The 56,597-nt window shown below is 55.7% G+C and carries 55 protein-coding genes (1 of these 55 running past the window's edge); 37 read left to right on the forward strand and 18 right to left on the reverse strand.

All coding sequences use genetic code 11. From position 1 onward, the window contains the following. The first annotated feature begins 337 nt into the window (after nt 1-337). Entirely contained in the window at nt 338-1,636 is a 1,299-nt protein-coding gene (locus tag ABLV17_RS11480; protein WP_213317566.1) for an MFS transporter, read from the forward strand. A gap of 2 nt (nt 1,637-1,638) precedes the next feature. Here the strand turns inward: ABLV17_RS11480 and ABLV17_RS11485 are convergent, their stop codons facing one another. From ABLV17_RS11485 to trxC, 5 genes are all read right to left on the reverse strand, one after another. Beyond that, the gene (locus ABLV17_RS11485) at nt 1,639-1,962 is read right to left on the reverse strand and encodes a YfiM family lipoprotein (RefSeq protein ID WP_087858385.1); all 324 of its coding nucleotides are present in this window, start codon (nt 1,960-1,962) and stop codon (nt 1,639-1,641) included. Nucleotides 1,963-2,003: 41 nt separating this feature from the next. Then, on the reverse strand, nt 2,004-3,359 hold the full coding sequence (pssA, locus tag ABLV17_RS11490; RefSeq protein WP_308958535.1) for a CDP-diacylglycerol--serine O-phosphatidyltransferase: 1,356 nt from the start codon (nt 3,357-3,359) through the stop codon (nt 2,004-2,006). 96 nt (nt 3,360-3,455) lie between these two features. After that, a complete protein-coding gene (gene pat, locus ABLV17_RS11495; protein ID WP_087858387.1) occupies nt 3,456-6,131 on the reverse strand; it encodes a protein lysine acetyltransferase in 2,676 nt (891 codons plus the stop codon). A 35-nt stretch (nt 6,132-6,166) separates the two neighbouring features. Then, complete coding sequence (tapT, locus tag ABLV17_RS11500) at nt 6,167-6,865, reverse strand: tRNA-uridine aminocarboxypropyltransferase (protein WP_308958534.1); 699 nt, start codon at nt 6,863-6,865, stop codon at nt 6,167-6,169. Nucleotides 6,866-6,934: 69 nt separating this feature from the next. After that, a complete protein-coding gene (trxC, locus tag ABLV17_RS11505) occupies nt 6,935-7,360 on the reverse strand; it encodes a thioredoxin TrxC (RefSeq protein ID WP_015370277.1) in 426 nt (141 codons plus the stop codon). A 204-nt stretch (nt 7,361-7,564) separates the two neighbouring features. Between trxC and ABLV17_RS11510 the strand changes: the two genes are divergently transcribed. Further along, on the forward strand, nt 7,565-8,635 hold the full coding sequence (locus tag ABLV17_RS11510; protein WP_015703188.1) for a tRNA/rRNA methyltransferase: 1,071 nt from the start codon (nt 7,565-7,567) through the stop codon (nt 8,633-8,635). Nucleotides 8,636-8,690: 55 nt separating this feature from the next. Here the strand turns inward: ABLV17_RS11510 and ung are convergent, their stop codons facing one another. Then, nucleotides 8,691-9,380, reverse strand: coding sequence for a uracil-DNA glycosylase (gene ung / locus ABLV17_RS11515; RefSeq protein WP_020078167.1), 690 nt, complete (start codon nt 9,378-9,380; stop codon nt 8,691-8,693). 312 nt (nt 9,381-9,692) lie between these two features. Here ung and grcA point away from each other — a divergent pair, with 312 nt between their 5' ends. Beyond that, on the forward strand, nt 9,693-10,076 hold the full coding sequence (gene grcA / locus ABLV17_RS11520; protein ID WP_002914084.1) for an autonomous glycyl radical cofactor GrcA: 384 nt from the start codon (nt 9,693-9,695) through the stop codon (nt 10,074-10,076). A gap of 46 nt (nt 10,077-10,122) precedes the next feature. Here grcA and srmB read toward each other — a convergent pair whose 3' ends face one another. Next, entirely contained in the window at nt 10,123-11,454 is a 1,332-nt protein-coding gene (gene srmB / locus ABLV17_RS11525) for an ATP-dependent RNA helicase SrmB (protein WP_087858389.1), read from the reverse strand. Nucleotides 11,455-11,584: 130 nt separating this feature from the next. Between srmB and ABLV17_RS11530 the strand changes: the two genes are divergently transcribed. Then, entirely contained in the window at nt 11,585-12,322 is a 738-nt protein-coding gene (locus ABLV17_RS11530) for a tRNA1(Val) (adenine(37)-N6)-methyltransferase (RefSeq protein WP_271031819.1), read from the forward strand. Here ABLV17_RS11530 and nadB read toward each other — a convergent pair. Further along, nucleotides 12,307-13,926 (reverse strand): L-aspartate oxidase, encoded by a 1,620-nt coding sequence (gene nadB, locus ABLV17_RS11535; RefSeq protein ID WP_015703185.1) that lies wholly within the window; start codon nt 13,924-13,926, stop codon nt 12,307-12,309. The two genes, ABLV17_RS11530 and nadB, sit on opposite strands and share 16 nt — an antisense overlap. A gap of 422 nt (nt 13,927-14,348) precedes the next feature. Between nadB and rpoE the strand changes: the two genes are divergently transcribed. From rpoE to acpS, 11 genes are all read left to right on the forward strand, one after another. Next, nucleotides 14,349-14,924: an RNA polymerase sigma factor RpoE gene (gene rpoE / locus ABLV17_RS11540; RefSeq protein WP_002914074.1), complete on the forward strand. Its 576-nt coding sequence runs from the start codon at nt 14,349-14,351 to the stop codon at nt 14,922-14,924. A gap of 32 nt (nt 14,925-14,956) precedes the next feature. Continuing rightward, nucleotides 14,957-15,607: an anti-sigma-E factor RseA gene (gene rseA / locus ABLV17_RS11545; RefSeq protein ID WP_015370285.1), complete on the forward strand. Its 651-nt coding sequence runs from the start codon at nt 14,957-14,959 to the stop codon at nt 15,605-15,607. Continuing rightward, a complete protein-coding gene (gene rseB / locus ABLV17_RS11550; protein WP_045392783.1) occupies nt 15,607-16,563 on the forward strand; it encodes a sigma-E factor regulatory protein RseB in 957 nt (318 codons plus the stop codon). The genes rseA and rseB overlap by 1 nt, the downstream gene beginning before the upstream one ends. Then, the gene (rseC, locus tag ABLV17_RS11555) at nt 16,560-17,039 is read left to right on the forward strand and encodes a SoxR-reducing system protein RseC (protein ID WP_032712292.1); all 480 of its coding nucleotides are present in this window, start codon (nt 16,560-16,562) and stop codon (nt 17,037-17,039) included. The genes rseB and rseC overlap by 4 nt, the downstream gene beginning before the upstream one ends. Nucleotides 17,040-17,223: 184 nt before the next feature. Further along, on the forward strand, nt 17,224-19,023 hold the full coding sequence (gene lepA, locus ABLV17_RS11560) for a translation elongation factor 4 (RefSeq protein ID WP_008803765.1): 1,800 nt from the start codon (nt 17,224-17,226) through the stop codon (nt 19,021-19,023). A gap of 14 nt (nt 19,024-19,037) precedes the next feature. Continuing rightward, on the forward strand, nt 19,038-20,012 hold the full coding sequence (gene lepB, locus ABLV17_RS11565) for a signal peptidase I (RefSeq protein ID WP_045392778.1): 975 nt from the start codon (nt 19,038-19,040) through the stop codon (nt 20,010-20,012). Between the two features lie 253 nt (nt 20,013-20,265). Beyond that, complete coding sequence (gene rnc, locus ABLV17_RS11570) at nt 20,266-20,946, forward strand: ribonuclease III (RefSeq protein WP_020078171.1); 681 nt, start codon at nt 20,266-20,268, stop codon at nt 20,944-20,946. Then, nucleotides 20,943-21,848 (forward strand): GTPase Era, encoded by a 906-nt coding sequence (gene era / locus ABLV17_RS11575; RefSeq protein ID WP_015370290.1) that lies wholly within the window; start codon nt 20,943-20,945, stop codon nt 21,846-21,848. The genes rnc and era overlap by 4 nt, the downstream gene beginning before the upstream one ends. An 11-nt stretch (nt 21,849-21,859) precedes the next feature. After that, entirely contained in the window at nt 21,860-22,597 is a 738-nt protein-coding gene (gene recO / locus ABLV17_RS11580; protein ID WP_015370291.1) for a DNA repair protein RecO, read from the forward strand. Nucleotides 22,598-22,608: 11 nt separating this feature from the next. Further along, nucleotides 22,609-23,340 carry a pyridoxine 5'-phosphate synthase gene (gene pdxJ / locus ABLV17_RS11585; RefSeq protein ID WP_308958532.1) on the forward strand — a complete coding sequence of 244 codons (732 nt, stop codon included), beginning with the start codon at nt 22,609-22,611 and terminating at the stop codon, nt 23,338-23,340. Continuing rightward, entirely contained in the window at nt 23,340-23,720 is a 381-nt protein-coding gene (acpS, locus tag ABLV17_RS11590; protein WP_271031818.1) for a holo-ACP synthase, read from the forward strand. Before pdxJ ends, acpS begins: the two co-directional genes overlap by 1 nt. An 8-nt stretch (nt 23,721-23,728) precedes the next feature. Here acpS and ABLV17_RS11595 read toward each other — a convergent pair whose 3' ends face one another. Both ABLV17_RS11595 and ABLV17_RS11600 read right to left on the reverse strand, forming a co-directional pair. Further along, nucleotides 23,729-23,989 carry a YfhL family 4Fe-4S dicluster ferredoxin gene (locus ABLV17_RS11595; protein ID WP_015370294.1) on the reverse strand — a complete coding sequence of 87 codons (261 nt, stop codon included), beginning with the start codon at nt 23,987-23,989 and terminating at the stop codon, nt 23,729-23,731. 56 nt (nt 23,990-24,045) lie between these two features. Then, on the reverse strand, nt 24,046-24,894 hold the full coding sequence (locus ABLV17_RS11600) for a MurR/RpiR family transcriptional regulator (protein WP_047043382.1): 849 nt from the start codon (nt 24,892-24,894) through the stop codon (nt 24,046-24,048). A 214-nt stretch (nt 24,895-25,108) separates the two neighbouring features. Here ABLV17_RS11600 and yfhb point away from each other — a divergent pair, with 214 nt between their 5' ends. Together yfhb and tadA are read left to right on the forward strand one after the other, a co-directional pair. Then, a complete protein-coding gene (yfhb, locus tag ABLV17_RS11605) occupies nt 25,109-25,744 on the forward strand; it encodes a phosphatidylglycerophosphatase C (RefSeq protein WP_045377600.1) in 636 nt (211 codons plus the stop codon). Between the two features lie 79 nt (nt 25,745-25,823). Continuing rightward, nucleotides 25,824-26,327 carry a tRNA adenosine(34) deaminase TadA gene (gene tadA / locus ABLV17_RS11610; RefSeq protein WP_015370298.1) on the forward strand — a complete coding sequence of 168 codons (504 nt, stop codon included), beginning with the start codon at nt 25,824-25,826 and terminating at the stop codon, nt 26,325-26,327. Here the strand turns inward: tadA and mltF are convergent. Then, nucleotides 26,324-27,943, reverse strand: a complete 1,620-nt coding sequence (mltF, locus tag ABLV17_RS11615; protein WP_213317560.1) for a membrane-bound lytic murein transglycosylase MltF — start codon at nt 27,941-27,943, stop codon at nt 26,324-26,326. The genes tadA and mltF overlap by 4 nt on opposite strands. A gap of 173 nt (nt 27,944-28,116) precedes the next feature. Here mltF and purL point away from each other — a divergent pair, with 173 nt between their 5' ends. The 5 genes from purL to glnB all read left to right on the forward strand — a co-directional run bounded on the left by purL (nt 28,117) and on the right by glnB (nt 36,449). Beyond that, nucleotides 28,117-32,004, forward strand: coding sequence for a phosphoribosylformylglycinamidine synthase (gene purL, locus ABLV17_RS11620; protein ID WP_213317559.1), 3,888 nt, complete (start codon nt 28,117-28,119; stop codon nt 32,002-32,004). Between the two features lie 570 nt (nt 32,005-32,574). Beyond that, nucleotides 32,575-34,011, forward strand: a complete 1,437-nt coding sequence (locus tag ABLV17_RS11625) for a HAMP domain-containing sensor histidine kinase (protein WP_087858444.1) — start codon at nt 32,575-32,577, stop codon at nt 34,009-34,011. 17 nt (nt 34,012-34,028) lie between these two features. Beyond that, complete coding sequence (gene qseG, locus ABLV17_RS11630; RefSeq protein ID WP_162750221.1) at nt 34,029-34,721, forward strand: two-component system QseEF-associated lipoprotein QseG; 693 nt, start codon at nt 34,029-34,031, stop codon at nt 34,719-34,721. Then, nucleotides 34,708-36,045 carry a two-component system response regulator GlrR gene (gene glrR, locus ABLV17_RS11635; protein WP_045377589.1) on the forward strand — a complete coding sequence of 446 codons (1,338 nt, stop codon included), beginning with the start codon at nt 34,708-34,710 and terminating at the stop codon, nt 36,043-36,045. The genes qseG and glrR overlap by 14 nt, the downstream gene beginning before the upstream one ends. 65 nt (nt 36,046-36,110) lie before the next feature. After that, entirely contained in the window at nt 36,111-36,449 is a 339-nt protein-coding gene (gene glnB, locus ABLV17_RS11640; protein ID WP_002914032.1) for a nitrogen regulatory protein P-II, read from the forward strand. A 73-nt stretch (nt 36,450-36,522) separates the two neighbouring features. Here glnB and hmpA read toward each other — a convergent pair whose 3' ends face one another. Then, the gene (gene hmpA, locus ABLV17_RS11645; RefSeq protein WP_348854275.1) at nt 36,523-37,713 is read right to left on the reverse strand and encodes an NO-inducible flavohemoprotein; all 1,191 of its coding nucleotides are present in this window, start codon (nt 37,711-37,713) and stop codon (nt 36,523-36,525) included. Between the two features lie 324 nt (nt 37,714-38,037). Here hmpA and glyA point away from each other — a divergent pair, with 324 nt between their 5' ends. After that, nucleotides 38,038-39,291: a serine hydroxymethyltransferase gene (gene glyA, locus ABLV17_RS11650; RefSeq protein WP_015370305.1), complete on the forward strand. Its 1,254-nt coding sequence runs from the start codon at nt 38,038-38,040 to the stop codon at nt 39,289-39,291. Nucleotides 39,292-39,347: 56 nt separating this feature from the next. Here glyA and ABLV17_RS11655 read toward each other — a convergent pair whose 3' ends face one another. Further along, entirely contained in the window at nt 39,348-39,770 is a 423-nt protein-coding gene (locus ABLV17_RS11655; protein ID WP_015370306.1) for a DoxX family protein, read from the reverse strand. A 299-nt stretch (nt 39,771-40,069) separates the two neighbouring features. On the opposite strand from ABLV17_RS11655, the gene ABLV17_RS11660 reads away from it, so the two are divergent. Then, on the forward strand, nt 40,070-41,206 hold the full coding sequence (locus ABLV17_RS11660) for a 3-phenylpropionate MFS transporter (protein ID WP_348854276.1): 1,137 nt from the start codon (nt 40,070-40,072) through the stop codon (nt 41,204-41,206). On the opposite strand, the gene csiE is transcribed toward ABLV17_RS11660, so the two are convergent. After that, nucleotides 41,203-42,480 (reverse strand): stationary phase inducible protein CsiE, encoded by a 1,278-nt coding sequence (gene csiE / locus ABLV17_RS11665; protein ID WP_213794773.1) that lies wholly within the window; start codon nt 42,478-42,480, stop codon nt 41,203-41,205. The genes ABLV17_RS11660 and csiE overlap by 4 nt on opposite strands. 124 nt (nt 42,481-42,604) lie before the next feature. Between csiE and ABLV17_RS11670 the strand changes: the two genes are divergently transcribed. Together ABLV17_RS11670 and ABLV17_RS11675 are read left to right on the forward strand one after the other, a co-directional pair. Beyond that, nucleotides 42,605-43,243, forward strand: coding sequence for a DUF1007 family protein (locus tag ABLV17_RS11670; RefSeq protein WP_348854277.1), 639 nt, complete (start codon nt 42,605-42,607; stop codon nt 43,241-43,243). Next, nucleotides 43,234-44,214: a nickel/cobalt transporter gene (locus tag ABLV17_RS11675; protein ID WP_348854278.1), complete on the forward strand. Its 981-nt coding sequence runs from the start codon at nt 43,234-43,236 to the stop codon at nt 44,212-44,214. Before ABLV17_RS11670 ends, ABLV17_RS11675 begins: the two co-directional genes overlap by 10 nt. A gap of 48 nt (nt 44,215-44,262) precedes the next feature. Here the strand turns inward: ABLV17_RS11675 and suhB are convergent, their stop codons facing one another. Continuing rightward, nucleotides 44,263-45,066 carry an inositol-1-monophosphatase gene (suhB, locus tag ABLV17_RS11680; RefSeq protein WP_015370312.1) on the reverse strand — a complete coding sequence of 268 codons (804 nt, stop codon included), beginning with the start codon at nt 45,064-45,066 and terminating at the stop codon, nt 44,263-44,265. A 120-nt stretch (nt 45,067-45,186) separates the two neighbouring features. Between suhB and trmJ the strand changes: the two genes are divergently transcribed. The 11 genes from trmJ (at nt 45,187) to sseB (ending at nt 54,004) form a co-directional block, all read left to right on the forward strand. Next, a complete protein-coding gene (trmJ, locus tag ABLV17_RS11685; RefSeq protein WP_045377574.1) occupies nt 45,187-45,921 on the forward strand; it encodes a tRNA (cytosine(32)/uridine(32)-2'-O)-methyltransferase TrmJ in 735 nt (244 codons plus the stop codon). A 229-nt stretch (nt 45,922-46,150) separates the two neighbouring features. After that, nucleotides 46,151-46,642 carry a Fe-S cluster assembly transcriptional regulator IscR gene (iscR, locus tag ABLV17_RS11690; protein ID WP_015370314.1) on the forward strand — a complete coding sequence of 164 codons (492 nt, stop codon included), beginning with the start codon at nt 46,151-46,153 and terminating at the stop codon, nt 46,640-46,642. A gap of 177 nt (nt 46,643-46,819) precedes the next feature. Next, nucleotides 46,820-48,034, forward strand: a complete 1,215-nt coding sequence (gene iscS, locus ABLV17_RS11695) for a cysteine desulfurase (RefSeq protein WP_015703173.1) — start codon at nt 46,820-46,822, stop codon at nt 48,032-48,034. A gap of 26 nt (nt 48,035-48,060) precedes the next feature. Beyond that, nucleotides 48,061-48,447 carry a Fe-S cluster assembly scaffold IscU gene (iscU, locus tag ABLV17_RS11700; RefSeq protein ID WP_004866383.1) on the forward strand — a complete coding sequence of 129 codons (387 nt, stop codon included), beginning with the start codon at nt 48,061-48,063 and terminating at the stop codon, nt 48,445-48,447. A 19-nt stretch (nt 48,448-48,466) separates the two neighbouring features. Then, on the forward strand, nt 48,467-48,790 hold the full coding sequence (gene iscA, locus ABLV17_RS11705) for an iron-sulfur cluster assembly protein IscA (RefSeq protein ID WP_012540868.1): 324 nt from the start codon (nt 48,467-48,469) through the stop codon (nt 48,788-48,790). A gap of 74 nt (nt 48,791-48,864) precedes the next feature. Next, nucleotides 48,865-49,380, forward strand: a complete 516-nt coding sequence (gene hscB, locus ABLV17_RS11710) for a co-chaperone HscB (RefSeq protein ID WP_047053904.1) — start codon at nt 48,865-48,867, stop codon at nt 49,378-49,380. 15 nt (nt 49,381-49,395) lie between these two features. After that, a complete protein-coding gene (gene hscA / locus ABLV17_RS11715; protein ID WP_348854279.1) occupies nt 49,396-51,246 on the forward strand; it encodes a Fe-S protein assembly chaperone HscA in 1,851 nt (616 codons plus the stop codon). 1 nt (nt 51,247) lies between these two features. Further along, complete coding sequence (fdx, locus tag ABLV17_RS11720) at nt 51,248-51,583, forward strand: ISC system 2Fe-2S type ferredoxin (protein WP_012540871.1); 336 nt, start codon at nt 51,248-51,250, stop codon at nt 51,581-51,583. Nucleotide 51,584: 1 nt separating this feature from the next. After that, nucleotides 51,585-51,785 (forward strand): Fe-S cluster assembly protein IscX, encoded by a 201-nt coding sequence (iscX, locus tag ABLV17_RS11725; protein ID WP_002913954.1) that lies wholly within the window; start codon nt 51,585-51,587, stop codon nt 51,783-51,785. A 71-nt stretch (nt 51,786-51,856) separates the two neighbouring features. Beyond that, nucleotides 51,857-53,143, forward strand: coding sequence for an aminopeptidase PepB (gene pepB, locus ABLV17_RS11730; RefSeq protein WP_015370317.1), 1,287 nt, complete (start codon nt 51,857-51,859; stop codon nt 53,141-53,143). A gap of 84 nt (nt 53,144-53,227) precedes the next feature. Beyond that, nucleotides 53,228-54,004: an enhanced serine sensitivity protein SseB gene (gene sseB, locus ABLV17_RS11735; RefSeq protein WP_348854280.1), complete on the forward strand. Its 777-nt coding sequence runs from the start codon at nt 53,228-53,230 to the stop codon at nt 54,002-54,004. 89 nt (nt 54,005-54,093) lie between these two features. Here the strand turns inward: sseB and ABLV17_RS11740 are convergent, their stop codons facing one another. The 3 genes from ABLV17_RS11740 to ABLV17_RS11750 all read right to left on the reverse strand — a co-directional run. After that, nucleotides 54,094-54,879, reverse strand: a complete 786-nt coding sequence (locus tag ABLV17_RS11740; RefSeq protein ID WP_348854281.1) for a hypothetical protein — start codon at nt 54,877-54,879, stop codon at nt 54,094-54,096. Nucleotides 54,880-54,975: 96 nt separating this feature from the next. Then, a complete protein-coding gene (locus ABLV17_RS11745; RefSeq protein ID WP_348854282.1) occupies nt 54,976-55,770 on the reverse strand; it encodes a hypothetical protein in 795 nt (264 codons plus the stop codon). 247 nt (nt 55,771-56,017) lie between these two features. Further along, a protein-coding gene (locus ABLV17_RS11750; protein WP_348854283.1) for a DUF5066 family protein crosses the window boundary here: on the reverse strand, nt 56,018-56,597 show its 3' portion. The gene runs 71 nt beyond the window's last position; the window shows 580 of its 651 coding nt (coding positions 72-651); its start codon lies beyond the right edge, outside the window; the stop codon is at nt 56,018-56,020.

The raw sequence follows: 56,597 nt of genomic DNA on the forward strand, positions 1-56,597 counted from the left end.
TTTGCGGCCAGACGCGCCGCCATCTCCCCGGTGGCGCTGCGCTTACCGGGGCTACCGATCCGCACCTCCTGCGGGGAGGAGCGCGCCATATCCACACGATCACCTTCATTCAAAGCCATATAAAACCCCGTCGTTGTAACCACTTCGCCATAATTCACTTTTTCACTGCTCATGTGCTGACGTTAATCGCGAAAACCGGTGTTACGAAAAAAAATGTGAATACAATCACATATAAATAAATAACAATTATATAACATTTGGTTCACTAATTAATTTGTCTGAGTGACGTGTCACGCCCGATGAGACAGATTACGGTCTTTGCTGGAGCAAAATTATAATGACAGAAAGTAGCATTAACGAGCAGGGTTCCCTGGAGCAGGGCGATACCCGGCGCCGTGTATGGGCAATTGTGGGGGCATCTTCAGGGAACCTGGTGGAATGGTTTGATTTTTATGTCTACTCATTTTGCTCACTCTATTTTGCGCACATCTTCTTCCCTTCAGGAAATACCACCACTCAATTGTTACAAACAGCCGGAGTTTTTGCCGCTGGCTTCCTGATGCGCCCCATCGGCGGCTGGCTATTTGGCCGCATTGCTGACCGGCGCGGACGTAAAGCCTCAATGCTTATTTCGGTATGCATGATGTGCTTCGGCTCGCTGGTGATTGCTTGTCTACCGGGATACGCCACTATCGGTACCTGGGCACCGGCGCTGCTGTTGCTGGCACGTCTGTTCCAGGGTCTGTCCGTTGGCGGGGAATATGGCACCAGCGCGACCTACATGAGTGAAGTGGCAGTAGAAGGAAAGAAAGGATTCTACGCCTCTTTCCAGTACGTTACGTTAATTGGCGGTCAATTGCTGGCGGTACTGGTCGTTGTCGCGCTACAGCAAATCCTCAGTGATGAAGACTTGCATGCCTGGGGATGGCGTATTCCTTTTGCGCTGGGCGCCGTACTGGCCATCGTCGCGCTGTGGCTGCGCCGTCAGTTGGATGAAACCTCGAAGCAGGAAACTCGTGCGCTGAAAGAGGCCGGTTCCTTTAAAGGTTTGTGGCGTAATCGCCGCGCTTTTGTCATGGTGCTGGGCTTTACCGCCGCTGGCTCGCTGACTTTTTACACCTTCACCACCTACATGCAAAAATATCTGGTGAATACCGCAGGCATGTCGGCCAGCACCGCCAGCATGATTATGACGGCGGCGCTTTTCGTGTATATGCTGGTACAACCGCTGTTTGGCGCCTTCTCGGATAAGGTGGGGCGCCGCACTTCAATGCTATGCTTCGGCGTGCTGGCGACGCTGTTTACCGTGCCAATCTTGAGTGCGCTGCAGAATGTTAGCTCGCCGTATGCCGCATTTGCGCTGGTGATTTGCGCGTTGTTGATCGTCAGCTTCTACACTTCCATCAGCGGTATCCTGAAGGCGGAAATGTTTCCGGCACAGGTTCGCGCGCTGGGCGTGGGCCTGTCCTATGCGGTAGCAAACGCGCTGTTCGGCGGTTCGGCTGAATATGTCGCGCTGTCGCTTAAATCTGCGGGAATGGAAAATGCCTTCTACTGGTACGTGACGGTAATGGCGGCGATTGCCTTCCTGGTCTCCCTGATGCTACATGGCAAAGGGAAGGGCCTGCGTTTGTAACCTTATTGATGCGCCAGTTGCCACACCGCATAGCCGGTGGTGGCGCCGGCGACATCCCAGGCGAAATCCTTCCAGCTCCAGCCGCTCCCAGCCGGGCGGCTGTCCCATAACTCTTTTGATGCCCCCAGACTAACGGAAAACATCAGGCCGATGGCGGCGCTGCGATCGCGGCTGTATCCCTGATGCTGCGCATATTCATTGCCGGCCGCGGAGAGCATTGCCGACGCGAGAAAGTGTTGGGCCTTGTCCTGACCACGCCAGGAATCATTGGCCATATGGCTGCAACCACTGAGCAGAAGAGGGATAATAATCACGAAGTAGCGCATAGTGCTTCCTGAAAAAAGCCCCGTATTACGGGGCGTTGATCTTAGAGAATGCGGCTGATAAGACGGTCGATGCGGATGCGTCGCAGACGGCGGATGAGCTTTTTCACCTTCACCGGATAGTCGGCGATGCTTTGTAGATCGCGATAATGCTTCACTACCGTCGTATGCGTACGGATGAGCTGAAGCTCCTTTTCCCGCATTTCGCGCAGTTGATGCTTAGGATCGTGGATAAGCACGGCATTTTCCAAATCCAGCCGCCAGGCGCGCGGATTGAGGTTGTTGCCGGTCAACAGCATCCATTCGTTATCAACCCACATACCTTTCAGGTGGTAGCTGTTATCGTCATCTTTCCATAAACGCACGATGAGCTGATCGGTATTCACATAATATTGCAGTCGGCTCAGGAAGCGACGCAGGTTAATTTCGTACAAATAAGGCAATGCGCCGATGATTTTAAACGGCTGATCTTCCGGGATATAGAAGTCGTTCGCGGTCTTATCGCCGACGATGATTTCCACTTTTTTGCCGTTGCGTAGCAGAGAAATAATATTTCTGACCAGTACGGCGGGCAGGTTGAAATACGGGGTGCAGATGGTCAGCTTATGTTCCGCACACGGCATCAGGTGGAAGATAGTCTTGTTGAGCAGGCTCGATTTACCGAGCCCGACCAGCGGTGTGACTGACAGTTGATCTTCATCGGCATTGCCGGTGAAGTGATAGCCGCTTTCGCGCAGATCCTGGCGATACAGGCGGATATCATTTTTGATTTCCGGGCTTTTCGGCCGATCCGGGCGATCCAGTCGATTTACGCCGCGCCCCTGTACCAGGTTGTGCTCGACCCAGTCGAACATTACGTCGGCCATCTTGCCGTTGCGGATGCACTGATAGCGATCGTAGCGATATTTATCATGCTGATGCAGGTACACATCATTCAGGCTGGCGCCGCTATAGATGACGCTATCGTCGATGATGAAGCCTTTAAAATGGAGCACGCCGAGCGCTTCCCGGGTATTGACCGGGACGCCATAGACCGGGATTTCAATCCCAGGGTTTTCCTGGGCCATACGACAGTACCAGTCGGCATTGGTATTGGAGGCTGCTGCGCCGATGCGGCCGCGCTGGGCGCGATGCCAGTCAACTAGCACGCGTACATCCAGTTCCGGACGTTGACGTTTAGCGTCATACAGGGCTTGCAGTATTCCTTTTCCGCCATCATCTTGCTCGAGGTAGAGCGCAATAATGCAAATACGCTGGGTGGCGTGGGCTATCTTTGCCAGTAGCGCCTGGCGGAAATCAGCCGGCGCGTAAAAGAACTCGATATCATCAACTGACTGAGAGAGCTTAGGGAGTTGGGCAAGGTGTTGTTGATGTTTATTACGCTTAAATTTTGACAACATCACAGTGCGTTTCTTCTCTGTTTATTGAAGGGTCTTCTGTACCATGCAGACGACGTAAGCGGGCAATAATACCATCACTACCCGCGAATGTGGTCATTAATTGCTGTCGCTTGTCACCGAATGTAACGTATTTAGTGCAAGAGACAGGCTTACAATTCCGTCTTCTAACTGGATATCCACTGCAAAGCCAAGTTTCCTGGCGAGGCCTATCATGCCGCGGTTATTTGGCATGGTGATGCCATTTAAGCGCTGTAATCCGTGTCCTTGCGTGTAGGCGATCAGCTTTTCAAGGAGCTGTCGGCCAAGGCCTAGACCTTTCAGGTCCGAGCGTACCAGTACGGCAAACTCGGCATCAATATTATCAGGGTCGGAAATCGCTCTGGTCACGCCGAGGATCTCGCTTCCTTGCTCCGTGGCGCGTACCGCAACAAAAGCCATTTCACGATCGTAGTCGATCTGCGTCATATTGGCTAAGTCGTCATGGGTGAATTCGTTGATCTCGCTGAAGTAGCGGTAATAGAGATCTTCTTTGGTGACCTGCTCAATAAAGGCTAATAACAGAGGTTCATCCTCAGGCAGGATCGGCCGGAACAGGCAGCGCTCGCCGTTTTTCATTACCACCCATTCCTCAAGTTGCTGCGGATAGGGTCTGACTGCCAGCCGGCTTTCGCTGTCGCCGCTAAATGGCGCCAGGCTGAGAGTAACGTCGAGGGCGGTAAATTCGTTGCCGGAAGCAAGCAAGGGGTGAATATCCAGCCGCTGGATCTCGGGGCAATCGACGATCAGGTTAGAGACCTGTACCAGCAACTGGCTGAGACCGGGAATATCAAGCGGGCGTAGCGCGCTGCGTCCGCGGATCTTTTTGCTCTTGATGGCCTGGATCACCAGATAACGCGCCAGGTTCATATTCAGCGGCGGCAGGGCGACCGCGGCTTGATTTTCCGCTCGCCATTCGACGCCGCCCTCGCCAAGCATAATCAGCGGGCCGAAAAGCGGGTCATGCTCGACGACGACCCGAAGTTCCTGTGCCCCGGCGCGGTTGGCCATGCTCTGTACCAACAGGCCATGAATGCGCGCCTGCGGCCAGGCCATTTTTACCCGGTCAATAATCGCGTCCGCCGCCTGCTGGACTTCAGCAGCAGTACGCAAATAGAGCATAACGCCCTGAACTTCAGATTTATGCGGAATATCCGGCGAACGTAACTTCAAGGCCACCGGGTAGCCAATCTGCTCGGCGATATGTACCGCTTCGGCGCTGTCGGCGGCAATCCAGGTGGGAAGAGTATGGATGCCGTAGGCGCGCAGCACCGGGCTGACCTCATGGGTGTCCAGTGAGGTCGCGCCTTCGCTCAGCGCGCGCTGCAACAGCGTGTGAGCCTCGGCGGTATTGGCGGTCAACGTATCGGACAATACCGGCGTTTCACGGAGCTGTTTCTGGTTGCGACGGTATTCCACCATATGCATAAAGGCGGTAATGGTACCCTCGGGTGTGCGATAGGTTGGAATACCTGCCTCGCTAAATAGCCGTCGCGCCTCCTGGGAGGAGAACTCCCCGCACCAGTTCGTCAGCACCGTGACGTATTTTCCGCGCGGATGACGCTTAAGGGCATCAATCAACGCCAGCGCGCTTTCGGTACCCGGCGCCGCGGCGCTGGGGGAGTGAATCACCAGCAGCGCATCATAATCCTGGCTGTCCAGCAATACATTCAGCGCTTTGAGATAGTGCTCGCTACTGGCGTCATCGCGCAGATCCAGAGGATTAGCCACTTCGACGCCTGTCGGTAACGCCTGCCTGAGCTGGTCACAGGTGGCTTCACTGAGATTGGCGAGCTTGCCGTTACGCAGCCACAGTTCGTCCAACGCCAGCGCTGCCGGCGCGGCGCCATTACTGATGATCATCAGCTTTTCGCCGCGCAATGGGCGCATATGGCTCAGGGTTTCAACGGCGGAAAAGAGTTCATGGGTGTCCTGCACGCGCAGCAGCCCCGCCCGCTGAATAGCGGCGTCCCAGGCGGGATCCATCCCTGAGTTTACATGCAGTAATTTCTGCGCCGCCGGGCTGCGGCCGCTTTTAATGACCAGAATGGGTTTATTACGCGAGGCGCTACGGGCAGCGGAGACAAAACGCCGGGCATCGCTGAGATGCTCCAGATAGAGCAGGATAGCGCTGGTTTTGCTATCGCGGGCGAGAAAATCGAGCAGGTCGTCGACGTCGATATCAAGGCTATCGCCCAGCGCAATAAAGTACGAAAAACCCATTTCACGCTGCTGCGCCCAGTCCAGAATGGTGTTAGAGACGGCGGCGGATTGCGAGATAAACGCCAGCTTGCCGCGCTGGATAGGGACCGGCGAAAAGCTGGCGTTCAGCCCCTGCCACGGTGCCAGTAGCCCCAGGCTGTTGGGGCCGAGCAGACGCATTTGATAACGGGCGGCGCATTCGAGCAGCGCCGGGTACTGATCCGGCTGTGAAGAGAGGATAATGCAGGTTTTACACCCTTTCCGCCCTAAGGCCTCGAGCAACTCGAGGTTGCGCCGGGCGTTAGTACAGAGCACCGCCAGGTCCGGGGTAAACGGCAGGCTGTCGATAGTCGGCCACGCCAGTACGCCAAGCACCGCCTTCCAGGCGGGCGTCACCGGCAGGACCGGGCCATTAAAACCGCCGGCCAACAGATTGCGCATCATTAAATAGCCAGCGCGCTGCGGTTTCATCGATGCGCCAATGACGGCGATCGATTTTGGCCGCAGCAGTGCTTCCAGGCCTCGTTGGCTCATACCGGTCTCCTTTGATCCCCAGTGACCGAATGATTTTAAACGCTTTCAGCCTGTTGTGCTGTGATACTGCCCTTATGCTGCGTTTTTCCCGCCAGATAGCGGCTTCTGAACAGGCTAAAGTGATCGCCAAGCGCGGCAGCCGCCTGCGCGTCGCCGGCTAAGTCCAGCAGGGCGATGGCGACTTCCGCCGTACAGTACTGGCCGTCGGCATGGGCCTCGCGCAGGTGATAGGCGGAGATGCGCGACAGGTCGACAGAGATCACCGGCAGCGCATCGAGATACGGGCTTTTGCGAAACATTTTCCGCGCTTCCGTCCAGGTGCCGTCGAGCATAATAAACAGCGGCGGCTTACCCTCCGGCGGGGCGCTCAGTACCTGACGATCCGCTCCGGCATAAGAGGCCGGAAAGACGACCATAGGCTGATAATCAGGGTTGGTGACCAGATCGAGCAGCGCCCGCGGCGGCTCGGTACGCGACCACTGAAATGCTTCGGTGTTGGGCAGAATATCGGCGATAAGGCGTCCGGTATTGCTGGGCTTCATTGGCTCGGTGTCGAACATCACCAGGCAAAAACGGCTGTCGGCAGGTGCCGGCGCCAGCGTTGCGCACAGACACTGTTTTAGGGGGAGCAGGCAGCGCTGACAGCGGCGGATGCGGTTGCCGCGAGCAAGAAAAGGCCGGGTTGCGCGCGCGAGGCGTTCGGCGCGTAGCCGAAGGACAGCGTTATCAATCATGGGAGTCGCTAATGAAAAACGCTATTGTCGCAGAGGAGAAAACGGGGCACAAGCGGTGCCCCGGTGGGTTTACTGCTGGTTGGCTTCGTTCAGCCAGCTATCGAAGGGCGCTTTGGGGACGGCGCCATTCAGCATGTCGACCATTTCACCATTTTTGAACATCATAATGGTTGGAATGCTACGGATGCGGAAGCGAGCGCTCAGTTCGCGTTCGGCTTCGGTGTTCACTTTCACAAAACGCATTTCGCCGCTGCGCTCTTCAGCCACATCTTCAAAGATCGGCGCGAAGCTACGGCATGGGCCGCACCACGGGGCCCAGAAATCAATAACGACTGGCAGATCGTCCTTTAATAGTTTATCCAGCGTTGCCCCGGTCGCGTTGATGACATCGCCGTCAAAAAGATCGTGGCCGCAGCGTCCGCACTTGGCGCCATCAGCGCTACGGTCTTCGGGGATGCGGTTAAGAGCCTGACAACTGGCACAAACGGTATTCATAACTAACCTCTGGTTATGGGGTTGCAGCGCGGCACGTGGCCGATTTGTTTCTGTAATGTTACATATTATCGATGAGGCGCGAATAAAGGACAATGTCTTTTGTTCGATGGTTACAATAGACCAAGGCTTTTAAATGAAATAATGGCTAAGTGAAGATACATCGGGTAATCTTCGCGCTTCGCGCAGCGCAGGTGGAGAAAATAGATGAGCGACGAACTGAAAAATAAAAGCGGCAAGGTCAAAGTGATGTATGTCCGCAGTGATGATGATTCTGACAAACGTACCCATAACCCTCGTACCGGGAAAGGGGGAGGTCGTCCAGGAAAGTCACGTGTTGACGGCCGCAGCCGCCCTGCGCGCGATGAACGTAACAGCCGCGGCGACGATCGCAAACGCGACGATCGCAAGCGCAATGATTTTAACCGTGATGATGCATCCCCGTGGCGTACCGTTTCCCGCGCCCCTGGCGATGAGACGCCGGTAAAAGAAGATCACGGCGGCATCAGCGGTAAGAGCTTTATCGATCCGGAAGTACTGCGTCGTCAACGTGCCGAAGAGACTCGCGTCTACGGCGAGAACGCCTGTCAGGCGCTGTTCCAGAGCCGTCCGGAAGCCATCGTACGTGCCTGGTTTATCCAGAGCGTCACTCCGCGCTTTAAAGAGGCGCTGCGCTGGATGGCGGCCAACCGTAAGGCCTACCACGTTGTGGACGAAGCCGAGCTGGCGAAGGCGTCTGGTACCGAACACCACGGCGGCGTCTGTTTCCTGATCAAAAAACGTCATGGTACTTCCGTGGCCCAGTGGGTGGCGAAAGCAGAAGCCGAAGATTGCGTACTGGCGCTGGAAGATGTCGGCAACCCGCACAACCTCGGCGCGATTATGCGTAGCTGCGCGCACTTTGGCGTGAAAGGCGTAGTAGTGCAGGATGCCGGCGTGCTGGAGTCTGGCGCGGCGATCCGTACTGCAGAAGGCGGTGCGGAACATGTTGAGCCGATCACCGGCGACAGCTTTATCGATACCCTGACGCAGTTCCGTCAGGCTGGCTACGCTATCGTCTCTACGTCCAGCCATAACGGTACGCCGCTGTTTAAGGCCGAGCTGCCGAAAAAAATGGTGCTGGTATTAGGCCAGGAGCGCGACGGTCTGTCCGATGCGGCGATCTCCAGCTCTGACCTCAACGTCGCCATCGACGGCACCGGTAACGTCGAAAGCCTTAACGTCTCCGTGGCGACCGGCGTGCTGCTGGCGGAATGGTGGCGTCAGAATAAGGCCTGATATCGGTCTCTGAATGCAAAAAGCCAGCTGATGCTGGCTTTTTTATTGCCGTCGCTTACTCGCTTTCAGCGGGCAGCACCGGCATCCAGTCAATGGGCGCCTCACCGCGTTCGGCCAGCCACTGGTTGGTTTGCACAAAGTGGTTGCAGCCGAAGAAACCGCGGTGCGCCGACAGCGGCGATGGGTGCGGCGCTTTCAGCACGCAATGGCGCTGGCGATCGATAATGGCGCCTTTTTTCTGCGCGTGTGCGCCCCACAATAAAAATACCACTCCTTCACAATGCTGGTTAATCAGCGCTATCACTTTATCGGTAAAGGTTTCCCAGCCGAGACTGGCGTGTGAATGCGCCTGGCCGGCGCGCACCGTTAACACGGTATTAAGCAGAAGCACGCCCTGGCGTGCCCAGCTTTCGAGATAACCATGCGCCGGGCGCTGAAAGCCGGGGATGGTGCCTTCCAGCTCTTTATACATGTTCAGCAGCGACGGCGGTATCTGCACTCCCGGTAAAACAGAAAAGGCCAGACCGTGCGCCTGTCCCGGGCCGTGATAGGGATCCTGACCTAAGATGACCACTTTGACCTCGCCCAGTTCGGTATAGCGAAAGGCGTTAAAGACATCTTTCTGCGGCGGATAGATAGTCATGCCGGACTGGCGCTCTTCGGCGACGGTCTTGAGGGTGTTGAGAAAATAGGGCTGCTGCTTCTCTTCCGCCAGCACGTCGTGCCAGGTTAATGGGGTGGTCATCTTGCTCTCCTGCAAAGTGTCATGCCCATAGCTTAACTGCTTCTTTCTGCATAACAAAATCGCGACGTTATTCCTGACTGATTGCGCATAAAAAAAATTGAAAATTTACAATATTTTTTATGGCATCTACTGGCGTAACTTGATGTAAAACAATACTATCCCTATATACCCACTTTGAGTGAGTGGTTTTTGTTGATTTAAATCAATGAATGCCGGGTGAGCGGCTGATATATATACACTCATACAACAATGGTTTTACCAATTGGCCGCTAAGAGGCCAAAATCGAATAAACACTGCCTGGGAGGCATCAAATGATTACTGGTATCCAAATTACTAAAGCGGCAAACGACGACCTGCTGAACTCTTTCTGGCTGCTGGATAGCGAAAAAGGCGAAGCGCGCTGCCTGTGTGCCAAGGGTGGTTTTGCGGAAGATGACGTGGTTGCGGTGAGCAAACTGGGTGAAATCGAATACCGTGAAATCCCGGTAGACGTGAAACCGGAAGTCCGCGTGGAAGGCGGTCAGCACCTGAACGTGAACGTGCTGCGTCGTGAAACCCTGCTGGATGCCGTTGAGCACCCGGAAAAATACCCGCAGCTGACTATTCGTGTTTCCGGCTACGCGGTACGTTTTAACTCTCTGACTCCGGAACAGCAGCGCGACGTTATCGCTCGTACCTTTACCGAAAGCCTGTAAGGCTGAAGCCAGATGTGAAAACGCCGGGATATCCCGGCGTTTTTTTTTACTCTTCGTTAGACGTTGACGGCGTCCCGGCAGCGCTTGGCTTACGGCGCTTACCGATGTTTTTGGTATCGCGGTGGCGTTTCTTCACCCGCGGCTTCTCTTTTTCTTTCTCTTTTTTCTCGGCGCGTTTCGCCAGTACTTTCTTTGAAGGCTTACCGGTTAACTTCTCGCTCGGCGCGCGGGTTTTCGGTCGCAATTCATCAATCACGCGCGCTTTCAGCGGTTCTTCAACGTAGCGGCCGATTTTGCCCAGCAGCAGGTGATCGTGCGCTTCAACCAGCGAAATAGCGGTGCCTTTCTTACCAGCACGGCCGGTACGGCCAATACGGTGCAGATAGATATCGGCGGTGCGCGGCATATCGAAGTTAAACACGTGGCTGACATCCGGAATATCAATACCGCGCGCGGCGACGTCGGTGGCAATCAGCACGTTCACGCGACCATCGGTCAGGCGTTTAATCGCTTCGTTACGTTTGATCTGCACCATTTCGCCTTCCAGCCAGCAGGTGGTAATGCCAGCTTCGTGCAGCTTAGCGGCCAGTTCGTGAACGCGCTCGCGTTTACGCACGAACACGATAGAGCGGGTTGCTTCCGGTTGCTTCAGCAGATTAACCAGCAGCGCGGTTTTATGATCGATATCATCGGCGCGATAGTACCACTGGTGAATTTTTTTACGTTCGCGGGTCGACGGATTTGCAGAAACTTCAACCGGCTCTTCCAGCAGGCGTTCGGCAAAGTCTTTAATTGCATCGCCTTCCAGCGTGGCGGAAAACAGCATGGTCTGCTTGCGCCAGCGGGTTTCACCGGCGATGGTTTCGATATCCTGGGCAAAGCCCATGTCCAGCATGCGGTCCGCTTCATCAAGGATCAGCGTTTCTACCGCGCGGCAGTCGAAGTTCTCTTCTTTAATATACTGCAGCAGGCGACCGGTGGTGGCGACCACGATATCCTGGTTTTCGCTGAACACTTCCGCGTGGTTCATGTACGCAACGCCGCCGGTAATGGTGGCAATATCCAGATGGGTATGCTTCGCCAGTTCGCGGGCGTGATCGGCAACCTGCATCGCCAGCTCGCGGGTCGGCGTCAGGATAAGGATCCGCGGCGGCCCCGATTTCTTACGCGGGAAATCAAGCAGATGCTGCAACGCTGGCAGCAAATATGCCGCAGTTTTACCGGTGCCTGTCGGCGCAGAACCGAGAATATCACGGCCATCAAGCGCAGGCGGAATAGCGGCGGCCTGAATGGCTGTCGGGCGTGTGAAACCTTTATCCTGGAGCGCTTCCAGCAGGTTTTCGTCGAGTTCAAGTTCGGAAAAAGTCGTTACAGTCATGTTCTACCTCTGAGTGGGCCGCCGATTATAGACGTTACTGACGTAATGTTCATCTGTTTGTAAGGCTATCTGTTCTCCGGTATTGTGCATAGCCTTAAGCACAGGAGTTTTCGTCAGCAAGGTTTTGAGGATGTCTCAGTCGAAGTTTGCGCTGCCGCGCAATGGTTTTACCTTTAAACAATTTTTTGTCGCCCACGATCGCTGCGCCATGAAAGTCGGTACCGACGGTATTCTGCTGGGCGCCTGGGCGCCGATTGCTCAGGTGAAGCACGTGCTGGATATCGGAACCGGGAGCGGTTTGTTGGCATTAATGTTAGCCCAGCGTACCGCGGATTCGGTCCAATTGGATGCGGTGGAGTTGGATGAAGAGGCCGCGGCGCAGGCGCGGGATAACGTGGCGGCCAGCAGCTGGTCTGGACGCGTCGCGGTATTTCAGGCGCCGATTCAGCAGTGGCAGCCGCAGCCGCCGCGGCGCTATGAGCTTATCGTCAGCAATCCGCCGTTTTTTGCCGAAGGTGTACCTTGCGCGACGTCGCAGCGCGAACAAGCGCGTTATACCACCTCGCTCGATCATACGACGCTGCTCGCCTGCGCCGCGGATCTGATTACCGAGGAGGGCTTTTTCTGCGTAGTGCTGCCGGTGGATATTGGTAATGCGTTTGTCGATAGGGCGAAAGCGATGGGATGGCATTTGCGCTTACGCACCGACGTGGCGGAAACAGAAATGCGTCCGCCGCATCGCGTCCTGCTGGCATTCTCTCCCTGCGCCGGCGAGTGTTTCAGCGATCGGCTGGTGGTTCGTGGGCCAGAGCAGCAGTACTCTGAAGGCTTTACCGCCCTGACCCGCGATTTCTATCTCTTTATGTGAGCAAGCGGCGAGAGCACCGACGGACCGCTGTTTTCCAGCGTGTCCGGATAGTCGAGCGTATAGTGCAGGCCGCGGCTCTCCTTACGCTGCATGGCGCAACGCACGATAAGCTCGGCCACCTGCACCAGATTGCGTAGCTCCAGTAAGTTATTGGAGACGCGAAAACGCGCGTAATACTCATCCAACTCTTGCTGCAGCATAGTAATACGCCGCAGCGCTCGTTCCAGCCGGCGGGTGGTACGCACAATTCCGACATAATCCCACATTAGCAGGCGCAGTTCGTGCCAGTTATGTTGAATCACCACCAGTTCATCCGGGATCTCAACCTGGCTTTCATCCCACGGCGGCAGCTGTTCCGCCGCTTGCGCCAGCGGCAGGCGTTTGGCAATGTCCTCGGCTGCCGACCAGCCGTACACCAGACACTCCAGCAATGAGTTCGAGGCCATGCGGTTGGCGCCGTGCAGCCCGGTGTAGCTCACCTCGCCGATAGCGTAAAGGCCGTCGACGTCGGTACGTCCGTTATCATCCACCATCACGCCGCCGCAGGTATAGTGGGCGGCTGGCACGATAGGCACCGGCTCTTTGGTTAAATCAATGCCGAGGCCGAGTAGCTTTTCATAAATCATCGGGAAATGTTGGCGAATAAACGCTTCGGGCTTATGGCTAATATCCAGATACATGCAGTCGACGCCGAGGCGTTTCATCTCATGGTCGATGGCGCGGGCGACGATATCGCGCGGGGCCAGTTCGCCGCGCTCGTCGAAGTCCGGCATAAAGCGGCTACCGTCAGGCCGTTTCAACAGCGCGCCTTCGCCGCGCAGGGCTTCCGTCAGGAGGAAGTTTCGCGCCTGTGGATGAAACAGCGCGGTAGGGTGGAACTGGTTAAATTCGAGATTGGCCACACGGCATCCCGCGCGCCAGGCCATGGCGATGCCGTCGCCGGAGGAGACATCAGGGTTGGTGGTGTATTGATAGACTTTAGCTGCGCCGCCGGTCGCGAGCACCACGGCTCTTGCGCTGCAGGTTTCTACCTTTTCCTTATTACGGTTCCAGATCCATGCGCCCACCACCCGCCGGGTACCCGGCAGGCCAATCTTATCGGAGATAATCAGGTCAACCGCGTTGCTACGTTCCAGAATGGTGATATTCGGATGTGCCAGCGCTTTGCCAACCAACGTCGTCTCAACCTCTTTACCGGTGGCATCGGCGGCATGCAGGATCCGCCGATGGCTATGGCCGCCTTCGCGGGTCAGATGGTAGCTCTCTTCGCCATTGGCCTGGACCTGGGTATCAAACAGTACCCCCTGATCGATAAGCCACTGTACGCAGGGTTTGGCGTTGCTTGCGACAAAGGAGACGGCATGACGGTCGCAAAGGCCGGCCCCGGCGATGAGCGTATCTTCGACGTGGGATTCGATGCTGTCGGTTTCGTCGAAAACGGCGGCAATCCCTCCTTGGGCATAGAAAGTTGAACCTTCGCTAACCGGGCCTTTGCTCAGGACGGTAACCGAGTGGCGTTCCGCCAGGCGCAGCGCCAGAGACAATCCGGCAGCGCCGCTGCCGATAATCAATACATCGCAGGAAAAGTCGGGAGTCGTCTTCATAGCTTCTGTTTAATTTACTAAACACAATAGCCTCACCATAGCACCTGGTGGGGCTAAATCGTACAATTATTTTCGTGAATAGTTGTGCGGGCTAAACAAGGCAGGCGGAAAAGTAAATATGTAAACGAAAGAAAATATTTGCGAAGCAGACCGTTACCTTCAGATTTTATAGTGAAAAATAAGTTGGGTTACGTTACCCTTCAGGCGGGCCTTGCGCTTTTTCTTCATTAGCTTACCTGGCGTTGAACAACGGGACTTATAATGAGAGATAACAATCAGTCCACCGTTGTCAGACAAAAATCAAAAGCGTAACGGAACTTTATTGTGTTCAGACACTCCAAACGTCTGCTTGCTCATAATGCAGTGCTTGGGTGGTGTTCTGAATACGCATGGGAATTGGGTTTGGGGAGACATTACCTCGGATGAGCGAGCAGTTAACGGATCAGGTCCTCGTTGAACGGGTCCAGAAAGGAGATCAGAAAGCCTTTAACCTACTGGTAGTGCGCTATCAGCACAAGGTGGCAAGCCTGGTCTCCCGCTATGTACCGCCGGGCGATATCGCTGACGTTGTTCAGGAATCGTTCGTGAAGGCGTGGCGTGCGCTGGATTCTTTCCGGGGGGATAGCGCTTTTTATACCTGGTTGTATCGTATCGCCGTGAACACGGCAAAGAATTATCTGGTTGCTCAGGGACGCCGTCCGCCATCAAGCGATGTTGACGCCAACGAGGCGGAAAACTTCGAAAGCGGCGGGGCATTGAAAGAAATTTCGAACCCTGAGAACTTAATGTTGTCAGAAGAGCTGAGACAAATAGTTTTTCGTACCATTGAATCGCTCCCGGAAGATTTACGCATGGCAATTACGTTGCGGGAGCTGGATGGCCTGAGCTATGAAGAAATAGCCGCCATCATGGATTGTCCGGTTGGCACGGTACGTTCGCGTATCTTCCGGGCACGTGAAGCTATTGATAATAAAGTTCAACCGCTAATCAGGCGTTGACGATAGCGGAATACTGGAAAAGGGTATCAGGCATGCAGAAAGAAAAACTTTCGGCCTTAATGGATGGTGAAACGCTGGATAACGAGCTGCTCAATGAGCTGAGTCGTTCTTCTGAAATGCAAAAAACCTGGGAGAGCTACCATCTCATCCGCGACACGCTGCGAGGCGATACCGCTGAGATGCTCCAATTTGATATCTCAGCTCGCGTGATGGCCGCCATCGAGAACGAACCTGCTCGTCAGGTTGCGCCGCTTATTCCTGAATCTCAACCCGCTCCACACCAGTGGCGTCAAATGCCTTTCTGGCAGAAAGTGCGCCCGTGGGCCAGCTCGCTTACCCAAATGGGCGTGGCAGCGTGCGTTTCTCTGGCCGTTATCGTCGGTGTCCAGCAGTATAACGGACACTCCGATGCCTCCCAGCAGCCGGAAGCGCCAGTCTTCAACACCATGCCGATGATGGGCAAAGCTAGCCCGGTTAGCCTGGGCGTTCCGGCCGATGCCTCCGCCGGCAGCGGTCAGCAGGCGCAGGTTCAGGAGCAACGTCGTCGTATTAATGCTATGCTGCAGGACTATGAATTGCAGCGTCGCCTGCACGCTGAGCAGCTTCAGTTTGGCCAGGCCCAGACTCAGCAAGCCGCTGTTCAGGTGCCGGGTTATCAAACTTTAGGAACGCAATCGCAGTAATGAAGCAACTTTGGTGTGCCATGTCGCTCATGGCAGGCAGCCTGTTCTTCTCCACCAACGCCTCGGCTGATACATCGTCCGGGGCGTTGTTGCAGCAGATGAACCTGGCTAGCCAGTCCCTCAACTACGAGCTGTCTTTTGTCAGTATCAACAAACAGGGCGTTGAGTCGCTGCGCTATCGTCACGTGCGGTTGAACAACCAGCCCCTTGCTCAGTTGCTGCAGCTCGACGGTCCTCGTCGGGAAGTGGTGCTGCGCGGTACTGAAATCAGCTATTTTGAACCCGGTCTCGATCCCTTCACCCTGAACGGCGACTATATCGTCGATTCCTTGCCGTCTCTGGTGTATACCGATTTCAAAAAGCTGGCCTCGTATTATGATTTCATCTCCGTTGGCCGGACGCGTATCGCCGATCGCCTGTGCGATGTAGTGCGCGTGGTGGCCCGCGACGGTACGCGCTATAGCTACATTGCGTGGTTGGATGCCGAGACCAAGCTGCCGCTACGCGTCGACTTGCTCGACCGCGACGGTGAAACCCTGGAGCAGTTCCGGGTGGTCTCATTCAATATCGGTGATAACGTAAGCTCGAGTATGGAAGCGCTGTCAAAAGCCAGCCTGCCGCCGCAACTGTCGGTTCCGGAAAGCGGCAATAAAGCCAACTTTAACTGGGCGCCAACCTGGCTGCCGCAGGGCGTGACGGAAGTTTCCAGCAGCCAGCGTCGTTTACCGACCTTCGACGGTCCGGTCGAGTCTCGTCTCTATTCCGACGGTCTGTTTAGCTTCTCCGTTAACGTTAACCGCGCGACGGCTAACAGCAGCGATCAGCTGCTGCGCACCGGTCGCCGTACCGTCAGCACTTCGGTGCGCGATAACGCCGAAATCTCGGTGGTTGGCGAATTACCGCCGCAGACGGCAAAACGTATCTCAGACAGCATTAAGTTCAGGGCCGCGCAATGATCAAAGAGTGGGCGACTGTCGTCTCCTGGCATAACGGCGTGGCGCAGGTTCACTGCGATGTTAAAGCCTCTTGCAGCAGCTGCGCCTCGCGCGCCGGTTGCGGTAGCCGGGTGCTCAATAAACTGGGGCCGCAAACCAGCCATACCATTAGCGTTCCCTGCGACCAGCCGCTGACGGCCGGGCAAAAAGTGGAGCTGGGCATTGCTGAAAGCAGCTTGCTGGGTTCGGCGATGCTGGTCTACATGGCGCCGCTGTTCGGGCTGTTTGTGATGGCATCTATTTTTCAGGTGTTGTTTGCCAGCGATATTGCTTCGCTGTGCGGCGCGTTGCTTGGCGGCGTCGGCGGATTCCTGGTGGCGCGCGGGCTGTCGCCGAAGCTGGCTGCTCGCCAGTCGTGGCAGCCGGTGATTTTAAGCGTCGGTTTACCGCCGGATTTGCTGCGCGTTGATACGCCTTCCTCTGAAATGGGGCAGTGATTTCACTGTCCCTCATCTTTATTTACGCTTCCTGATACAACGCCACAATTCTGCCGTTATGCTGGATCTAACAGCATTTCCTGGTTTCGCGGATGTAGTGTAGAATGCGGCGTTTTCGGATTAAAAAACGTCAGGCACAGAACAGCGGCCTCATGAGACTCGTAAGGCATAATTAACTCTAAATATGAAGAATATACGTAACTTTTCGATCATCGCTCACATCGACCACGGTAAGTCGACGCTGTCTGACCGTATCATCCAGATTTGCGGTGGCCTTTCTGATCGCGAAATGGCGGCCCAGGTTCTGGACTCCATGGACCTTGAACGTGAGCGCGGCATTACCATCAAGGCGCAGAGCGTCACCCTCGACTATAAAGCCAGCGATGGTGAAACCTATCAGCTTAACTTTATCGACACCCCGGGCCACGTTGACTTCTCTTATGAAGTCTCGCGCTCCCTGGCAGCGTGCGAAGGCGCGCTGCTGGTGGTTGACGCCGGGCAGGGCGTAGAAGCCCAGACCCTGGCGAACTGCTATACCGCGATGGAAATGGACCTCGAAGTCGTTCCGGTTCTTAACAAGATCGACCTGCCTGCGGCCGACCCTGAGCGCGTAGCGGACGAGATTGAAGATATCGTCGGTATCGACGCTCACGACGCGGTTCGCTGCTCGGCGAAAACCGGTGTTGGCGTGCCGGATGTGCTGGAACGTCTGGTACGCGACATTCCGCCGCCGGAAGGCGATCCGGACGCCCCGCTGCAGGCGCTGATTATCGACTCCTGGTTCGATAACTATTTAGGCGTCGTGTCGCTGGTGCGTATTAAAAACGGCACCATGCGCAAAGGCGACAAAATTAAGGTGATGAGCACCGGTCAGGTCTATAACGCCGACCGTCTGGGCATCTTCACCCCGAAACAGGTTGACCGTACCGAACTCAAATGCGGCGAGGTGGGTTGGCTGGTGTGCGCCATTAAAGACATCCTTGGCGCGCCGGTGGGCGATACCCTGACCGCGGCGCGTAATCCAGCGGATAAGGCGCTGCCGGGCTTCAAAAAAGTGAAGCCACAGGTCTATGCCGGTCTGTTCCCGGTGAGCTCTGATGACTATGAGAACTTCCGCGATGCGCTGGGTAAACTGAGTCTGAACGATGCATCCTTGTTCTATGAGCCGGAAAGCTCAACGGCGCTGGGCTTCGGCTTCCGCTGCGGCTTCCTCGGCCTGCTGCACATGGAAATCATTCAGGAGCGTCTGGAGCGTGAATACGATCTTGACCTGATTACCACCGCGCCGACGGTAGTCTATGAAGTAGAAACCACCTCTAAAGAGGTTATTTACGTCGATAGTCCGTCGAAGCTGCCGCCGCTGAATAATATTCAGGAACTGCGTGAACCGATCGCCGAATGTCACATGCTGCTGCCGCAGGAGTTCCTCGGCAACGTGATCACCTTGTGTATCGAGAAACGCGGCGTGCAAACCAACATGGTTTACCACGGCAAACAGGTTGCGCTGACCTATGAAATCCCGATGGCGGAAGTGGTCCTCGACTTCTTCGACCGTCTGAAGTCCACCTCCCGCGGCTATGCGTCGCTGGATTATAACTTCAAGCGTTTCCAGGCCTCTAACATGGTGCGCGTTGACGTACTGATCAACGGTGAGCGCGTCGATGCGCTGGCGTTAATTACGCACAACGACAACGCGCCGTATCGTGGCCGCGAGCTGGTCGAGAAGATGAAAGAGCTGATCCCGCGTCAGCAGTTCGATATCGCGATTCAGGCGGCTATTGGCAACCACATCATCGCGCGCTCTACCGTCAAACAGCTGCGTAAAAACGTCCTGGCGAAATGCTACGGCGGTGATGTCAGCCGTAAGAAAAAGCTGCTGCAGAAGCAGAAAGAAGGTAAGAAGCGTATGAAACAGGTTGGTAACGTTGAACTGCCGCAGGAAGCGTTCCTCGCCATTCTGCACGTTGGTAAAGACGGCAAATAATCTAAGGAGTTGGCATGGCGAACATGTTTGCCCTGATTCTGGTCATTGCGACCCTCGTCACAGGGCTGTTGTGGTGTCTGGATAAGTTCATATTCGCACCGAAACGTCGTGAACGTCAGGCCGCTGCTCAGGCAGCGACCGGCGATCAGCTGGACAAGAAAACGCTGAAGAAGGTCGGTCCAAAACCGGGCTGGCTGGAAACCGGCGCCTCGATCTTCCCGGTGCTGGCGATTGTGCTGATTGTGCGTTCGTTTATCTATGAACCGTTCCAGATCCCGTCAGGTTCGATGATGCCGACTCTGCTGATTGGCGATTTTATCCTGGTGGAGAAATTCGCCTATGGTATTAAAGATCCGATCTACCAGAAAACGCTGATCGAAACCGGTCATCCGAAGCGCGGCGACATCGTGGTATTTAAATATCCGGAAGATCCGCGCCTTGACTACATCAAGCGTGCGGTTGGTCTGCCGGGTGATAAAGTCACTTACGATCCGGTCGCTAAACAGGTCACGATCGAGCCTGGCTGCGCGTCGGGTCAGGCATGCGGTAGCGCCTTGCCGATCACCTACTCCAACGTCGAACCAAGCGATTTCGTTCAGACCTTCTCCCGTCGCAACGGTGGTGAAGCTACCAGCGGTTTCTGGCAACTGCCAAAAGGCGAAACCAAAGCCGACGGTATTCGTCTGACCGAGCGCAAAGAGACGCTGGGCGAAGTGACCCACCGTATTCTGACGGTACCTATCGCTCAGGATCAGGTGGGGATGTACTATCGTCAGTCTGGCCAACCACTGGCAACGTGGGTCGTTCCGCCGGGTGAATACTTCATGATGGGCGATAACCGCGACAACAGCGCCGACAGCCGTTACTGGGGCTTCGTGCCGGAAGCGAACCTGGTGGGTAAAGCCACCGCCATCTGGATGAGCTTCGAAAAACAGGAAGGTGAGTGGCCAACCGGCGTACGTTTATCGCGCATCGGCGGCATCCACTAATTCCCCATCTTAATTCACGCTGCTGGTGCAATAACGGCAGCGTGAATTATTTAGTATTTAAATCCATCCAAACTAACGACATCCCTTGTCGTTGCGTATAGAATATCCCCCCGAAGTTTTTGGTTGTCTCTCGAAAGAGTGACACTGCACACGAAACCGCGTTGGTTAGTTTCTGCCCTTATATATCAAGGGTATGTATGCTCAGGTCGGTTTCGTGTGCTGCATCTTTGACGCATTCATTTATTGGTAACGCATGAACCCCATCGTAATTAATCGGCTTCAACGAAAGCTGGGCTACACTTTTGTTCATCAGGAGCTGTTGCAACAGGCATTAACTCACCGCAGTGCCAGCAGCAAACACAACGAGCGTCTCGAGTTTTTAGGCGACTCTATTTTAAGTTTCGTGATCGCCAATGCGCTCTATCATCGTTTCCCTCGGGTAGACGAAGGAGATATGAGCCGTATGCGCGCGACGCTGGTGCGAGGCAATACGCTGGCGGAAATCGCCCGCGAATTTGAACTGGGCGAGTGCCTGCGCCTTGGGCCTGGCGAGCTGAAGAGCGGCGGTTTTCGTCGCGAATCGATTCTGGCTGATACCGTAGAAGCCTTAATCGGCGGGGTTTTCCTCGACAGCGATATTCAAAATGTTGAACGCTTAATCCTCTCCTGGTACCAGACTCGTCTGGATGAAATCAGCCCGGGCGATAAGCAAAAGGATCCGAAGACTCGTCTGCAGGAATATCTGCAGGGGCGTCATCTGCCGCTGCCGTCCTACCTGGTCGTCCAGGTACGCGGCGAAGCGCACGATCAGGAATTTACTATCCACTGCCAGGTCAGTGGCCTGAGTGAACCGGTGGTTGGCACAGGTTCCAGCCGTCGCAAGGCGGAGCAGGCTGCCGCCGAACAGGCGCTGAAAAAACTGGAGCTGGAATGAGCGAAGAAAAAAGTTATTGCGGATTTGTCGCCATCGTTGGTCGTCCAAACGTTGGCAAATCCACGTTGTTGAACAAGCTGCTGGGGCAGAAGATTTCGATCACTTCCCGTAAAGCGCAGACTACTCGTCACCGCATCGTCGGTATCCATACCGAAGGGCCGTATCAGGCGATTTATGTTGATACCCCGGGCCTGCATATGGAAGAGAAGCGCGCGATTAACCGCTTAATGAACAAAGCGGCCAGCAGCTCGATTGGCGACGTGGAACTGGTTATCTTTGTCGTTGAAGGCACCCGCTGGACGCAAGATGACGAGATGGTGCTGAACAAGCTGCGCGATGCGCGCGCGCCGGTGATTCTGGCCGTCAACAAAGTTGATAACGTGCAGGAAAAAGCGGATCTGCTGCCGCACCTGCAGTTCCTTGCCAGCCAGATGAACTTCCTTGACATCGTGCCGATCTCTGCGGAAACCGGCACCAACGTTGATACTATCGCGTCGATCGTACGTAAACATCTGCCGGAAGCGATTCATCACTTCCCGGAAGATTACATTACCGACCGTTCCCAGCGTTTCATGGCTTCCGAGATCATCCGTGAAAAGCTGATGCGTTTCCTCGGCGCTGAACTACCGTACTCCGTGACCGTCGAAATTGAACGTTTCGTGAGTAACGAACGCGGCGGTTACGACATCAACGGTCTGATCCTCGTCGAGCGTGAAGGGCAGAAGAAGATGGTAATTGGCAACAAAGGCGCCAAAATCAAAACCATCGGCATCGAAGCGCGTAAAGACATGCAAGAGATGTTTGAAGCGCCGGTGCACCTCGAACTGTGGGTCAAAGTGAAATCCGGCTGGGCCGATGACGAGCGCGCGCTGCGCAGTCTCGGTTACGTTGACGACCTCTGAGTTAACGCAACGTGGATGGATGGCAGCGCGCCTTTGTCCTGCATAGCCGACCGTGGAGTGAAACCAGTCTGATGCTGGACGTCTTCACGGAAGAGTCCGGTCGCGTGCGCCTGGTTGCCAAAGGCGCACGCTCCAAACGTTCTAATCTCAAGGGCGCTTTACAGCCCTTCACCCCCTTACTGGTTCGCTTCGGCGGCCGCGGCGAAGTCAAAACCCTTCGCAGTGCGGAAGCCGTCTCGCTGGCGCTGCCGCTTAGCGGCATCACGCTCTACAGCGGTCTTTACGTAAACGAGCTCATCTCCCGCGTGCTTGAGCACGAAACGCGCTTCTCCGAACTCTTTTTCGACTACCTGCACTGCATCCAGGCGCTTGCCGGGGCCAGCGGTTCGCCGGAGCCCGCGCTGCGGCGCTTTGAGCTGGCCCTGCTCGGGCACCTGGGCTATGGCGTGGATTTCCTCCACTGTGCCGGCAGCGGCGACCCGGTGGATGACACCATGACCTACCGCTATCGCGAAGAAAAAGGCTTTATCGCCAGCCTGGTGATTGATAACAGCACGTTTACCGGGCACCATTTGAAAGCGTTGGCTAGCCGCGAGTTTCCGGATGTAGATACGCTGCGCGCCGCGAAGCGCTTTACCCGCATCGCCCTGAAGCCGTATCTTGGAGGGAAACCGCTCAAGAGCCGGGAATTGTTTCGCCAGTTTATGCCCGCGCGAAAGGCGCGAGCCGATAATACGAATAATGATTAACGAGGATTGTCATGGCTGAATTACTGTTAGGGGTCAATATTGACCACATTGCGACATTGCGTAACGCGCGCGGTACCGCTTATCCGGATCCGGTGCAGGCGGCTTTTATTGCAGAACAGGCCGGCGCCGATGGTATTACCGTGCACCTGCGCGAAGACCGCCGCCATATCACCGATCGTGACGTGCGCATCCTGCGCCAGACTCTGCACACCCGAATGAACCTTGAAATGGCGGTCACTGAAGAGATGCTGGCGATTGCCTGCGAAACTAAACCGCACTTTTGCTGCCTGGTGCCGGAGAAGCGTCAGGAAGTGACCACCGAGGGTGGGCTGGACGTGGCCGGACAGCGCGATAAGATGCGCGATGCCTGTCAGCGCCTGGCGGATGCCAGTATTCTGGTCTCCCTGTTTATTGACGCGGATGATGAGCAGATCAAAGCGGCTGCCGACGTGGGCGCGCCGTATATCGAAATCCATACCGGCTGCTATGCCGATGCCAAAACCGATGCCGAACAGGCAAAAGAGCTTGAGCGTATCGCCAAAGCGGCGACTTATGCCGCCAGCCTTGGTCTGAAGGTGAATGCCGGTCACGGTTTGACCTATCACAACGTGAAAGCCATTGCCGCCTTGCCGGAAATGCATGAGCTGAATATCGGTCATGCCATTATTGGTCGCGCGGTGATGAGCGGCCTGAAAGAAGCTGTCGCGGAAATGAAACGCCTGATGCTGGAAGCGCGCGGCTAATGGCGATTCTCGGGCTGGGTACCGACATCGTCGAAATCGCCCGCATCGAAGCGGTGATCGCCCGTAGCGGCGATCGCCTGGCGCGCCGGGTGCTGAGCGATCACGAATGGAGCATTTGGGAGCATCATCAGCAGCCGGTGCGTTTTCTGGCAAAACGCTTTGCGGTCAAAGAAGCGGCGGCGAAAGCGCTCGGAACCGGTATTCGCAACGGCCTGGCGTTTAATCAGTTCGAAGTTTTCAACGATGAATTAGGCAAGCCGAAACTGCGGCTATGGGGCGAAGCAAAGCTATTGGCTGAACGGATGGGGGTAAGCGCTATTCACGTCACTCTCGCCGATGAACGCCACTATGCCTGCGCCACGGTGATCGTCGAAAGCTAAACCCGCGGTTAAAGCTTATCCGCGTGGTGCATGAGCACGAATTTATCCCACAACTGTTCTTCATTCTCGACGTGCGCCGGATCTTTGAGAATAGTATTCGGGATCGGGCACACTTTCTGGCAGGTTGGCGTGTCGTAGTGGCCCACGCACTCGGTGCAGCGATCGCTGTTAATCTCATAAATGCTCTCGCCCATCGAAATGGCCTCATTCGGGCACTCCGGCTCGCACATGTCGCAATTGATGCATTTTTTGGTGATTAACAGCGCCATCAGGAAAATCTCAGAAACAACACAAACAGGGCGGGCATTATACGCCCATTTTCTACTCAGACCAGCTTTTTCACCAGCGCTTCGCTATGGCGTATGCGTTCCGGCGCGTGTTCGAGATCTTGCTGCACCAGCGCCATAAACAGGAGATCGGTGAGCATCATTTGCGCGCTGGTGGAGGAGATCGCCGCGCTGCGCGTCGCCTGCTCTTCAGCAATAGTGTAGAGACACTGCGAAGCCTGCTGCTGCAAGGCGTTGGGAGTAAACCCGGTGATCGCGAGGATCTTGCTGCCAACGCGTAGCGCTTCAGCAGCCGCCATATTGATCTCGCGGCGTTCGCCGGAATAGGAGATAGCCAGCAGCAGATCGTCCGCCGACATCGCCTGCACCGTTGCCAGTAGCGCATGCATATCCTGCTCGGCGACGGCGTTGATGCCAATTTTCATTAACTTCCAGCTAAAATTGCGCGCCACCAGCCCGGAGGCGCCGATGCCGGTAATGATTACCCGGCGAGCATCGCGCAGTAGGGTCACAGCCTCCAGAAGTTTCTCTTCGCTGTTGACGTCAAGCGAGGCGTGCATCGCCGCGATGTTATCCTTGATCAACTTCTCGCCCACCAGACGCAGCGGATCGTCGCCGCGAATTTGGTTATGTACCGGTACAGAGTGCGGATCCGGGCTGCTAGCCAGCGCTTCGCTGAGCGCCAGTTTTAATGCCGGAAAGCCTTTGAACCCCATTTTTTGCGCGAACTTCACCACGCTGGACTGGCTTACACCCGCTTCGCCCGCCAGCTGCTGCGAGCTGAGATGGCGGGTTTGGTCCGGCTGAGCCAGAATAAAGTCGGCAAGTTTTTTGTCGCTCGCCGCCAGCGACGGGTAACGTTGGCGGATGCGGATTAAACAGTTCATGGCTTCTCCGAAGGAGGGCGTTAGCGGCGAAAAGAATTTTGTATTCGATTATAAGTGGAATAATACGAATTAAAAATTCTGCTGTGAAGAATTATGCGAACGGGTCAGATTCTGAATCTTACCTCAACCACGGCAGACAATTTCGCGCTCGTCGCGGCAAGCCTGTTAAGCTATCGACATCGCCAGGAAAATCCGTACCAGAAAGGAGTTCGGTTTGAACAGTAACGCGCGACGAGTCGTGTTTTTCGATCTTGATGGCACCTTGCACCAGCAGGATATGTTCGGCAGCTTTATTCGTTACCTCTTACGTCGTCAACCGCTCAACGTACTGGCAGTGGCGGCCTTGTCGCCAATAGTACTGCTGGGGCTGTTGGTTAACGGACGCGCGGCGCGCTGGCCGATGAGCCTGCTGCTGTGGGCCGCCACCTGTGGCCGGCGTGAAAGCCATCTTAAGCGTCTGGAGGCGGAGTTCGTTAGCTGGTTTCGCCAGCACGTGACCGCCTTTCCCGTGGTACAGGGCCGGCTAAACGACTATTTAACCAGTACCGATGCCGACGTCTGGCTGATTACCGGCTCACCGCAGTCGCTGGTGGAACAGGTCTATGCCGATACGCTTTGGCTGCCGCGCGTAAAGCTTATCGCCAGCCGTATGAGCCGCCGTCGCGGCGGCTGGGTGCTGACGCTGCGTTGCCTGGGCCATGAGAAAGTAGCGCAGTTGGAACAGCGGATCGGCGCGCCGCTACGCTTATATAGCGGCTATAGCGATAGCGAGCAGGATAACCCGCTACTCTGTTTTTGCCAGCACCGCTGGCGGGTGACGCCGCAGGGCGATCTCCAGCAGCTCGAATAATTCTGCTGCAGGCGAATTATTTGGGCGATATATAGCGCCCATGTATAATGCGCCCCGCTTTTTCTGCAGGAGTGCCGCTGTGTCTGACCACGAATTTAATGATGAATACTGGATGCGCCATGCGCTGACACTGGCGAAACGCGCCTGGGAAGAGGGCGAGGTGCCGGTGGGCGCCGTGCTGGTGCATAACAATCAGGTCATCGGTGAGGGCTGGAACCGGCCGATTGGTCGTCACGATCCCACCGCCCATGCCGAAATTATGGCGCTGCGTCAGGGAGGGCTGGTCCTGCAGAACTATCGTTTAATTGATGCCACGCTGTACGTCACGCTGGAGCCTTGTGTGATGTGCGCCGGGGCGATGGTGCATAGCCGTATCTCGCGGCTGGTGTTCGGCGCCCGCGATGCTAAAACCGGCGCGGCCGGGTCGTTAATCGATGTGCTGCATCATCCGGGGATGAACCACCGCGTTGAAATTACCGAGGGAATTCTGGCTGAATCTTGCTCCGCAATGCTGAGCGATTTCTTCCGCTGGCGGCGGGAAGAGAAAAAGGCATTGAAGAAAGCGCGTCAGGAAGAGGGCTAACGTCCCAATGTCGGCAATTTCAGTTTAACGTTGTCGACAAGCTTTTCGCCGCGAAACTTAAAGAAGGGCATCGCATACTCTTTATGCTCGCTATCGAGTTCTTCCGGCGCGACGGCTGGATAATCTTCGGCAATCGCCATCTCCTGCGCCGCTTTCCTTTCCTGTTCAGACAAATACCCAACCAGACTGATATGGTACTTACGAATATTTTCCACGTAGGCGTAGGCCTCATGGCCTCGGGCGTAGCCATATTTTAAGCGGCTGTAGTAGGGCTTCTGGCTCAACAATGGTAGACGTTGCTTAACGTCGGACCAGCTGTTCGGATTGCCTTTTTGTTTTTTTGTCAGCGCCATCGCGTCAAGCATATGCGCGTAGCCCATGTTATAAGCCGCCAGCGCAAACCAGATCCGCTCCTCTTTCGGGATTGAATCCGGCACTTTGGCCATCATATCCTGCAGATAGCGCATACCGCCATCGAGGCTCTGTTCGGCATCGGTACGGTCGGTCAGGCCTAAACTCTGGGCGGTGTTACGGGTTAGCATCATCATGCCGCGCACGCCGGTTGGCGAGGTGGCCTGCGGATCCCAGTGCGACTCCTGCCAGGCAATCGCCGCCAGCAGTCGCCAGTCGATCTGCCGGGCGTATTTCTCAAAAAGCGGCTTCAGATCCGGCAGCGTATTCTGCACCGCGCGCAGGAAGGTGCGGGTATCAACATAGTCGAAATCGTTGCCGTGGCCGAGATACTTCTCTTCCAGGCGGGCGAGGGTGCCGTCTTCATTCATACTATTAAAGAAATCGAGCATAGCTGCCGATAGTGAATTGTCTTCGCTTTTTTCGCTAAACCAGGTGACCGGCTGTTCATCGCTGATATCGAGCGCCACAGCCAGCTCCGGATGCACGCGCTGGAACAGGCTGACGGCGACGGAATCGGCGACGGTATATTCCAGCGTGCCGTCGATGACCGCCTGCATCAGGGCGGTAGTGCCGCGTTTTTCATCGACGCGCCAGTTGAGGTCCGGGTATTTGCTCTCCTTCAGCGCCTGCAGGTCGTTAAGGGCGACGTGGCCTGGGGCGATGGCGAGCTGTTCGGCGTTGATCCCGGCCAGCGTGCGCGGGCGATTACCGCCAACGCGATAGACCAGCTGCTGCGAAACGGAATAATAGGTGGGGCCCGCCTGATAGTTCTTTACCCGCTCGGTGTTATAGACCAGCCCGGCGGCCAGCATATCGGTTTTACCGGCATCGAGATCGTCAAATAGCTGGCTAATATTCTGCCGCACGGTGACTTTCAGCTTCACCCCAAGGTAATCGGCGAAGCGTTTCGCCAGTTCGTAATCAAGACCGTAGTCTTTATTGTTGATGGCGGCGTAGGTCAGCGGGGAGTTAATTGTACTCACGCGCAGTTCGCCGCGAGCAATGATCCCGGCAACGCGGTTCTCCGGTTTTCCCATCCACGGTAAAGACGGCCACAGCGCCGCCGCCAACAAAAGGGTGACGACGCCGATCAGCAGATAATTAATCTTTAATTTTTTCAAATAGTTAATTTTCTGCAGCGTGGAGTTCCTCAGCTGGGTATATCCGGAAAAAGTAAAAGGTTGCCGTAAGTTGAGCGGCATTTTGCTTAAGAATGCGCCAGTTGGCAACTTATTCGCGATTCATGTCACATTTATTGATAAAACTGATGAATCATTTTATTTCTACGCAAACGGTTTCGTCGGGGCTCAGGATTCTCTATAATGGCGCCCGTTTCCCCCTGGCTCACCTTGAAAGCTTCGAAGACGAGAGACTTATGATGGATATTTTGCGTGGTTCACCTGCACTGTCGGCATTCCGTATCAACAAACTGCTGGCACGTTTTCAGGCGGCCAACCTGCCGGTTAGCACCTTATACGCGGAGTATGTTCACTTTGCCGACCTGAGCGCCCCGCTAAGCGATGAGGAGCGCGAAAGACTGGTCAGACTGCTTAAATATGGCCCAAGCCTCAGCAGCCATACGCCAACCGGTAAATTACTGCTCGTCACCCCTCGCCCCGGCACTATCTCTCCCTGGTCCTCCAAAGCTACCGACATCGCCCATAACTGCGGTTTATCGCAGGTCGTGCGGCTGGAACGCGGCGTGGCGTACTACGTTGAAGCACAGGGTCTGAGCGACGCGCAGTGGGACGCCGTTGCGGCAGAACTGCACGATCGCATGATGGAGAGCGTTTTCACTGAGCTGGAAGAGGGGGAGAAGCTGTTTGCTCACCATCAGCCGACGCCGGTGACCAGCGTGGACCTACTGGGTCAGGGACGTCAGGCGCTGATTGACGCTAACCTCCGTCTGGGGCTGGCGCTGGCCGATGACGAAATCGACTACCTGCAGGACGCATTCGTTAAGCTTGGCCGCAATCCGAACGACATCGAACTGTATATGTTCGCGCAGGCCAACTCGGAACATTGCCGCCACAAAATTTTTAACGCCGACTGGATTATCGACGGCCAAAAACAGCCGAAGTCGCTGTTTAAAATGATCAAAAACACCTTCGAGAAAAACCCGGAATATGTGCTGTCTGCCTATAAAGACAACGCCGCGGTAATGGAAGGTTCCGAAGTCGGCCGTTATTTCGCCGACTATCAGACCGGGCGCTATGACTTCCATCAGGAGCCGGCGCACATTCTGATGAAAGTTGAAACCCACAACCACCCGACGGCAATTTCGCCGTGGCCAGGGGCCGCGACCGGTTCCGGCGGCGAGATCCGCGACGAAGGCGCAACGGGACGCGGCGCGAAGCCGAAAGCGGGCTTGGTCGGCTTCTCGGTTTCGAACCTGCGTATTCCGGGCTTTGAGCAGCCGTGGGAAGAGGATTTCGGTAAACCAGAGCGTATCGTGACCGCGCTGGATATCATGACCGAAGGCCCGCTGGGCGGCGCGGCGTTTAACAACGAATTTGGTCGTCCGGCGCTGAATGGCTACTTCCGTACCTATGAAGAGAAAGTGACCAGCCACAATGGCGAAGAGCTGCGCGGCTATCACAAACCGATCATGCTGGCGGGCGGTATTGGCAACATCCGCGGCGAGCACGTCCAGAAGGGCGAAATCACCGTTGGCGCCAAGCTTATCGTGCTGGGCGGCCCGGCGATGAACATTGGTCTCGGCGGCGGCGCGGCGTCGTCCATGGCTTCCGGCCAGTCTGATGCCGATCTGGATTTCGCCTCTGTACAGCGCGACAACCCGGAAATGGAGCGCCGCTGTCAGGAAGTGATCGACCGCTGCTGGCAGTTGGGCGATGCGAACCCGATTCTGTTTATCCACGACGTTGGCGCGGGCGGTCTCTCTAACGCCATGCCGGAGTTGGTGAGCGATGGCGGCCGCGGCGGAAAATTCCAGCTGCGCGATATCCTCAGCGATGAGCCGGGCATGAGCCCGCTGGAGATCTGGTGTAACGAATCCCAGGAACGTTACGTTCTGGCGGTCGCGCCGGAACAGCTGCCGCTGTTTGAAGAGCTGTGCCGCCGCGAGCGCGCGCCTTATGCGGTGATCGGTGAAGCCACGGCGGAGCAACACCTCAGCCTGAGCGACAGCCACTTTAACGATCGGCCGATCGACCTGCCGCTGGACGTCCTGCTTGGCAAAACGCCGAAAATGACGCGTGACGTGCAAACGCTGAAAGCGCAGGGCAGCGAGCTGGATCGTCAACCGATGACGATTGCCGATGCGGTTAACCGCGTGCTGCATCTGCCGACGGTGGCTGAGAAAACCTTCCTCGTGACCATCGGCGATCGCACCGTGACCGGTATGGTGGCGCGTGACCAGATGGTGGGGCCGTGGCAGATCCCGGTCGCCAACTGCGCGGTGACCACCGCCAGCCTCGATAGCTACTACGGCGAAGCGATGGCGATGGGCGAACGCGCGCCGGTTGCGCTGCTCGACTTTGCCGCCTCAGCCCGCCTGGCGGTCGGCGAAGCGTTGACAAATATCGCCGCTACGCAGATTGGCGAACTCAACCGCGTCAAACTGTCGGCAAACTGGATGGCGGCAGCCGGTCACCCGGGGGAAGACGCCGGTCTGTATGAGGCGGTAAAAGCGGTCGGTGAAGAACTGTGCCCCGCGCTGGGCCTGACTATCCCGGTGGGCAAAGACTCAATGTCGATGAAAACCCGCTGGCAGGAAGGTAGCGAGCAGCGCGAAATGACCTCGCCGCTGTCGTTGGTTATCTCCGCGTTTGCCCGCGTTGAAGACGTGCGCGGCACCGTGACCCCGCAGCTCTCTACGGAAGACAACGCCCTGCTGCTGATCGATCTCGGCAAAGGGCGTAACGCGTTGGGCGCTACCGCGCTGGCGCAGGTCTATCGTCAGCTTGGCGACCAGCCGGCCGACGTGCGTGATGTCGCGCAGCTGAAAGGCTTCTGGGACGCGATGCAGGCGCTGGTGGCGCAGCGTAAGCTGTTGGCCTACCACGACCGCTCCGATGGCGGCTTGTTAGTGACGCTGGCGGAAATGGCGTTCGCCGGTCACTGCGGCGTAACTGCCGATATCGCCGCGCTGGGCGATGACCGTCTGGCGGCGCTGTTCAACGAAGAGTTGGGCGCGGTGATTCAGGTTCGCGCCGCGGATCGCGAAGCGGTAGAAGCGCTGCTGGCGATGAATGGTCTGGCAGATTGCGTGCACTACTTAGGCCAGGCGACGGCAGGCGATCGTTTTGTTATTACCGCCGACGGTCAGCCGCTGTTCAGCGAAAGCCGCACCACGCTGCGTATGTGGTGGGCGGAAACCACCTGGCAGATGCAGCGTCTGCGCGACAACCCGGAGTGCGCCGATCAGGAACACCAGGCGAAGTCTAACGATAGCGACCCGGGTCTTAACGTTAAGCTGTCGTTTGATATCAATGAAGATGTTGCCGCACCGTATATTGCGACCGGCGCGCGCCCGAAAGTGGCCGTGTTGCGCGAGCAGGGGGTTAACTCCCATGTTGAAATGGCGGCCGCTTTCCATCGCGCCGGATTCGATGCCATCGACGTGCATATGAGCGATCTGCTGGCAGGTCGTTCCGGTCTTGGCGACTTCCATGCGCTGGTGGCCTGCGGCGGCTTCTCCTACGGTGATGTACTGGGGGCAGGTGAAGGTTGGGCGAAATCGATTCTGTTCAACGAACGCGTACGCGATGAGTTCGCCACTTTCTTCCACCGCCCGCAGACGCTGGCGCTGGGCGTGTGTAACGGTTGTCAGATGATGTCCAACCTGCGTGAGCTGATTCCTGGCAGCGATCTGTGGCCGCGCTTCGTACGCAACCACTCAGACCGCTTTGAAGCGCGTTTCAGCCTGGTTGAAGTCACCCAAAGCCCATCGCTGCTGTTGCAGGGTATGGCCGGTTCGATGATGCCGATTGCCGTTTCGCACGGCGAAGGGCAGGTGGAAGTTCGTGATAGCGCGCATCTGGCTCAGCTTGAAAGCAAGGGGCTGGTGGCGCTGCGCTTCGTCGATAACTTCGGCAAAGTGACGCAAACCTATCCGGCGAACCCGAATGGCTCGGTGAACGGCATTACCGCGGTGACCAGCGAAAGCGGTCGCGCGACGATTATGATGCCACACCCGGAACGCGTCTTCCGTACCGTCAGCAACTCCTGGCACCCGGAAAACTGGGGTGAAGACAGCCCATGGATGCGCATCTTCCGCAACGCGCGTAAGCAACTGGGTTAATACCGCTAGCGTATTGTGTTGATGAAAACGAGCCCCCTGTTAATCCAGGGGGCTTTTTTATTTGTGATCGAGGCCGTATCAGAGTGTCGGGAATTACCGACAGACGTGGTTTTGCGGTGTCTCTGAATGACGACACTTAAGTTATTGATTTTAAATGTGTGTAATTGAAGGTCGATTTGCTGTTGCTAATTGGCGACACTATGGTCAAAGAACAGGCAAATTATTTTGGGTGGGTTTTTGCATGTAATTCTTTATATATCATGGTGTTAATAATTTGTTTTGAAAGGTGGCATAGTTCGTGCATAATAATCAGCAGTGGCTCATTCACCTTCTTATGTCAGCCCCTTCGGGAAGCGCTACATAAACTTCGAATGACGCACAAACAGGTGCCTGCCGTCCAACTCCTGATAACAGCTCTGCTTTATCAGCCATCGGGCGAAACGTCGAGTAAGGCACCGCCTCATTCCTTAATAAAGGCAGGCTTTAGAGCCTGCCTTTATTGTTTCTGCCGTGGATGTTTCCGCCATCCTCAGTTAGCATCTTCAGGAGCTAATGGTTGAGGCTATATCTTTGAAGCGATTCTCTCTTTTCCCCCGTTCCTTGCGCCAACTGGTGACGCTTTCCTTTGTGCTGATCATGCTGCCGCTGCTGGTGCTGGCATGGCAGGCCTGGCAAAGCCTGAACGCGCTCAGCGCCCAGGCCGCGCATATTAACCGCACCACCTTGACGGATGCGCGGCGTAGCGAAGCGATGGTCAACGCCTCGCTGGAAATGGAGCGTAGCTATCTCCAGTATTGCGTGCTGGACGATCCTACCCTTGAGCGGGTCTATCAAAATCAACGTAAGCGTTATAGCGAAATGCTTGAGGCGCTCTCCGGCGTGTTGCCGGATGCTGACATCTGGCAGACCCTGCGGCAGAACCTTGCCGACCTGGCCCAACTACGTTGCCATAATAGCGCGCCGGATGCCAAAGCCGCGGCGAGCCTCGAAGCCTTTGCCGATGCTAACAGTGAAATGGTGCAAGCGACCCGCACGGTGATTTTCTCCCGCGGCCAGCAGCTACAGCAGGAGATTGCCGAGCGCGGGCAGTTCTTCGGCTGGCAGGCGCTGGTTCTGTTTCTGCTGAGCCTGACGCTGGTCTTGCTGTTTACCCGCATGATCATCGGCCCGGTGAAGGGCATTGAGAAGATGATCAATCGCCTGGGGGAGGGGAAATCGCTGGATGATGCGGCGCTATTCACCGGCCCGCGCGAACTGCGGTCGGTTGGTAAACGGATTATCTGGTTGAGTGAACGTCTGGCGTGGCTGGAGTCCCAACGCCACCAATTTCTTCGTCATTTGTCACATGAACTGAAAACGCCGCTCGCCAGCATGCGTGAAGGAACGGAACTGCTGGCGGACCGGGTCGCGGGGCCGCTGACGACGGAACAGCAAGAAATCGTTGAGATCCTCGATAACAGCAGCCGTAATCTGCAAAAGCTGATCGAACAGCTGCTCGACTATAATCGCAAACTGGCCGATGGCCCGGTCGAGCGGCAGAAAGTGGATATTGCCGAACTGGCGCAGACCGTCGTTTCCGCGCATAGTTTACCGGCAAGAGCCAAGATGATGTCTACCGAGCTTGCGCTGGGTGAACGCTTCTGCCTGGCGGAGCCGACGTTGCTGACCAGCGTGCTTGATAATCTGTACTCCAATGCGGTGCACTATGGCGCTGAATCCGGTAACATTCGGATTCATAGTTACCGCCACGGCGAGCAGGTTCGTATCGATGTCGCCAATAGCGGCGAGCCGATCCCCGCCGCCGAAAGAAATATGATTTTCGAGCCTTTTTATCAGGGAAGCCACCTGCGTAAAGGGGCAGTAAAAGGCAGCGGTCTGGGGTTAAGTATCGCCCGCGACTGCGTACGGCAAATGCAGGGAGAGCTGAGCCTGGTCGATGATAATCCCGGGTTCATCTGTTTTCGCATCTCGCTCCCCGCCGCTGAGCCGGGAAAAACCAACACATGAATCAACATTGGGTGAATATGTCCCACTTTTTCGCATTGCGCCGTCCATTACGGGGATGGCTGCTGTCGGGCCTATGCTGCCTGACGCTGGCGGGTTGTTCCGCCGCTATGTCGCCGCGCGCCGCTGACGGCAATGCGCCGCCCGAGCTGCCGGAACATCAGGTGGCGGATTTTCTCTCCGTAGATTGCGCCAATATCTGGTCGCTGGAAAACGATGCCAGTGATAAAAACCCGCTGTACTGGCTGCGCGGCATTGACTGCGCGGATCGCCTGGCGCCGGTACAGGCCCGCGCCGAAGCCAAATTGCATAACGATGATAACTGGCAGGATGCGTTGAAACGCGGCATTCTGCTGGCCGACGCCAAAATCACCCCCGACGAGCGTCGCGAAATGGTTGCCCGCATCGACAGCTTTAGCCCGCAAATCGCCGCCCAGGTTCGCCCGCTGTACCGGCTGTGGCGCGACGGCCAAGCCCGCCAATTGCAGTTATTTGAGGAGCGCTCCCGCTACGGCAAACTCCAGCAATCAAGCGATGCTGAACTGGAAACCTTGCGTCAGCAGGAGCAACAGTTGCGTAGCCAACTGGAGCTGACCACCCGCAAGCTGGAAAACCTTACCGATATTGAGCGCCAGCTCTCCAGCCGTAAGCCCGGCGGCAATTTTAATAGCGGTAGCGATAAGGTACCGGAGGTGATCCATGACGATCCGTAAACCCGCCCACCTGCTGCTGGTGGACGACGATCCGGGGTTGTTAAAGCTGCTGGGGATGCGTCTGGTCAGCGAAGGTTACAGCGTGGTCACGGCGGAAAGCGGGCCAGAGGCGCTACGCGTGCTGACGCGCGAGCGGGTGGACCTGGTGGTGAGCGATTTACGCATGGATGAAATGGATGGCCTGCAGCTGTTCGCTGAAATCCAAAAGGCGCAGCCCGGCATGCCGGTCATCATCCTGACTGCCCACGGCTCCATTCCTGACGCCGTTGCCGCTACCCAACAAGGGGTGTTTAGTTTTCTGACTAAACCGGTCGATAAAGACGCGCTGTATAAAGCGATTGATGATGCTCTCGAGCAGAGCTCGCCGGCCACCGACGAGCGCTGGCGACAGGCGATTGTCACCCGCAGCCCACAGATGCTGCGGCTGCTGGAGCAGGCCGGTATGGTGGCGCAGTCGGACGTTAGCGTGCTGATTATCGGCCAGAGCGGTACCGGGAAAGAGATTGTCGCCCAGGCGATCCACAACGCCAGTCCGCGCCACGAAAAACCGTTTATCGCGATTAACTGCGGCGCGTTGCCGGAACAATTGCTGGAATCCGAACTGTTCGGCCACGCGCGCGGCGCCTTTACCGGCGCGGTCAGCAACCGCGAAGGGCTTTTTCAGGCCGCCGAGGGCGGTACGCTTTTCCTTGATGAAATCGGCGATATGCCCGTCGCGCTGCAGGTGAAGCTACTGCGCGTACTGCAGGAGCGTAAGGTGCGCCCGCTGGGTAGCAACCGCGATATCGATATCGACGTGCGCATTATCTCGGCGACCCACCGCGATCTGCCGAAGGCGATGGCGCGCGGTGAGTTCCGTGAAGATCTGTTCTATCGGCTCAATGTGGTTAACCTGAAGATCCCGCCGCTTTCCGAGCGCGCGGAGGATATCCCGTTACTGGCCAATCATCTATTGCGCCAGTCCGCCGACCGTCACAAACCCTTCGTGCGCGCCTTCTCCACCGATGCGATGAAGCGGCTAATGGCCGCCAAATGGCCGGGCAATGTGCGCCAGCTGGTTAACGTGATTGAACAGTGTGTGGCGCTGACCTCATCGCCGGTGATCAGCGATGCGCTGGTGGAGCAGGCGCTGGAGGGTGAGAATACCGCGCTACCGACCTTCGTCGAGGCGCGTAATCAGTTTGAGCTCAACTACCTGCGTAAGCTTTTGCAGATAACCAAAGGCAATGTGACGCATGCCGCGCGGATGGCCGGGCGCAACCGCACCGAGTTTTACAAACTGCTGTCGCGCCACGAGCTCGACGCCAACGACTTTAAAGAGTAGCCCCGCGGCATAGCGCAAGCTATGATACGGTAAGCAACCGGTTACGCGACAAAGACAGGAAAACCATGAAAAAGATTGATGCGATTATTAAACCGTTCAAATTGGATGACGTGCGTGAAGCGCTGGCGGAAGTCGGTATCACCGGCATGACGGTCACCGAAGTCAAAGGGTTTGGTCGTCAGAAAGGGCATACCGAGCTGTACCGCGGCGCGGAATATATGGTGGATTTTCTGCCGAAGGTGAAAATTGAAATCGTGGTGACGGACGATATCGTCGATACCTGCGTCGATACCATCATTCGTACCGCCCAGACCGGTAAAATCGGCGACGGTAAAATCTTTGTCTTCGACGTGGCGCGGGTGATTCGTATCCGTACCGGTGAAGAAGACGACGCGGCGATTTAATCCTCCCCGCTCGCAGCAGTATTGCCGGGTGGCGCTGCGCTTACCCGGCCTACAAATCCCCGCGTCGTTGGGCTTACAGAACCTTATGCGGGCCGAAACATTCGTAATGAATGTTGTCTTTATTGACCCCAAATTCTACCAGCTGCTTCGCTGCAAACTGCATAAAGGCCACCGGGCCGCAGAGATAGAATTGCATCTGCGGGTCGCGAATATTTTCCGCCAGCGGCGCTAAATCCATCAAACCTTCGCTATCAAAACGACCAGCCTGACGGTCGGCCTCGCTCGGGCTACGGTACCAGACGTGAGAAGTAAACTTCGGCAACGCCGCGCCAAGCGCCTTCACTTCGTCCGCAAAGGCGTGAACGTCACCGTTTTCTGCCGCGTGGAACCAGTTCACCTGGCCCTGATGATGGCTTTTCGCCAGCGTATCCAGCATCGCCAGCATTGGCGTTTGGCCCACGCCGCCGGAGAGCAAGGTCACCGGCGTCTGCGCTGCCACGTTGAGGAAGAAGTCGCCCGCTGGCGCGGCTAAATAGACTACGTCACCTTCGCTGGCATGGTTATGTAGCCAGTTGGACACCTGGCCGCCGTTTTCACGTTTCACCGCGATGCGATAGCCTTTACCGTCCGCTTTGCGGGTCAGAGAGTATTGACGAATTTCCTGATACTCGAAGGCTTCCGGCTTCAGCCAGATAGCCAGATACTGTCCCGGCTGGTAATCGGCGACCGGCTGCCCGTCGACAGGCTCCAGTTCAAAGCTGGTAATAAGCTGGCTGCGTGGGGTTTTCTTAACAATGCGGAACGCGCGGGTACCTTCCCAGCCGCCATTTTTACTGGCGTTATCCTGGTAGATTTCCGCTTCGCGATTGATAAAGACGTTCGCCAGCACGCCATAGGCTTTGCCCCAGGCGTCGAGTACTTCCTGGCCTGGGCTAAACATTTCGTCGAGGGTCGCCAGCAGATGGCTGCCGACAATATTGTACTGCTCCGGTTTAATCTGGAAGCTGGTATGTTTCTGGGCGATTTTTTCGACCGCCGGCAGCAGGGCCGGCAGGTTGTCGATATTACTGGCGTAGGCGGCGATAGCGTTGAACAGCGCTTCGCGCTGATCGCCGTTGCGCTGGTTACTCATATTGAAGATCTCCTTGAGCTCCGGATTATGAGTAAACATACGGTCATAAAAATGCGCGGTTAGCTTTGGGCCGGTCTCTACAAGCAGGGGAATAGTGGCTTTGACCGTGGCGATGGTTTGAGCGTCGAGCATAGCAGCTTCCTTAAATGTTATCCTATTGATGCATTTAAAATGCATCTTATATAAATAACCCTGCTATGTAAATGGTTCTTTATCACTTTGCCGCAAAGCAGTTACAACATGAAGAATTTGCATCACAAACCTGAAAAGAAATCCGTTGATAATGTTTGATGCGTTATTGCTCAAAGCCTTGTGTGCTGTGGAGCCAATCGTTTGCGTAAAATCCTTTGTCAAGACCTGTTATCACAGAATGATTCGGTTATACTGTGGGCCGTTGTCCATCAGGACCGCCTTTTTAGGCCAAAATTTTATCGTTAGCTGAGTCAGGAGATGCGGATGTTAAAGCGTGAAATGAACATTGCCGATTATGATGCCGAACTGTGGCAGGCTATGGAGCAAGAAAAAGTACGTCAGGAAGAGCACATCGAACTGATCGCCTCCGAGAACTACACCAGTCCGCGCGTGATGCAGGCTCAGGGTTCCCAGCTGACTAACAAATATGCCGAAGGTTATCCGGGCAAGCGCTACTACGGTGGCTGCGAGTACGTGGATATCGTTGAGCAACTGGCTATCGACCGCGCGAAAGAACTGTTCGGCGCCGACTACGCTAACGTGCAGCCGCACTCCGGCTCGCAGGCTAACTTTGCCGTCTACACCGCACTGCTGCAGCCAGGCGATACCGTGCTGGGTATGAACCTGGCGCAAGGCGGCCACCTGACCCACGGCTCCCCGGTTAACTTCTCCGGTAAACTGTACAACATCATTCCTTATGGTATCGATGAGTCCGGTAAAATTGACTACGAAGACATGGCGAAGCAGGCCCAGGAGCACAAACCGAAGATGATCATCGGTGGCTTCTCCGCTTACTCCGGTATCGTTGACTGGGCGAAAATGCGTGAAATCGCTGACAGCATCGGCGCTTATCTGTTCGTCGATATGGCGCACGTAGCGGGCCTGATTGCCGCCGGCGTTTATCCGAACCCGGTTCCGCACGCCCACGTTGTTACTACTACCACCCACAAAACCCTGGCGGGTCCGCGCGGCGGCCTGATCCTGGCGAAAGGCGGTAGCGAAGAGCTGTACAAGAAACTGAACTCCGCCGTGTTCCCAAGCGCGCAGGGCGGCCCGCTGATGCACGTAATTGCCGCGAAAGCGGTGGCGCTGAAAGAAGCGATGGAGCCAGAGTTCAAAGTTTATCAGCAGCAGGTTGCCAAAAACGCCAAAGCGATGGTGGAAGTGTTCCTGAACCGCGGTTACAAAGTGGTTTCCGGCGGTACTGAAAACCACCTGTTCCTGCTGGATCTGGTAGATAAAAACCTGACCGGTAAAGAAGCTGACGCCGCCCTGGGCCGCGCCAACATCACCGTTAACAAAAATAGCGTACCGAACGATCCGAAGAGCCCGTTCGTGACTTCCGGTATCCGTATCGGTTCTCCGGCTGTGACTCGCCGCGGCTTTAAAGAAGCGGAAGTGAAAGAGCTGGCTGGCTGGATGTGCGACGTTCTCGACAATATCAACGACGAAGCTGTTATTGAGCGCGTCAAAGGTAAAGTGCTGGATATCTGCGCCCGTTTCCCGGTTTACGCGTAATCTTGCCGCGTTAAGATAAAAAAGGCCGCGATTGCGGCCTTTTTTGTGTCTGCTGGTTATCGACGATCCAGCGAAATCGAACCCGGTCCGGTAATCGCCAGCAGCAGGAAGGCCCCGGCGATACTGACGTTCTTATAGAAGTTAATCATATTCGGCAATACCGCATCGCCGGTCATATCCCAGTAATGATGGCCGATAACCGCGGTACCCAGGGTGTAAAAAATAAAGATCACCGCCAGCGGGCGGGTGAAGAAACCTAAAATAATCAGTATAGCGGCGGGTACCTCCATGATGACCGCGATGATCGCCGCCAGCGTCGGCATCGGCGCGCCGGAAGAAGCCATATATTGTACCGTTCCGCTAAACCCCATCAGTTTCGGATAGCCAAAAATAATGAACAGCAGCACGATCGCAATACGTGCGATTAACAGCAGGACAGGGCGGGAAGAGCCAAAGTCAAAATAGCGTAGCGTGTTCATAATCAGTCCTTTATCACAGGCGTGTGATCTAAACGTAATACACATTTTTACTCCCCGCCACGCTGGGAAAATAATATTGTTGCACCTCGTTGAGCGGCGATTAAGTCGATACGCGGGAAACACTCTGATGCCCGGTTATCGGATTTTTTTTCATACTGCCCACCATATTGCACACTCATCGCGTGACAATGCTCACGATTTTAAGAGAAATGTACTTAACGACCATGAAGATAGTGAGACATGGGTTTGCTCAGTATGCGCTTTATCGCCAGACTAGAGCTTCCATTCGGGAGGGAATCATGGTCTTGCACTCCACGCGCTGGCTGGCGCTAAGTTACTTCACCTACTTTTTTAGCTACGGTATTTTTCTACCATTCTGGAGCGTCTGGCTGGCAGGCGTAGGCCTGACGCCGGAAACCATTGGCGTGTTGCTCGGCGCCGGGCTGGTGGCGCGTTTTCTGGGCAGTCTGTTGATTGCGCCGCGGGTCAGCGATCCTTCTCGTTTGATTAGCGCCTTGCGAATCCTCGCGTTGCTGACGCTGCTATTTGCTCTCGCCTTCTGGGTCGGCGGCAAGGTAGCCTGGCTGATGGTGGTCATCGTCGGATTCAACCTCTTTTTCTCGCCGCTGGTGCCGCTAACCGATGCGTTAGCCAACACCTGGCAAAAACAAATCACCATGGATTACGGCCGGGTGCGGTTGTGGGGATCGATTGCTTTCGTCATTGGTTCTGCGCTGACCGGTAAACTGGTGAGTTTGTTTGATTATCGGGCGATCCTGCTGTTGTTAAGCCTGGGCACGGCCTCGATGCTGTTGGGCATGTTGCTGAAACCTTCAGTGATGCCGCAAGGGGAGAGCCGACATCAGGAGGCGGCCGGACTATCGGCGTGGCTTAGCCTGGTGCGGCAAAGCTGGCGTTTTCTTGCCTGTGTCTGTCTGTTGCAGGGGGCGCACGCCGCCTACTACGGCTTCAGCGCGCTATACTGGCAGCAGGCCGGTTATTCAGCTTCCGCCGTCGGCTATTTATGGTCGCTCGGCGTCGTCGCCGAAGTGATGATTTTCGCCTTGAGTAAAAAAGTCTTCCGTCGCTTTAGCGCCCGCGACCTGCTGCTGCTCTCGGCGGTGTGTGGGGTGGCGCGCTGGACGATTATGGGCTGGACGACCGCGCTGCCATGGCTACTGGTCGCGCAGATCCTTCACTGTGGAACGTTTACCGTCTGCCATCTGGCGGCCATGCGCTATATCGCCGCGCGGCAGGGAAGTGAGGTTATCCGCCTGCAGGCCGTTTACTCGGCGGTGGCGATGGGCGGCAGCATCGCGGTGATGACGGTGTTTGCTGGTTTCCTCTACCAGCACCTGCATCAGGGCGTCTTCTGGGTGATGGCGCTGGTGGCGCTACCGGCGCTGGTCGTGCGACCGAAGGCGGTGAGCGCCTAATCCTCAAGCATTTTGCAAATCTGCTGCCGCTGGTGATCGCTAAAATTCTCTTCAGCATGAAACAGCGGCGGCGAAAACAGCGGTAGCGCGGTGGTGTAGGGCGTGACCACTAAGGTCACATCCTTCGGCGCGCCTTGTTGCTGAAACTGGGTCACGCTTAAGTACTTAATATTCAGCGGCAGCAGCGTCAATTCCCGCAATTGCATTTCCAGCGCCTGTTCCAGTTCGCTATTTTCCCGCGTCAACAGCACCACCTGCTTTTCATGCAGGTCGGTTTTTTGCATCAACCACGCGCCGAAAATAACCGCGATTAAGCTGACCTCTTCCTGATTAAATTGAATATGATAGGCCGCTTCGAAATCGCGTAATGCCTCCTGGGTGGTACGCATCAGGCGCGGATACAGGCGTCCGATCTCCTCCGGTAAAGCGTTATCAATACCGATGGCGAATACGCTGCGGTTCAACGCTTGCGAAAGATGAATATAGAGTTGGTCGCTCAACCCTTGTTCATCGCTGAATGGCCGTCCCGCCAGATCCTGGAAACGATGGATCAAGCGGGAGATCGCCAGATGCAGGCGTCTGTCCTGTTGATGGCCGTCGTGAATGGGATCCGGTGTTTTCAGTAACATAAACAGCAGGGTCAGAAAATGTTGTTCGCCGGCGTGTGGCGTGGCGCTGACCCGGCGCTGCCAGTGGCGAACGATTTCGGCGGCGAGGTTAAATTCCGCCGCGGCCTGCGCCCAGTTGCGCTGCTCACGGGTGAAATCCGGCGACTGGCCCAGATGATGTTGTAGCAGGCAGTACTGAAGATACAGGCGCAGGAACTGACCGTCCCGGCAGTCGAACTGCCGATTAAGCGTGCGCGCGCAGCGATTCACCAGCGCCTGAAGATTGGTATCATCATATAAGGTTCGCGCGATACCCTGCTGTTTAAGCTGCGTTTTTAACGCCGGGGTAAAATGGTGGTGAACGAAGTGCGGGCACAGGCGCAGCCCACGCCGGAGAGCGTGCAGCAGGCACAGGCGTTGATCGAGCGCGGCGCCTTCAATCCGATAGCTGCCGTCCATCTGCGACGCGAGAGTCAGTCGATGATAACGCTGAATTTCGCGCCCCGTCTCCGCGATATCCTGTTGGGCCGTCGCCTCATCCACCTGGTTGAGCCTGACCAGCTGTTGCGGCGTGACGGATTGTCCCGGAAGATAGAACATCAGGAGCACCTGGCTACGGCGCTGTGGACTGGAAAGCGCAGATGGTGGTTCAATCACTGTCATCATCTGGTAAGTTCCAGTTAGGGTTTCAGCTAAGAATAGCCAAAGGATGCAGGGTGAGCAGGGCGGACCGCGGCCTTTAGATCAGGATTGCTGGCGAAGTTCACAGAATTTTTCACGCGAGGAACAGATGAAGAGAGTGAAACACTGCGTCGGTGCGGCATTTTTCATGGTTTTATCATTGTCAGCCGTTGCGCATCCGCACAGCTTCATTAATTTGCAGAGTGAAGCCGTGGTGAAAGACGGTCTGTTGACCGGCTTTAACATGCGCTGGACGATGGACGAAATAACCTCAGCGGATCTGCTCTATGATGCCGGCAATGCAAAGCCGGGTAGCGAAGTATGGAAAAAACTCGCGGCGGAGGTCATGGCCAACGTACTCGGCCAGCACTACTTCAGCGAACTGTGGCATAACGGCCAGCGGGTTAAGTTTGCTAACCGTCCGGATGGCTACGGCCTTGCACGGAGCGGGCTGCAGGCGGTACTCACCTTCACCTTGCCGTTGGCGACGCCGGAACCTGTTGCCGGACAAACCTTTACGTTATCCACCTTCGATCCGACCTACTACGTCGATATGCTTTATGAGCAGGATAGCGATTTTTCACTGCCTGCCGCGCTGCGGGCCTCCTGCAAGGCCACGGTAATGACGCCGAAACCCAACGACAAAATGTTGTCTTATGCGCAGTCGCTCGATAAAGAGGACGCGCCGCCGGAAGACATGGAACTGGGTAACTACTTCGCCCAGAAGGTGACCTTGAAATGTCAGTAGTTTTTACGCCGCGAGCGCGGGCGCCGCGCTGGAAATCACTCTGGCCGCTGGCGCTGTTTCTGACGCTTAGCATCGTGGGCGGTATCTGGTTGTGGCTCGCCTGGCCGCAGGTACTGTTGCAAAGCGCGGTCTGGCAGCGTTCACTGAATCTTGAGCTCAGCCAACTGCTGCAGGCGGTGGCGGATAATCCGTCAGTGGCGGGGCTGTCGCTGCTCGGGTTCAGCTTTGTCTACGGCGTACTGCACGCGCTTGGCCCCGGTCACGGAAAAATCGTGATTACCACCTGGCTTGCCACCCATCCCTCAAAGCTGAAATCGAGTATTGCGCTGACGCTGGCGGCATCGCTGTTGCAGGGAATGGTGGCGATAGTACTCGTGGTGGTGGTATTGACGCTGCTGCAGCTTCCGGCGCGTCAACTGCATCTCAGCAGCTTCTGGCTGGAGAAGGGGAGCTATCTGCTGGTCGGCGCATTGGGGCTTTTACTGTGCGGGCGGGCATTGAAAAAACTGCGAGTCTTGCTGCGGCGACCAACGTTTACCGCTTTTACCCCGCATCACGTCCATGATGAACATTGCGGCTGCGGCCATCAGCACCTTCCGGCGCCGGATCAACTACAGAGTGGCGACGACTGGCGCGCCAGGCTGGCGATTGTGCTGTCGATGGGCATGCGTCCCTGCTCGGGAGCGATTATGGTGCTGCTGTTCAGCAAGGTGATCGGCGTCTTTGGCTGGGGCATGGCTGCCGCGCTGGTAATGGCGGCGGGAACGTCGCTGACCATAAGCGGGCTGGCTCTATTGGTGTATGGATTCCGCCAGTTGGCTATCCGCCTGAGTCGCCATCAGGCGCCGGCGATGTGGAAACAGGTTGGCTGGGCGACGCTGGCGCTGGCCGGCGGCGTGGCGCTGTTGACGACGGCTGTCGTGATGTGGAGTAGCGCGATCCCGCCGGGCGGCGGCTTGCGGCCGTTTTAGGGGATAAAAAAAGGAAGCCGCAGCTTCCTTTTTACATTCAGTGAGAAATTAACGCTTCAGCGCTTCGCTCAGCTGCTCGCGCATGTTCGCCAGCATCGCTTTCACGACGCGCGGGTTACCGGCTACGATGTTGCCGGTCAGCATATAGTTATGACCACCGGTGAAGTCGCAAACGATGGCGCCTGCTTCACGAGCGATCAGTTCACCAGCGGCGAAATCCCACGGTTTGAGGGCGATTTCAAAGTAACCGTCAACGCGGCCAGCGGCAACGTAGGCCAGATCCAGCGCGGCGGAACCGGTGCGACGGAAGTCAGCGCATTCGGTGAACATGTTGCCGAGGATGTTCATGTAAGCGGTAGCGTGCTGCTTCGCTTTGAACGGGAAACCGGTGGCGATGATGGTACCGTCGAGATCGCGAGCGTTGCTGCCGCGCAGACGGTAACCGTTCAGCTGCGCGCCCTGACCGCGGGTGGCGGTGAACAGTTCATTACGCATTGGATCGTAAACCACCGCGACTTCAGTACGGCCTTTAATGCGTACGGCGATGGAAACAGAGAAGTGTGGCAGACGTTTAACGAAGTTGGTGGTGCCATCCAGTGGATCGATAACCCATTGAATATCCTGATCTTCACCAGCGTGCTCGCCGCTTTCTTCGGTGATGATGGTGTGCTGTGGGTAAGACTTGCGAATGGTTTCGATAATAATCGCTTCTGCGGCTTTATCGACGTTAGTCACAAAGTCATTGCTGCCTTTCTGGCTGGTTTCTACGGAATCTGGCGTTTCGTAGTGCTTGGCAATTAAATTACCCGCCTTGCGCGCTGCGCGCACGGCAATGTTCAGCATCGGATGCATCGGTATCTCTCACTGGATGTTAAAGAACGGGAAAAAACGGCGCATATAGTAACAGCGAATTCTGCTTATGTCTCCGTTTTATGTTAGCATGCACGAATAATCTTTAGCCGAAGAACCATAATGCTGCAAAATATTCGAATCGTACTGGTAGAAACCTCACACACCGGCAATATGGGCTCCGTTGCCCGCGCGATGAAAACCATGGGCTTAACTAACCTGTGGCTGGTCAACCCGCTGGTGAAACCTGATTCCCAGGCCATCGCGCTGGCCGCTGGCGCCAGCGATGTGATTGGCAACGCGCAGATCGTCGATACCCTTGATGAAGCGCTGGCGGGCTGTAGCCTGGTGGTTGGCACCAGCGCACGTTCCCGCACGCTGCCGTGGCCGATGCTGGATCCGCGCGAATGCGGTCTGAAAAGCGTCGCCGAAGGCCAACATGCGCCGGTCGCGCTGGTCTTTGGTCGCGAGCGCGTTGGCCTGACTAACGACGAACTGCAGAAGTGCCACTATCACGTGGCGATCGCCGCCAACCCCGAGTACAGCTCGCTGAACCTGGCGATGGCGGTGCAGGTTATCGCCTATGAAGTGCGGATGGCCTGGCTGGCGACTCAGGAGCAGGCGCAGCCGGCGATTGAACATGAAGAAACGCCGTATCCGCTGGTCGATGATTTAGAACGTTTTTACGGCCACCTTGAGCAGACGCTGCTGGCGACCGGTTTTATCCGCCCGAATCATCCGGGGCAGGTGATGAACAAGCTGCGTCGTCTGTTCACACGCGCGCGTCCGGAAAGCCAGGAGCTGAACATCCTGCGCGGGATGCTGGCGTCTATTGAGCAGCAGAATAAAGGTAAGTAAGCGCGTTAACGCCGGATGGCGCTTCGCTTATCCGGCCTACGAATCCACATCGCTGTTGTAGCCCGGGAGCGGCTCGAAATCAATAACGGCACGGAAAGCCAAATACCTGACTAAAACAGTCAAGTAAATAGTTGACCAATTTACTCGGGAATGTCAGACTTGGCCCTGCTATGCAATACCCATATTAATAAAAAGCCCGGGCAGGGGCGAGTTTGAGGTTAAGTAAGACATGAGACTGACATCTAAAGGGCGTTATGCCGTGACCGCAATGCTTGACGTTGCGCTCAACTCTGAAACGGGCCCGGTTCCGTTGGCAGATATTTCAGAGCGTCAGGGAATTTCGCTTTCCTATCTGGAACAGCTGTTCTCTCGCCTGCGTAAAAATGGTCTGGTATCCAGCGTTCGTGGACCAGGCGGCGGTTACCTGTTAGGTAAAGAAGCTGGCAGCATCGCCGTAGGCGAAGTGATCAGCGCCGTAGACGAATCCGTTGACGCCACCCGTTGTCAGGGTAAAGGCGGCTGCCAGGGTGGCGATAAGTGTCTGACCCACGCGCTGTGGCGCGATCTGAGCGAACGTTTGACCGGTTTCCTCAACAACATCACCCTGGGCGAACTGGTGAATAACCAGGAAATCCTCGATGTTTCTGGTCGTCAGCACAATCATGAATCTCAGCGTACTACGCGTTCTCAGGACGCCATTGACGTAAAACTGCGCGCCTAGCACGAGGCTTAGTTTCAGCTTGCGGCTTACGGGCTGCAAGGTGAAACGGCAGGGTAGATAGCAATAATAAAGATTTTCAGAATCAGGCCGGGATGTTGAGACATCTCGTGTACTCGGTCGTACATCAAGCCGGTTGCCTGGTTCCTTGCATTGAGTGATGTACGGAGTTTAAGAGCAATGAAATTACCGATTTACCTCGATTACTCCGCAACAACGCCGGTGGACCCGCGTGTTGCCGAGAAAATGATGCAGTTCCTGACCCTGGACGGGACCTTTGGTAACCCGGCCTCACGTTCTCACCGTTTCGGTTGGCAGGCTGAAGAGGCGGTAGATATCGCCCGTAATCAGATTGCCGAACTGGTCGGTGCCGATCCGCGCGAAATCGTCTTTACCTCCGGCGCAACGGAATCCGATAACCTGGCGATTAAAGGTGCAGCCAACTTTTATCAGAAAAAAGGCAAGCACATCATCACCAGCAAAACCGAGCATAAAGCGGTGCTGGATACCTGCCGTCAGCTCGAGCGCGAAGGTTTTGAAGTGACCTACCTTGCTCCGCAGAGCAACGGTATTATCGATCTGAAAGAACTGGAAGCGGCGATGCGTGACGACACCATCCTGGTTTCCATCATGCACGTGAACAACGAAATCGGCGTGGTGCAGGATATCGCTACCATCGGCGAAATGTGCCGCGCCCGCGGTATCATTTACCACGTTGACGCCACCCAGAGCGTGGGCAAGCTGCCTATCGATCTGAGCCAGCTGAAAGTTGACCTGATGTCCTTCTCCGGTCACAAAATTTATGGCCCGAAAGGTATCGGTGCGCTGTACGTACGCCGTAAGCCGCGTATCCGCATCGAAGCGCAGATGCACGGCGGCGGTCACGAGCGCGGCATGCGTTCTGGCACCCTGCCTGTCCACCAGATCGTCGGTATGGGCGAAGCTTACCGTATCGCCAAAGAAGAGATGGAAAGCGAAATGGCGCGCCTGCGCGGCCTGCGTGACCGTCTGTGGAACGGCGTGAAAGATATGGAAGAAGTCTATCTGAATGGCGACCTTGAGCAGGGCGCGCCGAACATTCTTAACGTCAGCTTCAACTATGTTGAAGGCGAGTCGCTGATTATGGCGCTGAAAGACCTGGCGGTTTCCTCCGGTTCAGCCTGTACTTCCGCGAGCCTTGAGCCATCCTACGTGCTGCGCGCGTTAGGCATGACTGATGAACTGGCGCACAGTTCTATTCGTTTCTCTTTAGGTCGTTTTACTACCGAAGAAGAGATTGACTACACCATCAAACTGGTTCGTAACTCCATCGGCCGTCTGCGCGATCTTTCTCCGCTGTGGGAAATGTTCAAGCAGGGCGTGGATCTGAACAGCATTGAATGGTCACATCACTAATTCGGCACCGATAAGGAGAATTCATCATGGCATACAGCGAAAAAGTCATCGATCATTACGAAAACCCGCGCAACGTCGGATCCTTCGACAACAGCGACGACAGCGTCGGTAGCGGTATGGTTGGCGCGCCGGCGTGCGGCGACGTCATGAAGTTGCAGATTAAAGTCAACAATGAAGGTATCATTGAAGACGCGCGCTTCAAGACCTATGGCTGCGGTTCCGCTATCGCTTCCAGCTCCCTGGTCACCGAGTGGGTGAAAGGTAAATCGCTGGACGAAGCGCAGGCTATCAAGAACACCGATATCGCCGATGAACTGGAACTGCCGCCGGTGAAAATTCACTGCTCTATCCTGGCGGAAGACGCGATTAAAGCCGCGATTGCGGATTACAAAAGCAAACGTGAAGCAAAATAATTAAGAGTTGAGGTTTGTTATGTCGATTACCTTAAGCGACAGTGCAGCAGCGCGAGTCAATTCCTTCCTGGCGAACCGCGGTAAAGGCTTTGGCCTGCGTCTGGGGGTAAGAACCTCCGGCTGTTCAGGTATGGCTTATGTACTGGAATTTGTTGACGAGCCGGCGGCAGAAGACACCGTGTTTGAAGACAAAGGCGTGAAAGTCGTGATCGACGGTAAGAGCCTGCAATTCCTCGACGGCACTCAACTGGACTTCGTCAAAGAAGGCCTTAACGAAGGGTTTAAATTTACCAACCCGAACGTGAAAGATGAGTGCGGTTGCGGCGAAAGCTTTAACGTATAATCGGTAATCCCCAACCCCACCGCGGTCACGCCGCGCGTGGGGTTTTAGTTTAGATGCATGACCCTGAGGTTACTATGGACTATTTCACCCTCTTCGGGTTACCAGCCAGCTATACCCTCTCGCTTGAACAACTGGCTGTCCGGTATCAGGATCTGCAGCGCCAGTACCATCCGGATAAATTTGCCAGCGCGCCCGCTGCGGAACAGCTAGCTGCGGTTCAGCACTCCGCCACCATTAACCAGGCCTGGCAGACTCTGCGTCATCCGCTGACCCGTGCGGAATATCTCCTTTCGCTGCACGGTTTTGACCTCGCCAGCGAGCAGCACACCGTCCGCGACACCGCGTTCCTGATGGAACAGCTGGAACTGCGCGAAGAGCTCGATGAAATCGGCCAGGCGAAAGACGAAGCGCGGCTGGAAACCTTTATCAAACGGGTAAAAGCGCTGTTTGATACCCGCCATCAACTGATGGTTGAACAATTGCAAAACGAGACCTGGGATGCGGCGGCTGATACTGTACGCAAGCTCCGTTTTCTCGATAAACTGCGCAGCAGTGCTGAAGAACTCGAAGAAAAACTGCTCGACTTTTAATTTTCGGAAGCAATTATGGCCCTATTACAAATTAGTGAGCCTGGTCTGAGCGCCGCGCCGCATCAGCGTCGATTGGCGGCAGGTATCGACCTTGGCACCACCAATTCTCTGGTTGCTACCGTGCGTAGCGGCCAGGCCGAAACTCTGCCCGACCATCAAGGCCGCTACCTGCTGCCGTCGGTCGTGAACTACCACGCCTCTGGACTGACCGTCGGCTATGAAGCCCGGCTCAATGCCGCTCAGGATCCGGTGAACACAATCAGCTCGGTGAAGCGAATGATGGGGCGTTCCCTCGCCGATATTCAAACCCGCTATCCGCACTTGCCGTACCAGCTGCAGGCCAGTGAAAATGGACTGCCGATGATCCAGACCGCCGGCGGCCTGCGGAACCCGGTGCGGGTCTCCGCCGATATCCTCAAAGCGCTGGCCGCCCGCGCCACTGAAGCGCTGGCGGGCGATCTCGACGGCGTGGTCATTACCGTTCCGGCCTATTTCGATGACGCTCAGCGTCAGGGAACCAAAGACGCGGCGCGTCTGGCGGGCCTGCACGTGCTGCGTTTGCTCAATGAGCCGACCGCGGCGGCTATCGCCTACGGCCTCGATTCCGGCCAGGAAGGGGTGATTGCGGTTTACGATCTCGGCGGCGGTACCTTTGATATCTCCATTCTGCGCTTAAGCCGTGGGGTGTTTGAAGTGCTGGCGACCGGCGGTGATTCCGCTCTCGGCGGCGATGATTTCGACCATCTGCTGGCCGACTATCTGCGCGAGCAGGCGGGCCTCAGCGACCGTAGCGATAACCGCCTGCAGCGTGAGCTGCTGGATGCCGCCATTGCGGCGAAAATCGCCTTAAGCGACGCCGACGTGGCGCACGTCGAAGTCGGCGGCTGGCAGGGCGATATCACCCGTAGCCAGTTTAACGATCTGATTGCCCCACTGGTAAAACGTACCCTGATGGCCTGCCGTCGCGCGCTGAAAGACGCCGGCGTTGAAGCGCAAGAGGTGCTGGAAGTGGTGATGGTCGGCGGTTCCACCCGCGTGCCGTTGGTGCGTGAGCGCGTTGGCGAATTCTTTGGCCGTACCCCGCTGACCTCTATCGACCCGGACAAAGTCGTCGCCATCGGCGCGGCGATTCAGGCGGATATTCTGGTCGGCAACAAACCGGACAGCGAACTGCTGCTGCTTGATGTTATCCCGCTGTCGCTTGGGCTGGAAACCATGGGCGGTCTGGTAGAGAAAGTGATCCCGCGTAATACCACCATTCCGGTGGCCCGCGCGCAGGAGTTTACTACTTTCAAAGATGGCCAAACGGCGATGTCCATTCACGTGATGCAGGGCGAGCGTGAGCTGGTGCAGGATTGCCGCTCGCTGGCGCGTTTCGCGCTGCGCGGTATCCCGGCGCTGCCGGCGGGCGGGGCGCATATTCGCGTCACCTTCCAGGTTGATGCCGACGGTCTGCTGAGCGTCACGGCGATGGAAAAATCGACCGGCGTGGAAGCCTCAATCCAGGTGAAACCGTCTTACGGCCTGACCGATGGCGAAATCGCCAACATGATTAAAGATTCGATGAGCTACGCCGAACAGGATATTCAGGCGCGTATGCTGGCTGAACAGAAAGTCGAAGCCGCTCGCGTACTGGAGAGCCTGGAAAGCGCGCTGGCCGCCGACGCCGCGCTGTTAAGCGCCGCAGAGCGTCAGGTTATCGATGCCGCCGCGGAGCAAGTTCGCGCCGCCGCGGCAGGCGAAGATGCCGACGCGATTAAAGAAGCCATTAAAAATATCGACACACAAACCCAGGAATTCGCCGCACGCCGCATGGACCAGTCGGTCCGCGCTGCGCTGAAAGGCCAATCCGTGGACGAGGTTTAAAATGCCAAAAATTGTTTTTCTGCCCCACCAGGACCTGTGTCCGGATGGCGTAGTTGTGGAAGCTGAGAGCGGTGAAACCATTCTGGATGCGGCGCTGCGTAGCGGTATCGAGATTGAACACGCCTGTGAAAAATCCTGTGCCTGCACCACCTGCCACTGCATCGTGCGTGAAGGTTTTGACTCGCTGGCGGAAAGTAGCGAAGATGAAGACGACATGCTGGATAAAGCCTGGGGGCTAGAACCTGACAGCCGTCTGAGCTGCCAGGCGCGCGTTACCGACGAAGATCTGGTTGTTGAGATCCCGCGTTACACCATCAACCACGCACGCGAGCACTAATATGGCACTGAAATGGACAGACAGTCGCGAAATCGGCGAAGCCTTGTATGACGCTTACCCGGATCTCGACCCGAAAACCGTTCGCTTCACCGATATGCATCAGTGGATTTGCGACCTGGAAGAGTTCGATGACGACCCAAACGCATCCAATGAAAAAATTCTGGAGGCGATTCTGCTAGTCTGGTTAGACGAAGCCGAATAATTTTCGCCTCAAGCGGAAAAATTTTAACGGGCTGCCATAGGGTGGCCCGTTTGCTAATAAGGATAAAGATAATGACCGAAGCCATGAAGATTACGCTTTCTACTCTGCCTGCCGATGCGCGCTGGGGAGAAAAAGCGACCTGGAGTATCAATAACGACGGTATCGCCTTACATCTCAACGGTAAAGACGACCTGGGGTTAATCCAGCGCGCGGCGCGCAAAATTGACGGTATGGGTATCAAGCACGTCGCCCTGAGCGGCGAAGGCTGGAACACCGATCGCGCCTGGGCTTTTTGGGCCGGCTATAAAGGGCCGAAAGGTCAGCGCCAGGTCGAATGGCCAACCCTGGACGACGCGCAGCGCAGCGAGCTGGATAACCGTCTGACGATCATCGATTGGGTTCGCGACACCATCAACGCGCCGGCAGAAGAGCTGGGGCCAGAACAGCTGGCTCAGCGTGCTGTCGATCTGCTGTGCGGCGTGGCGGGCGAAAAGGTCAGCTATCGCATCACCAAAGGCGAAGATCTGCGCGAGCAAAACTATCTTGGCCTGCATACCGTTGGCCGCGGCTCCGAGCGCCCGCCGGTCCTGCTGGCGCTGGACTATAACCCGACTGGCGATAAAGACGCGCCGGTATACGCCTGTCTGGTCGGCAAAGGCATCACTTTCGACTCCGGCGGCTATAGCATCAAGCAAAGCGCCTTTATGGATTCGATGAAATCCGACATGGGCGGCGCGGCCACCGTGACCGGCGCGCTGGCTTTCGCCATTACCCGCGGTCTGAACAAACGTGTGAAGCTGTTCCTGTGCTGCGCGGATAACCTGATTAGCGGCAACGCTTTCAAGCTTGGCGATATCATTCATTACCGCAACGGTAAAACCGTTGAAATCATGAATACCGACGCCGAAGGTCGCCTGGTGCTGGCGGATGGCCTGATCGACGCCTCGGCGCAGAAGCCGCAGCTGATCATCGATGCCGCCACCCTGACCGGTGCGGCGAAAACGGCGTTGGGTAACGACTACCACGCGCTGTTTAGCTTTGACGACGCGCTGGCGAATCGTCTGCTGGCGAGCGCGCAGGCGGAAAATGAAGCCTTCTGGCGTCTGCCGCTGGCCGAATTCCACCGCAACCAGCTGCCGTCTAACTTCGCTGAGCTGAACAACACCGGTAGCGCGGCGTATCCGGCCGGCGCCAGCACCGCGGCGGGCTTCCTGTCCCACTTCGTGGAAAACTACCACCAGGGCTGGCTGCATATCGACTGCTCCGCGACTTACCGTAAAGCTGCGGTTGAACAGTGGTCGGCGGGTGCCACGGGCCTTGGCGTGCGCACTATCGCTAATCTGCTGACGGCTGAGTGATGGCCTTGCCGGGTAGCGCTACGCTTACCCGGCCTGGAAAACCGTAGGCCCGCGCGGACGGGCGATTTTTGAAGTAGCGAATCTATGTCTGATACTAAAAATGAGTTAGAAACTCTGCTGGAGAAGGCGGCGACCGAGCCTGCTCATCGTCCGGCATTTTTCACCGCGCTGCTTGAGGCCACCGTCTGGGTGCCGGGTAGCGCGGCGGACGGCGAGCAGATTGTCGAAGATAGCGCCCTCGATCTACAGCATTGGGAAAAAGATGACGGCACGTCGGTCATTCCGTTCTTCACCTCGCTGGAGGCGCTACAGCAGGCGGTAGAAGAGGAACAGGCCTTCGTGATGATGCCGGCGCGCACGCTGATGGCGATGACGCTGGGCGAATCGTTGTTTCTCAACCCGAAGCTGCCGAGCGGCAAAGAATTTACCCCGCGGGAAATCAGCCATCTGCTGGGTGAAGAGGGCAGCCCGCTCAGTACCCAGACGGTACTGGAAGGCGGCGAAGCGCTGCTGCTGTCTGAAGTCGCCGAACCGCCGGCGCAGATGGTGGATTCGCTGACCACGCTGTTCAAAACGCTGAAGACCGTCAAGCGGGCGTTTCTGTGTTCGATTAAAGAGAGCGCCGACGCGCCGGCCAACTTGTTGATCGGGATTGAAGCGGAAGGGGATATTGAATCCATTATCCAGACCACCGGCAGCGTGGCCACCGATACCTTGCCGGGCGATGAACCTATCGATATTTGCCAGGTGGTAGAAGGCGAGAAGGGCATCAGCCACTTTATGATTGCCCATATCACGCCGTTCTATGAAAAGCGCTGGGGCAGCTTCCTGCGCGATTTCAAGCAGAACCGGATTATCTGAATCGTACGGGGGGCAACCCCCGTCCTTATATTCAAAAATAATGGTTAATACAGCTTCGGCATGGCTGGACGCCCGGTGTATATTTTTTATTACATAAACCGTGATACCAAATGAAAAAAATATTTTCCCGCCACACAGAAGATGATTATTCCGTTGAATAATGCAAACTGCCCACGCCAGGCCCGGAGGTTTTTCTCGCCTATTACAAGGCGCGTTAACCAGGCCAGACCAGCAGTGGTTAAGTAAGCCAGCAGAACGCCAATCATTATTGCAACTGGGAGCGTTAAGCGTAATCCGATGTTGTCATATAAATCGGCAAATATTAGTGTTGCTTTAACCGGCCAGATAGACTGAAGAGCAATAATAGCAATAACGGCGGGGCGCAACTGATTTAAGGGGTAGGAAAGCGCCTGGGACTGGCGCCAGGCATCGGTTACAAGCATTCTAACTATGGTCAGTAAGGCCAGTATATATAGTATTAATTTTAGTAAGGTACTTTGTGGGAGTGATATAAGGATACCCTGTATAATAAGGCTGAGCATCCACGCGAGCAATATATAAATGATGATGTTTTTAGCTGAGGGTTTATTATGTAATACCCAAGATACAATCGGTGCTTGTGGATAGCCAGGTTGAAAAAGAACAAGTAGGAAAGTCGAGAAAAGAAGATCGACATATACCGTAATAGGCAGTAAGCTATTTCTTTCAAGGTCATTTTGATAGACATAAGTTGCCATTTTCTCAAATGTGATTCCCGGAAGCCATGATGCCCACTCCTTCCAGAAATAGAGTATTAAAGCTCCTACTATCAGACCAGCGATACCGCCTAACCACGGGAGTTTTTGCAGGTTATTGCCATTGCCATCATCTACCATTATCATTCCTTGTTATGACGTTTACATGAAGTATTTAATATGAGATAAGTAGTTTTGAGACTTATCAGGTAAAAAACTATTCAGCGGGCGACTAAATTAATGAAATATCATATTAAACAGATAACTTCCCGCTACGCATAAAATAATTATTCCATTGAATAACGCAAACTGCGGGCGCCAGGCACGTAGGTTTTTCTTACCCAGCAACAGACGTACTAAGCAGGTCAGACCTGCCGTGGCTAAAAATGCCAGCAGAGCGCCTAACATTAACGCGGCTGCGATACTCAAGCCCATGGCCATATTGTCATATGTTTGGGCGGAAAAAATTAATAAATTTACAGGCCAGATAGCTTGAAGCGCTATTGTCATTAATACTGCGAGACGCAATTGGTTTAACGTAGTGTCATTAAGTTGTGACTGTCGCCAGGCGTCGTACAGTAGCATTCCACCTGTCGCCAGCAAAGTCATTATATATAGAATATGCTTAATTGTATGGATGGCAGATAACGTTACATAGCATGAAAGGATGTACTGCAGGATACAGTTGAGTATCAGCGCACATACTATATATCGAAAACAATTTTTAGCTGAAGGTTCGTTGTGTAATATCCATCCGGCGATGGATGCTTTGGCATAGCCGGGATGTAATAACACAATAAGAAAGCTGGAAAAGATTAAGCCGATGTATATCTTCAGCGCAGGGTAAGTTCTTTGCTCCATTGCTTCGCGAGATAAGCATATTAAAATGTTCTTAAATGTTATATCAGGAAGCCAGGATCCCCATTCGTTCAAGAAATAGAGTATAACCCCCCCTACGATCAGGCCCGCAATACCGCCCGACCAGAGATGATTTCGTGTGCTATCACGATTATTTTTGTCTATCAATGACATTATCTTTCCTTGTTCTTATTTATGCCTGAAAAATTAATAAACCATGAGTTATTCTGAAAGTTACAGTTGATAGGCCGGATAAACGTAGCGCAACCCGGTAAAAATACGCATGCATTAGCTTAATTGTTCCGCTATCGCATACGGGTTGGAGGAGACGACGTTAACGATGACACGTCCCAATACATACGCCGTTATCATCCCTGTGAATAGCGCGAACTGGCCGCGCTATTCGGGGTGAGACCGCGAGTTAGTCAGAGCAGCCTTCGATTTTCGCGTAAAGGTCCTCGTGGATGTATTCCAGCTCCAGCAAGGCGCCATCGCGTTCCTGGTTGAGGTCCCGCTGGCGCTCCCACTCGTCGCAGTGCACCTTCTTGTCTGTAAAGACCTTTTGCATATATTCAATCAGTGACGATTCCGCCATCCAGATCTCATTTTCTTTACCTTCGAAGCGGACGACAGGATATTCACCCTGTTCATCACGTTCAGTGACATAAATAAATACCTGCTGATCGCCGGCATGGCTGATGCGAATCAGGGCAGGAAGACGCGGATCGTCGTTCCAGATTGGCGTCAGCTCTTCAAAGTCCAGTCCGGCCATATCAAGACGGTTCATGTAATAAGCATCTTCATCCAGCGAGTCGGAAAGCAGGATGCCATGTTCATCAATAGAGTCCACAACCCATTCCAGTACCAGCTGGCCGTAGGGGCCTTTCAGCTGGCAATCGTAGGCCAACAGCGCTTTCAGACTGTCCGGAAGCGCCACGGTTTCGCTATTTTGCGGATCGCGATATTTCCGGACCCGCAGGCGCTCCACCTCATCTTCCGGC

Origin of the sequence: Klebsiella sp. CN_Kp091, assembly GCF_040065095.1 — a bacterium.
GTDB classification, from domain to species: domain Bacteria; phylum Pseudomonadota; class Gammaproteobacteria; order Enterobacterales; family Enterobacteriaceae; genus Klebsiella; species Klebsiella aerogenes.

Bases quoted from the DNA above. Each gene is read 5' to 3' on its own strand.
- pssA (WP_308958535.1), bottom strand. From the start codon at position 3,359: ATGTTGTCAAAATTTAAGCGTAATAAACATCAACAACACCTTGCCCAA.
- csiE (WP_213794773.1), bottom strand. From the start codon at position 42,480: ATGATGACAGTGATTGAACCACCATCTGCGCTTTCCAGTCCACAGCGC.
- ABLV17_RS11660 (WP_348854276.1), top strand. From the start codon at position 40,070: ATGGTCTTGCACTCCACGCGCTGGCTGGCGCTAAGTTACTTCACCTAC.
- srmB (WP_087858389.1), bottom strand. From the start codon at position 11,454: ATGACTGTAACGACTTTTTCCGAACTTGAACTCGACGAAAACCTGCTG.
- glrR (WP_045377589.1), top strand. From the start codon at position 34,708: ATGACGATCCGTAAACCCGCCCACCTGCTGCTGGTGGACGACGATCCG.
- nadB (WP_015703185.1), bottom strand. From the start codon at position 13,926: ATGAAGACGACTCCCGACTTTTCCTGCGATGTATTGATTATCGGCAGC.
- purL (WP_213317559.1), top strand. From the start codon at position 28,117: ATGATGGATATTTTGCGTGGTTCACCTGCACTGTCGGCATTCCGTATC.
- sseB (WP_348854280.1), top strand. From the start codon at position 53,228: ATGTCTGATACTAAAAATGAGTTAGAAACTCTGCTGGAGAAGGCGGCG.
- acpS (WP_271031818.1), top strand. From the start codon at position 23,340: ATGGCGATTCTCGGGCTGGGTACCGACATCGTCGAAATCGCCCGCATC.
- rpoE (WP_002914074.1), top strand. From the start codon at position 14,349: ATGAGCGAGCAGTTAACGGATCAGGTCCTCGTTGAACGGGTCCAGAAA.
- iscA (WP_012540868.1), top strand. From the start codon at position 48,467: ATGTCGATTACCTTAAGCGACAGTGCAGCAGCGCGAGTCAATTCCTTC.
- pepB (WP_015370317.1), top strand. From the start codon at position 51,857: ATGACCGAAGCCATGAAGATTACGCTTTCTACTCTGCCTGCCGATGCG.
- pat (WP_087858387.1), bottom strand. From the start codon at position 6,131: ATGAGCCAACGAGGCCTGGAAGCACTGCTGCGGCCAAAATCGATCGCC.
- ABLV17_RS11675 (WP_348854278.1), top strand. From the start codon at position 43,234: ATGTCAGTAGTTTTTACGCCGCGAGCGCGGGCGCCGCGCTGGAAATCA.
- grcA (WP_002914084.1), top strand. From the start codon at position 9,693: ATGATTACTGGTATCCAAATTACTAAAGCGGCAAACGACGACCTGCTG.
- qseG (WP_162750221.1), top strand. From the start codon at position 34,029: ATGTCCCACTTTTTCGCATTGCGCCGTCCATTACGGGGATGGCTGCTG.
- glyA (WP_015370305.1), top strand. From the start codon at position 38,038: ATGTTAAAGCGTGAAATGAACATTGCCGATTATGATGCCGAACTGTGG.
- ABLV17_RS11600 (WP_047043382.1), bottom strand. From the start codon at position 24,894: ATGAACTGTTTAATCCGCATCCGCCAACGTTACCCGTCGCTGGCGGCG.
- trxC (WP_015370277.1), bottom strand. From the start codon at position 7,360: ATGAATACCGTTTGTGCCAGTTGTCAGGCTCTTAACCGCATCCCCGAA.
- iscU (WP_004866383.1), top strand. From the start codon at position 48,061: ATGGCATACAGCGAAAAAGTCATCGATCATTACGAAAACCCGCGCAAC.
- iscX (WP_002913954.1), top strand. From the start codon at position 51,585: ATGGCACTGAAATGGACAGACAGTCGCGAAATCGGCGAAGCCTTGTAT.
- rseA (WP_015370285.1), top strand. From the start codon at position 14,957: ATGCAGAAAGAAAAACTTTCGGCCTTAATGGATGGTGAAACGCTGGAT.
- rseC (WP_032712292.1), top strand. From the start codon at position 16,560: ATGATCAAAGAGTGGGCGACTGTCGTCTCCTGGCATAACGGCGTGGCG.
- iscS (WP_015703173.1), top strand. From the start codon at position 46,820: ATGAAATTACCGATTTACCTCGATTACTCCGCAACAACGCCGGTGGAC.
- ABLV17_RS11530 (WP_271031819.1), top strand. From the start codon at position 11,585: ATGTCTCAGTCGAAGTTTGCGCTGCCGCGCAATGGTTTTACCTTTAAA.
- hmpA (WP_348854275.1), bottom strand. From the start codon at position 37,713: ATGCTCGACGCTCAAACCATCGCCACGGTCAAAGCCACTATTCCCCTG.
- rnc (WP_020078171.1), top strand. From the start codon at position 20,266: ATGAACCCCATCGTAATTAATCGGCTTCAACGAAAGCTGGGCTACACT.
- tapT (WP_308958534.1), bottom strand. From the start codon at position 6,865: ATGATTGATAACGCTGTCCTTCGGCTACGCGCCGAACGCCTCGCGCGC.
- glnB (WP_002914032.1), top strand. From the start codon at position 36,111: ATGAAAAAGATTGATGCGATTATTAAACCGTTCAAATTGGATGACGTG.
- ung (WP_020078167.1), bottom strand. From the start codon at position 9,380: ATGACCACCCCATTAACCTGGCACGACGTGCTGGCGGAAGAGAAGCAG.
- ABLV17_RS11670 (WP_348854277.1), top strand. From the start codon at position 42,605: ATGAAGAGAGTGAAACACTGCGTCGGTGCGGCATTTTTCATGGTTTTA.
- ABLV17_RS11745 (WP_348854282.1), bottom strand. From the start codon at position 55,770: ATGTCATTGATAGACAAAAATAATCGTGATAGCACACGAAATCATCTC.
- ABLV17_RS11510 (WP_015703188.1), top strand. From the start codon at position 7,565: ATGAGCGACGAACTGAAAAATAAAAGCGGCAAGGTCAAAGTGATGTAT.
- suhB (WP_015370312.1), bottom strand. From the start codon at position 45,066: ATGCATCCGATGCTGAACATTGCCGTGCGCGCAGCGCGCAAGGCGGGT.
- lepB (WP_045392778.1), top strand. From the start codon at position 19,038: ATGGCGAACATGTTTGCCCTGATTCTGGTCATTGCGACCCTCGTCACA.
- ABLV17_RS11485 (WP_087858385.1), bottom strand. From the start codon at position 1,962: ATGCGCTACTTCGTGATTATTATCCCTCTTCTGCTCAGTGGTTGCAGC.
- fdx (WP_012540871.1), top strand. From the start codon at position 51,248: ATGCCAAAAATTGTTTTTCTGCCCCACCAGGACCTGTGTCCGGATGGC.
- hscA (WP_348854279.1), top strand. From the start codon at position 49,396: ATGGCCCTATTACAAATTAGTGAGCCTGGTCTGAGCGCCGCGCCGCAT.
- ABLV17_RS11595 (WP_015370294.1), bottom strand. From the start codon at position 23,989: ATGGCGCTGTTAATCACCAAAAAATGCATCAATTGCGACATGTGCGAG.
- trmJ (WP_045377574.1), top strand. From the start codon at position 45,187: ATGCTGCAAAATATTCGAATCGTACTGGTAGAAACCTCACACACCGGC.
- mltF (WP_213317560.1), bottom strand. From the start codon at position 27,943: ATGCCGCTCAACTTACGGCAACCTTTTACTTTTTCCGGATATACCCAG.
- ABLV17_RS11480 (WP_213317566.1), top strand. From the start codon at position 338: ATGACAGAAAGTAGCATTAACGAGCAGGGTTCCCTGGAGCAGGGCGAT.
- pdxJ (WP_308958532.1), top strand. From the start codon at position 22,609: ATGGCTGAATTACTGTTAGGGGTCAATATTGACCACATTGCGACATTG.
- era (WP_015370290.1), top strand. From the start codon at position 20,943: ATGAGCGAAGAAAAAAGTTATTGCGGATTTGTCGCCATCGTTGGTCGT.
- ABLV17_RS11740 (WP_348854281.1), bottom strand. From the start codon at position 54,879: ATGGTAGATGATGGCAATGGCAATAACCTGCAAAAACTCCCGTGGTTA.
- hscB (WP_047053904.1), top strand. From the start codon at position 48,865: ATGGACTATTTCACCCTCTTCGGGTTACCAGCCAGCTATACCCTCTCG.
- rseB (WP_045392783.1), top strand. From the start codon at position 15,607: ATGAAGCAACTTTGGTGTGCCATGTCGCTCATGGCAGGCAGCCTGTTC.
- iscR (WP_015370314.1), top strand. From the start codon at position 46,151: ATGAGACTGACATCTAAAGGGCGTTATGCCGTGACCGCAATGCTTGAC.
- lepA (WP_008803765.1), top strand. From the start codon at position 17,224: ATGAAGAATATACGTAACTTTTCGATCATCGCTCACATCGACCACGGT.
- ABLV17_RS11655 (WP_015370306.1), bottom strand. From the start codon at position 39,770: ATGAACACGCTACGCTATTTTGACTTTGGCTCTTCCCGCCCTGTCCTG.